The organism is bacterium, from assembly GCA_021372535.1.
Classification (GTDB): Bacteria; Latescibacterota; Latescibacteria; order Latescibacterales; family Latescibacteraceae; genus JAFGMP01.
Genome location: JAJFUH010000228.1, coordinates 1 through 53,873, shown reverse-complemented (window position 1 = coordinate 53,873; position 53,873 = coordinate 1). Strand labels below are relative to the sequence as shown.

Genomic DNA, 53,873 nt, shown 5'->3' with positions numbered 1-53,873 from the left:
GTTTTTGACGTTTTGAAAGAGAATCAAAAATCGGCACGGACGACAAAAATTCAATATCGTTTTCAAGATCGCGAGATACACGGTTAAAGGGATTTCCCCAAAAAGGATGAGATTTCATGTTTGTCTCCGTATGATATTATTGCATATGTTGGGAAAATATATTTTGTAAGAAAGAAAAGCAATGGTAATTTATAAAAAGTTACACCTGAAAACAGTAGAAACTAAATCATGAAAATCATACAACTTACAAAAATCGATGACCTCGATGATATTTTCAGAAGACCGCAGGTCATTATTTTTAAAAACAGCCCGTTCTGCCCGATTTCAAGAGCCGCACGACATGAATTTGAGCGGTTCGCACAAACATGCGACATAAAAGCAGACCTCTATATGGTTGATGTAATCAGCAGCCGTGATATATCGAACAAAATTGCTGAAAAAACAGGCATTAAGCATGAATCTCCGCAAGCGATACTGTTAAAAAACGGAGCGGCTGCATGGCATGCTTCACACATGATGATAACGCATGAGACTCTCGAAAAAATAACTGAAAATCCTCTATAATAATAAAAGGGGAATCATCATGGACGAAATGATAAAAAAAATCCGTTATCTCGCTCTGATCGCACTTTCTCTTATCATGGTGGAAACTGTTATCGGATTTGGACTGATCATATCGGGATTCCGTTATCATGGTATGGATAAAGAAAGAGCGGAAAACAAGCTTGAGTACATTAAACAGACGGACAAGGAATATTATAAGAAAATTACCAGCGAAGAAGACTCGACATACCGTGAACAGTTTTATAAACAATATGAAAAAAGAGGGAACTCCCTTCTGCTTGCAGGGGGTTTACTTTTACTGGCGCTTGCATTTCACACGGCAATTCCTCTTGGTATCATGCTGAAAATAACCGTAAAGAACGGAGAAGGAAGTCCGGCGGTAAGCGAAGAAAAATCAGCGGAGGGAAATGCGGAATCCGGTGATTTTTAAAAAATAAATTCCACGCTGCGTATAAATGATTGATCAGAAAGATATGGAATTCCCCGCTGCTTCATTTCAGTAAAAACTCTCTTCTACGGATTTCATCAAAGACAGTTTCCTCGATTTCCTTCACAGAACGATTCCCGTCAACAAGCACAAAACGGTCTTCAAACGATTGACAGAGACAGCGGAAACCATCGCGTACACGTTCCATAAAAACGAGCCCTTCGGATTCGAGACGGTCCGGTGTCGGAGAAACACGTGATAGAGCTGTCAGGGGGTCGCAGTCAATGAAAAACGTGATATCGGGGACAAGACCGCCGGTTGCGATGGAGTTAAGATGATGAACGAGATCGACTCCGAGACCGCGTGCATAGCCCTGGTATGCGGCGGAAGAATCGATATAGCGGTCCATGATGACAAAAGCGCCGTCGCCGAGAGCAGGAGCAATTCTGCGGGAAGTAATCTGAACGCGGGCGGCAAGGTAAAGAAAAAGTTCGGCAAGGGGCATCATGTCACTATGTGATGCATCGAGAAGAATGGACCGTATGCGCTCGCCGACAGGGGTTCCGCCCGGTTCACGGAAAAGATGGGCGGTATGGCCAAGATTGAGGATACGGTTATACAGGAGTTCGGCCTGTGTTGTCTTGCCGGAGCCGTCAATTCCTTCAAACGAGATGAGGTGCCCTTTCATACAATGCCTTTCTTGCCGACGCCACGGATAACGACAGTATATTCGCCGCGGGGTTTCTTGGTTTTTAAACGGGCCAGAACATCCTCGACAGGGCCGCGGACAGTTTCCTCGTGAAGTTTTGTCAGTTCACGGGATACTGAAATTTCACGATTGCCGAGATGAACAAGGACAGACTCAAGAAGAGCGATGATTCTGTGCGGAGATTCAAAGAGCACGATCGTGCGGGATTCATCTTTGAGGTATTCGAGCCGTGAGGCGCGGGCAGACTCGCGCGGTGGAATGAAACCATCGAACACGAAACGGTCGAGCGGAAGTCCGGAAACGACGAGCGCCGAAAGAACGGCAGAAGCCCCGGGGATACTGATAACATCGACTTCGGCATCGAGAGCGGCCCGGACGATGCGGTATGCCGGATCGCTGATACCGGGAGTACCGGCGTCCGAAACAAGCGCGACATTTTCACCGTTCATGAGATGCTCGATAAGCTGGGGAAGACGTTTCAGCGCATTGACATCATTATACGATACAAGTTTTTTCCTGAATCCGAGCCGTGAGAACAAAAGACCGGTATGTCTCGTATCCTCGCATGCGACAATGTCGACTGCGCGTAAACACTCGAGAGCACGTGACGAGAGATCGCCCATATTACCAATGGGTGTGGAAACAATGTACAGGATACCGTGAGATTTTAACATTTCCATAGGGTGTTGAAAACTGTTGAAAAGTTATTTTTCATGATGAGTTGAAACATGGTCAGAAACGACCGTAAAATAAGGAAAAAATATGTGTTGAAAACATGTTAATAAGTGTTGAAAAAAAAGCCCTGTATTTTATAAAGAGTTGTAATACAAAAACATACATAATTCAATATATAGAAGACGATTGTTAATAACTTATACACCCGAAATAATAACGACTGTCCCTTGACGTACCGATCCGACCGCTTTCGGACTATGAACGGATATGTTGAAAAGGTGTTTGTCAACAATTTGGTCGAGAGCGGAAAGTTCACTATCGATATGATCGCCTTTAATAGAAATAAGAGACCCTTTTCCATGAATAAAACGAGAAGTTTTGGAAACAAAATCAGCGAGCGATGCGGTTGCGCGGGTAACAACGACATCAAATGCACGGTTATACCGAACGGGAAGAGATTCGATTTTTGAGTGAACAATCACCGTATTGCCAAGCGGGATGGAAAAAACGGTCTCAGAGAGAAACGCGCACCGTTTGGTTCGTGAATCGATCAATGTAAGCGAAATATGAGGAAAGGCAAGAGCAAGAGGAATACCCGGAAGTCCGGCTCCGCTGCCGAAATCGATCATGGTCCTGACACGCGAGAAATCGAAGAGAGATGCAATTTTAAGAGAATCGAGCATGTGATAATCGATAAAACGGTCAAGATCGCGCTGAGAAACAAGATTTACACGGCTGTTCCATGAGACAAGAAGTTCATAATACTTCCAGCAGGAAGAAAGAGCCGACATGTCAAGAGGAACACCATATTCGGACGAGCCGGCATATAAATTATCGTAAAAAAGGGATTGTTCAATCATTTTGGATCATCAGGGATAAGGTTAAATGACCTGGGAAATATATGAAAATTACATGTAATGAAAATGTACCATTTAAAACAGGAAAACGCAACGGTGAGAAGAAATTTAAAAAGAAAGGGCATTATGTTTCACGTGAAACAAAACCATTTCCCGGAATTGTAGGATAAAAAAAAGAGTAATACATAAAAATAAAAAATGAAAGCGATGTCATATAACGCGCTTCAGCAGGAAAATTATGCGAGAACGACGTAAAACAAATGGTACAGGTGGTTAGGTATGAGATTCAGGCTCATTATCAGTGTGTTAAAAAACGACGCGTTATCGTCACTATAAATTACGGTCATGCTATTGTTATACCTGTTGGAGCAGTTCCCCGTGACTGCTCTTATTGTCCATTGGATTATGGATTTCCGTTTTCATGGGAATGACACTCCGTGCTTTATAAGACCTGGTGTTTCACGTGAAACAGAGGGATTATTTTCCGATGCAGAAGTTTTTGAAAATGGTGTCGAGCACATCCATATCGATGTTTTTTCCGAGTATGGACTCAATATGGTGCTGCGCTTCACGGATTTCCATCGAAATAATCTCTTCAGACCATGTGCCGATGCTCGACCTGGCATGGACAAGCGCTTCACGAGCTTTTACAAGCTCCGCATGGTGACGTTCCACGATAACGAGGGAATCGGTTGAAGCAGTCGATATCGTCGTTCGCGTCCGTTCTGCGATTGCTCCGATCAGAGCGTCGATTCCACGGCCCGTTCGTGCGGAAATCAATAGACAGCCGGGATTTTCTGATGGATTCTCTACAAGATCGCCCTTTGACATGATGTGAATGTAACGGTCGTCTCCGCTTGTGGTATTTGATCCCATTTGAAGAATATTACTGGCATCTCTCAGGTACAGAATAATGTCTGCGGTAGCGAGAAGTTGCTCTGTTGCAAGAACGCCCTCACGTTCGATCGTGTCGGGTGTTTCACGGATTCCGGCGGTGTCGATGAGGTTGACCGGAATTCCTTCAAGCTCGATTTTTTCCTCGATCCAGTCACGGGTCGTTCCGGGAGAAGGATTGACAATAGCGCGTTTTTTACCGAGCAGAGTGTTGAAAAGGGTCGATTTCCCCGTGTTAACCGCACCGGCAATGATGACCGTTATCCCGCTTTTGATTCTTCGCGCGGCGCTGTACGAGGAAATCATGGCATCGAGTTTTTCGATAACCGTGTCGAGCGAGAGAATGAGGTCGCTGTCCCCGATTGCTTCGATATCCTGACTGAGAAAATCCAGGTTTAATTCGACAAGTGATGCGCATTCCCGGAGAGTATCGTGCAGGGCCATGAGGCTTTTTGAAAAAGCGCCGTCACGGAGACGTTCCGCCTGTCTCAGGTATTCACGGCCTTCGGCGGCGACGATTTCCATGACAGCTTCCGCCTGGGCGAGGTCGAGCTTGCCATTGAGAAAAGCCCGTTTGGTAAACTCTCCCGGTTCGGCTATCCGTGCCCCGGCCTCGACGAGCATTCTGAGGATCGTTCCCGCAGCCGCAGAACCGCCGTGGCTCTGAATCTCGACAACATCTTCCCCGGTATAGGATCGCGGCGATTTCATGACGCAGACGAGTACATTGTCGATATTTTCATGCTCATCGACTATGTGGCCGTATACCATGTTTCGTTCGTATGTACCGGGGTCTTTTGTGCTTTTAAACAGAATGCGCATGAGGTCGACCGAATGCGGGCCGCTCAATTTTACAACTGCTATACCGCTTTTACCGGGGGCTGTCGCAAGAGCGGCAATCGTATCGCTTTCACCGCTGTAGTGAAGCATGGGATAGTTCCGTGAGCATAGGTGAATCGTGGATCAGAGTTTTACGAATTTCTGCTGCAGTGATGTGAGAATATTGAACATGAACCAGTAGAGAGTGAGGCCCGAGCTGAAATTTGCAAACAGAATGACCATCATGACCGGCATGATATAGAGCATGGGTTTCTGGTTTGGGTCTTTCATGGTATCCTTTGACTGGAAATACATCGAGATTCCCATGGCAACCGGTAAAATGTAAAATGGATCGGGGCGCGAAAGGTCTGCGATCCAATGGGGAATAAACATCGCCTGCCTGAGCTCAAACGCACGGCCTACAACGGGGTAAAGTGCAAAGAATACAGGAAGTTGCAAAAGCATGGGCAGGCATCCGCCGAGGGGATTGATGCCTTCCTTTTTATAGAGCGCCATCATTTCGAGGTGCTGTTTCTGGGGATTGTTTTTGAATTTATCTTTGAGCTCGTTTATCTGAGGCTGGAGGCTTGACATTTTCTTCATCGAGCTGAGGCTCGATTTCGAGAGAGGATAGAGGACGATTTTTATAAGTACCGAGAAAACAATAATAACGATGCCCCAGTTTGGAATGACCTTGTACATCTTCTTTATAGTCCACAAAAATGCGATCGAAATCGGCCGTATGAACCGCCAGGATAATTCCATGATTTCTGTGAGGTTTGAATTGTAACTCTTGAGCGTATCGAACGAAATGGGGCCAAAGTAAATATCGAGAGCCGTATTGCCGGCGGAAGTCGGCTTTGAAATGGTGAAGTTGAACCATTTGGAACCGTCGACGAGAAAACCGTTCGATTCCGCCTGCCAGCGTTTGTTGTCTTTCGGTATTGCCGCGGTCATGAAATATTTGTTTCTTATTGCGAACCAGTCGAGGTCGCCTTTGAACGTGTCATAGACAGGCTTGTCTTTTTTCACCTCGAGTTTTTGGGCGCCCTCTTTGGAATATGCCCGTATTGTTTTGGTTTTTTTCCCTTCTTCTTTTACTATCCTGTCACCCTGTCCGAGATACGAAATTTTGTTGTATAAGGTTGTATCATCACGCATGAACATGGTAAACGGCCATATCCTGATCTGACGGGTCGGTTCTTCGGTATTGTTCAGAGGACCGAGCCAGGAAAACGAGAGTTCCGGGTCGCTCCACTGTCCATCGAGCGTTGTCACTGTATGGAGCATGTAACCGGTTGCATCGAGAGTGTATTCTTTGATGATTCGTTTGCCGTTTGTAAGTTCTGCGATAAAAGTCACTCGGTTATCAGTATGGTCCGTAATGGTAAAAAGAATGTTCGATAAATCGATTACCGCGTCATTGTCGCGAATTGTTCCCGTACAGAATTGTTGGCCATTGGTGACAAGGCGTACATTCTCATCTTTACTCAAACCTATATATTTATTCATTGTTGCCTGAATAACCGCACCCGCTCTCGATGACAGTTCCACCGTTATGTCGTCGTTTTTGAGAATCGTTGTTTCTTCACGGTCCGGCGCGTTAATCTGTGCAAAGGCTGTATCCTGTACCGTTTTTTCCTGAACGGGAGCCTGAACGGTCGGCGTGTTCAGGGCTGACGGTGCCTGTCGAGGTTGTACCGCTGTCTGTTGCGGAGGTACCGAGGTTTGAAGGCTGTCGGTCTGCGATGTTTCAACTTGTGGCGCACGGGTAAATGCTTTACCGAAACGCTTCTGATACTGAGGAGAAGTGTATACGATAATGATGAGAACGGTCAGGAGAATTGCGATGAAAAAGTTTTTATCCATTATTTCCTACGGGTAATCGATACCGCCCTTATTAAACGGATTGCATCTTAAAATTCGCCAGATTGATTTCATGGTACCTTTAAAAAAACCATGCTGTTGCAAAGCCAGTACCGCATAATCCGAACACGTGGGATAAAATCTGCAATTCTGTCCCAGGAAAGGTGAAATTGAGCGCTGGTACATTTTTATAAAAAAAATGAGCAGTCTGACTGCCATAGCAAAGAATTCACATCATCGGTTTTTTTTTATTTCTGCGGGATTGTCAAATTCCTTGTTTTAATATTCTCAATAAGTACATTGATCTCATGCAGCAGAATATCTCGTTTTGCATCTGAACACGGAGCGTTGAGATATATTATATACATACCTTTCGGATAATTTATTCTACCGGAGGTCATTATATCCCTGATAATTCTTTTTATCCGGTTTCGTTGTACCGCGTTACCCTGTTTCTTTGATATGACTGGTGAATACCGGTATTGATTTTCCGAAAGGAATTTGACCGATACGGTTTCTGAGCGGTATGTTTTTCCGAAACGTTTGATTTTCTGTATCGTTCCGGAGTTCAGGCTGAAATACATGATATCAACGGTCTGACGGAGTCAGGGACTTTCTGCCCTTTTTCCTTCTCCGGGACAGTACTTTTCTGCCGTCCTTTGTGGACATTCGTAATCTGAATCCGTGCTTGTTGACTTTTTTACGGTTTGAGGGCTGAAATGTTCTTTTCATGGTTAAAACCTTTCTGCATACATTATATATGAATTATTTTTTGGCTTTCAAAGAGAATCTCTTATAGATTATATAATATACGTAATATATATTGTTGAAGTCAAGTTTTGTTTTGAATTATGAAGAGATCTGGCTGTGTTGTTCATAAACAGGTCATTCCGCCTCGAAAAACTGTGCCGCTGTTCCACCATTTTCCACTATTTTTATGACGACACGTTTTCGGTAACAGCGGGGGCATGTTCCTTCATATGCCGTGCCTGTCTTGTTGAGATAGACTCTCGAATAGACGTTGCAGCACTTGAAGGTGACACCTATGAACGGCTTTTTTTTCATGGCAACCATTCCTGTTTATTGGATATATAAGCTACAATCTCGGTTTGAATTTTGCAAGAAAAATGGGAATTCGAATTCTTTCTTCGTCGATGACAGATTTTTGAAGTAACTCATGGCAGATTTTTCCTGTAAAGGAGAATTATATGAAATTTCTCATGTACGTCGCTGTCATCGCGTGTTCGATTATTCTTATGATGACAACAGCGGTTTACATTTTTCTCAGGACTACCCTTCCCGTAATCGATGGCGCTGTCCCGGTCAGGGGAATATCCGGCAACGTCGAGGTTATCAGGGATACCTGGGGTGTGCCGCATATTTTTGCTGCGAACAGTCGCGACCTTTACTTTTCCGCCGGGTATGTCATGGCGCAGGACAGGCTCTTTCAGATGGATTTTCTCCGCCGTGTCGGTAGGGGAGAGCTCTCCGAGATTCTCGGTGAGAAGCTCGTACCGACCGATCATGTTCTCAGGATATTTTCTGCAATGTGGCCCGAAGACCGCGCCGATTCTGCGCTTACGGGTGAATACCGCGATATCATGGAAGCCTATACCGAGGGAGTCAACGCTTTTATCGAGACCCACCATAATTCGCTCCCGGTCGAATTCCTGCTTCTCGGCTACAGGCCCGAACCCTGGAAGATAACCGATGGTATATATATCCACCTCTATATGGCCAATGTCCTCCAGACAGGCTGGAGCGGTGATATCAACCTGCTGAAGCTCGTCACCAGGGTCGGCCCGGAGATGGCTGACGAAGCTATGCCCCCCTATTCGAGCGACGGTCCCACGATTGTGCCCGAAGGCGTGCGGTTCGGCGGGGAAGGAGCTGCTTCCCTGATTCCCCGGTGGAAGCTTGCCGACATTGCCCCGCTGCGCTTTGATTTTGTCGGCGGCAGCAACGGATGGGTTCTTTCGGGGAAAAAGACAACCTCCGGGAAACCCATTCTCTGCAGCGATCCGCATCTTGCCCTTTCCACGCCTTCGATCTGGTACGAGATTCATATGAAGGCGGAAGATTTTGATGTAATCGGTGTGAGTATTCCCGGCTTTCCCGTTATTTTGACCGGGAACAACAGGGACATCGCGTGGGGCCCGACTAATTTTATGGTGGATGACGTTGATTATTATATCGAGAAAATCAACCCGGACAATCCCCGGCAATATCTCTTCGAGGGCAAATGGGAAGATATGAAGGTTGTCAATGCGGTCATCAATGTCAAAGGTAAAGAGCCGGTTACAAAGGAGATTCTTATCACCCGTCACGGCCCGATTGTCAATGACGTGAAAAAGGGTGTGAAGGACGTTCTGTCCATGCGGTGGACGATGAATGACAGTCTTGGCGGAATCCAGTGTTTTACAGGTATCATGAAAGCCCGAAACTGGAAGGAGTTCACCGATGCTGTCCGCCGTTATCATGGCCCCACGCAGAATATCCATTATGCGGACAGGCTCGGAAATATCGGGTATTACAGCTCCGGGCGTATCCCCATTCGCGCACAGAAGGGGGACGGTCCTTTTCCGCTGCCCGGATGGGATGGTCTCCATGAATGGCAGGGGTACGTTCCGTTCGAACAGAATCCCCACCTTTATAACCCGGAATGCGGGTATATCGTCACCGCCAACAATAAGACCGTTCCCGACGATTATCCCTATTACATCAGCCGTTATTTTGTCTCGAAATACCGTGCCCAGCGCATTACCGACTGCATTCTTGGAAAAAACAGGCTTTCATTCGAAGACAACATGATCATCCAGAATGATTTATATTCAATAGAGGCCAGTGAAACAACCCCGGTTATTCTTCAGGCGCTCGAAACCGATACGAATCCCGATTCCGATGTAAAACGGGCGATCGTGTATCTCAAGACATGGGATTTCGTCACCGATAAAAACAGTGTTGCAGCATGTATTTTTCATGCAATCCAGGTAAAGCTGTTCGAAAATATTTTTCGTGACGAGATGGGTGATGATCTCTTTTATGATCATAACATGCGTAAAGGGTTTGACACTATTCTGGCAAATGAAAATTCCCGCTGGTTCGATGATGTCTCCACACCGGACAAAACGGAAACCCGTGACGAGATAATCATCAGAAGCACAGCTCAGGCTGTTTTCGATCTCAGGGAACGTTTCGGGGGAAACATGGAAAAATGGCAGTGGGGCAAACTCCACGAACACGTTTCCGGTCATCTCGTTTTCAGGAATGTTTCCGGGCTGAGTAAAATTTTCGATATCGGGCCTTTTTCACGCGGGGGGAACAGTGAAACGATCAATGCCGCGGGATTCGATTTCCTGAAGCCCTATATGAACGGCAGCGGGACTTCCACGCGCCAGATTACGGACTTTGCCGATCATGCCAACGATGTCCGTGTGCTGACTACGGGATGTTCGGGCCAGTTCAACAGCCGGTTTTATGACAACCAGACTCCTCTGTGGCTCAGCGGCGCGTACCATCCGGTTCTCATGGAGCGGGCGGATATAGAGAAAAACGCTGCCGGGACGCTGATTCTCGAACCGGTGAAATGAGAGTGAAAAGAGTTTATGGGTAAGAAAATAACTGTATATTTGTTTATTTTTGGTATTATATATAACGAAATAATTGTCTGTTCATTTCATTATTTGTAGGGGTAACCCCCCGTGATTATCTGACTGTAGGGGTAACCCCCTGTGGTTACCCTCTTTGGAAGGGAAAGGCTCATCATGTCCAATATAGCGGTGATCGCCGCGCTTGTCGCCGGATTCTTTCTGGGAATCTCCGTTGCGTATATCCTGAAGATTACACGGGTGAAAACAGCCCGCGAGCTTGCGGAAGAGATGTTCGCCGGGTCGGAAGAACAGCGTAAACAGGAGCGCGACGCGTTTTTCGAGTATCTCAAGGTAAACTTCGGAAACCTGTCCAATGATGCCCTCTCGAAGACGACCGACCAGTTTTTCACGATAGCCAAGGAGCGGTTCGAGTCCGAGCGCACCGTTCACACAAAGGAGCTCGACTCTAAAAAGGAACTCATCGACCAGCAGCTCCAGAGTATGACAACAAAGCTCGACAGCGTTTCAAAGCTCGTCAGCGACCTCGAAAAAGACCGTGTGCAGAAATTCGGCGAGCTCTCGAACCGCCTCGAAGAGACCGGGAAGCGGACGATCGAGCTCATCAGGACCACCGAATCGCTCCGTGAGGCGCTTGCGCATTCGAGGACGCGCGGGCAGTGGGGCGAGCGCATGGCCGACGATGTGCTCAGGCTGGCCGGTTTCATCGAGAACGTCAACTATGTGAAGCAGAAAGCCGTGGAAGGCTCCGGCGACCGACCCGATTTCACCTTCTGGCTTCCCCGGGGCCTCAAGCTCAACATGGATGTCAAGTTCCCATACGACAACTACATCAGGCTCCTCGATGCGGAATCCGATTCCGACCGTGAAACATACCGGAAAAACTTCCTCAGGGATGTCAAAAACAGGATTTTCGAGATCACGACACGCGACTATATCGATCCCGAACAGAGCACGGTGGATTATGCTCTCCTGTTCATCCCGAACGAGCAGATTTATGCGTATATCCAGGAGCAGGACTCGGCGCTTGTCGACGAGGGATTGAAAAAGCGGGTCATCCTGTGCTCGCCGTTCACGCTCTTTGCCGTGCTTGCGGTCATCAGGGTGGCGGTCGACAATTTCGCGCTCGAACAGACCTCGAACAGGATACTGTCGCTGTTGGGCTCGTTCAAGAAGCAGTGGGATAATTTCGTCAAAAGCCTTGAAAAGCTAGGCAAGCGCATCGAGGACGCCCAGAAGGAATTCGAGTATCTCACCACGACCCGTCGCCGTCAGCTCGACCGTCCCCTCCACGAGATCGAGGAGCTTCGCAAGCACCGGGGCCTGCCGGTCGAGAGCTTTGAGGAGGACGGGCAGGTGCTGCTCGACGAGGGGAGCGAAGACGACAGGGAAGTACAATAAGTTACGTTGTTTTCTAAAAAGAAGATCCCCCCTGCCTTCCGGCATCCCCACTTTTTAAGGGGAGGGAAATGGTGGGCTCCCCCTTTGTTTTATAAGGGGGATACGGCGAAGCCGAGGGGGATTATGAAAAAGCAGGAATAACGGTATAGCACATTGTTATTATTGAGATAAAGACAACATTAAATCCACAAACATTGACGATGCGGAGTTTACCATGAACAACATACTCGAACTGACCGCCTACTGCGGTCTCATGTGCCAGGGCTGCCCCATTTACTGGCTGACTCAGACGACCGACCCTGCCGTGCAGGAGAAGCTGAAAGCCATTATCATCAAGGTCAGCAAAGAACACTACCAGATGGAGCTCAAGCCCGGGGACATCGAGCCGTGCGACGGGTGCAGGTCTGAAACGGGGCGGTTGTTCTCGGCGTGCGCGGCGTGCGGGATCAGGGCATGCGTCCGTCAGAGGAAGCTCAAGAGCTGCGCACAGTGCCCAGACTATGCCTGCGAAAAGCTCGACAAGCTGTTCGTCGCCGACCCGAACGCAAAAGACCGTATGGAAGTCATCAGGGGGATAATATAAGAGGAGGTTCTATCGAGATTTTTGAAAGAGTGCAAAAAGTAAAAGATTTTTTCAGCTCAGCCACACCTGTTCCTTCCCCAGCACATTCCTCAGCTCATTGATGAGCGCCGGTTCCGGTGAAACCTTGAACTTCTTCGTCTTGATACGGAACGACCCCATCGTCGTCGTGTCGAGCTTTATCCAGACCGGCAGGCTGCCCGGGTGAAGCTCGCAGATTTTCTCGACCGGTTCGAGGGCGGTCATCTCGAGACCGAGGGTCGAAATGGCGATGGTGACAGCGCGCGTCTTTTTCTCGCGGGCGGTTTCGAGCGGCTCGATGGAGTTGACGAACACGCTCGGCTGGTCGCCGTTGTTGTCGCGCTTCGATGTCGTCCCCTCGACGAGCACGAGTGAATCCACCTCGACCGTGTCCTTGTAGGTGTCGAACGCCCCGTTCATGAGGATCGCCTCGCCCGTACCCTCAATGTCCTCGATGGTGAGCACGATGAAAGGCTTGTTGTTTTTCTTCATGGTTTTGCGGTTGATTGCGGTGATGACCCCGCCGATGGTCACCGCGGTCTTGTCGGGCTTGAGGAAGAGCTGTTTGAACGGCGTCGCGAACGCCCGGAGCTCGTCGCGGTATCCTTCGAGCGGATGCCCGGAGAACCAGAACCCGAGCACCGATTTCTCCTTCGCGAGCTTCTCCATCATTTTCCAGGGTTTGACCGGCGGCAGTGAGGGTGCTTTGAAGAGGTCGCCGCCTCCCGTACCGTCGCCGAAGAGGCTGAACTGCCCCATTTCCTTCTCGCGCTGACGGACCTGTGCGGTTTCGACCGCATGGTCGAGGCCGGCGATCATCTGCGCGCGGTTGCCGCCGAGACTGTCCATCGCACCCGCCAGAATGAGGGATTCGAGCATGCGTTTGTTGAGGGATTTCGTGTCCACGCGGGCGCAGAAATCGAAGAGGCTGGCGAACGGCCCGCCCTCGCTCCGTGCGGCAATGATCGATTCGATGGCGCCGAGGCCTACGTTCTTGACCGCGCCGAGCCCGAAGCGGACATTGCCGTCGTCCACGGTGAAATGGGCGAAGGATTTGTTCACATCGGGCGGCAGCACCTCGATGTTCATGCGCCTGCACTCCTCGATGAACTTCACGATGCGGTCGGTGTTGTCCATTTCCGAGGTGAGCGTGGCGGCCATGAGCTCGGCGGGATAGTGCGCCTTGAGCCATGCGGTCTGGTAGGCGAGAATGGCATACCCGGCGGAGTGCGATTTGTTGAAACCGTACCCGGCGAAATGAACCATGAGGTCGAACACCTCGGTCGCGGTTTTTTCGCTGATGTTTCGCTCACGGGCGCCCTCGATGAATTGCTGGCTCATTCTCGTCATGACATCGACCTTTTTCTTCCCCATCGCGCGACGGAGCTCGTCCGCGCCGCCGAGGGAGAATCCGGCCATGACATTGGCGATTTTCATCACCTGCTCCTGGTAGACGATGACGCCGTAGGTTTCCTTGAGAATCGGTTCGAGAAGCGGGTGCTGGTACTGTATTTTCTTGATGCCGTGCTTGCGCTCGATGAAATCGTCCACCATGTTCGAACCGAGCGGCCCGGGACGGTAGAGGGCGTTCATGGCGATGAGGTCGTCGATGCACGAGGGCTTGAGCTTCCGAAGGTAGTCGCGCATCCCGCCGCTTTCGAACTGGAATATGCCGGCGGTCTCGCCCTGCCCCATGATACGGTAGACCTCGGGATCGTCGAGTGGTATGTGCTCGATGTCCACATTTCCGCCTCTGCCATTGATCATGTCCACAGCGTCCCTGATGACCGTAAGGGTGCGCAGCCCGAGGAAGTCCACCTTGAGGCAGCCGATCTTCTCGACAAACTCCATGGTGTACTGGCTCGTGATGTCGTCCCCCTGCTTGTAGAGCGGAAGATACTCGGTGCAGGGACCGGGCGTGATGATGACCCCGGCTGCGTGTGTTCCGGCGTGACGGTTGAGGCCTTCGAGCACGCGGGCGTGACGGAACAGCTCGCGGTGTTTATCGTCCTTCTTTTCGAGCGCGCGGAGCTCCGGGACGAGTTCGAGCGCCCGTTCGAGGGTTATGTTGAGGTCGGTTGGGATAAGCTTGGCGATCGCATCGACATCGCCGTAGGGCATGTTGAGCACACGGCCCACATCGCGGATGACGAGCCGCGCTTTCATGGAGCCGAAGGTGATGATCTGGCAGACATGATCCTCGCCGTACTTATTCTTGACATACTCGATCATTTTCCCTCGGTCACGGTCGGCATAGTCGACATCGAAATCGGGCATGCTGACACGGTCCGGGTTGAGGAAGCGCTCGAAGATGAGGTCGAACTGCATGGGATCGAGGTTGGTTATCCCGATTGCGTACGCGACAATCGACCCGCCCGCCGACCCGCGCGCCGTACCGACCGGGATGTTCATCTCGCGGGCCGCCCTCGTGCAGTCATAGATGGCGAGAAAATAGTCGGAAAATTCCATTTTTTTGATAATGCCGAGTTCGTAATTCATACGGTCACGGTATTTGTCTGCGTCGTCGCCGTAACGTTTCGTGAGCCCGGTCTCGCTGACCTTTGCGAGGTAATCGTCCGCGTTGCCCTCGAAATCGAGCGGCACATCGAACCGCACGGGATACAGTTTACCCGTCTCGATTTCAACATTGCACCGCTCGGCGATTCCGACCGTGTTTTCGACAGCCTGGGGATAATCGGCGAACAGCGCTTTCATCTCGTCGGGGCTTTTGAGATAGAGCTGATCCGTTTCCATCTTCATGCGGTTCTCGTCATCGAGCGTCTTGCCGGTCGAGATGCAGAGGAGCACCTCGTGTGAATCGGCGTCTCCGGCCTTGAGATAGTGGGCGTCGTTGGTCGCCACAAGGGGAATGCCGGTTTTTCGTGAGAGTTCGGCAAGCGCCTCACGGGCGGTATCTTCCACGGGGATGCCGTGCTTCTGGATTTCGAGGTAAAAGTTGCCCTCGCCGAAGATGTCGGCATATTCACAGGCTGCTTCCTCGGCCTGGTCAAGTCTGCCCTGAAGGATAAGCTGCGGTATCTCGCCGCCGACACAGGCGCTCAGCGCGATAAGACCTCCGGAGTATTCCCTGAGCACCTGCTTGTCCACACGCGGGTGGTAGTAAAATCCCTCGAGGTAGCCGAGCGAGACGATTTTCATGAGGTTGCGGTAGCCCTGGTCGGTAGCGGCGAGCAGGACGAGATGGTTGGCGCCGTCATTGTTGCCCCGGGCGGCCTGTTTGACATGCATGCCCTCGATGGCGACATAGATTTCCGAGCCGATGATGGGTTTGATCCCCGCTTCACGGCAGTTGAGATAGAACTCGATGGCGCCGAACATGTTGCCGTGATCGGTGATTGCCGCCGCGCCCATGCCCCATTCACTCACGGCCCTGATGTATTCTTTCGGCTTGATGGCGCCGTCCAGCAGGGAATACATGGTATGCGTATGGAGATGGACGAAGCCGCAGGTGTTTTCCATGGTGATACAATCCGTATGGTAAAGTATAATCGAAAGTTACGGGTAGAAAAGTAGATAATGGCGTGGTTGAAGAACCATCACATACAATATATGGTATAAGAAGCAGAATGCAAGAGTGTAAAAATTTATTTTTTTCAGGGGCAGGAAATTTAAAAAGCGTATGATAAAAGGGAAGATAAGGAATGGTGGTGGAAGCGAATATAAGGAGAGATAGACTGACCGGTCAGTCTATTACAATAATAATCACTCTTTATTTGCCCTCTTACTCTTTTTATCCTGTCAATCCTGTTTTAAAATTTGTGTCAACGTCTTTGTATCAACTGACAATTGACCTTTTTTGATGATTACTTCATCTCCCAGGGAGCAGCGACAACCGGGTCAGCCGCGCGCCGTCCGAACCGCAGCGGCGGATTGCCGTTCTCGAACGCTCCGAGGTCCGGGCCTTTTCCCTTATAGTCGTCATTGAATCCGGGGATGACGATTCCGGTATCGATTGCAGGGTTCGGTACGGTTATCATCTTGTCGGTGACATTCTCCTCTTTACCGTAATGAACGTTTTTTGTCTGTCCCCACTCGATTCTCGTCGTTGTCGGGGCGAGATAAAATTCGAGATTATACGAGGGCACGAACGATGGCTTTCCACCGATACCGTGCGCTTCGTAACCCTCGACAAGGTGGATTCCCGTGAAGAGGTCGTAATCGAGGTCGCTCGGTACTGCCGGTTCCCTGCGGCCGGTCAGCGTTCCCGGGCAGTCGAAGATGTTGTTGCGGGATACGGTGTTCGTGCAGGGATGAGTGCTGAACACCGAAAACGCGCCTTTCGGCTGGAGTGCCGTATTGTGGAAGACATACCGTCGCCCGCCGACATACGGGTCGCGTTCACCGAGCTTGATCATGCTTCCGCCGAGGGGATTTTCATGGGTTCGGCGGCTCAGACCGAAGATATTCCTGAAGATGTAGAGCGGGCCGCGCGAGGTGACCGCGGTGGCGACATGCTGATAGGTATGGTGTATGTAGTTCCCCCAGATACGGACATTCATGTTTGCGCCCTCGCTCTCGATGGCGTCGTCCCAGACATTCGAGATGATATTGCCGTAGATGTCGGAATCCCTGTTCGGGCTGCCCTCGAAACTGTAGTTGCTGCCCCCGCCGAAGCCGTCATTGAAGCCGTGATCCTCGGTCGACCGTATCTCGTTGGACCGTATGATGTTCCCGCCCAACGAATTGATGAGGGTGACCGCCTGCGGCCCGTTCGGATGTCCGGTATCCCAGTCGTTGCTCGCCCCGCGGGGATATTCCATGAGATTGCGCTGAACGACAAGCCCCGCTGTCCCGGTCTCGGCGAAAACGGCGCTGTCGCTGCCCCCGGTATTACCGAACGATCGTGGTCCCCCGCTCCGTCCCCAGAACGTGAACCGGCAGTCCTCGATAACCACATCGTGAATCCCCTTGCGGATGAGGATACTGTGGATACCGGCGTTTCTCAGTTCGAGACCGCGAACGATGACATACGATGCCTCGATGACAATGTTGTAATCGGTGGAATTTTCGCAGTCGAACACCGTTTTTGCCCCATCGGCCGGTGTGATGAGATGCCAGCCTTCCGGATTTCCCCCTTCGGTGATGTGGAGTTCCTGATCGGTAACGCCGTCATCGAGAAAGGTGGTCTTCCCGACAGGAAAGACATCGCTCCGGGTTCGCGCAGAAAACGATACCTCTTTTCCACCGCACTTCAGACGGATATCGTACGATGTGTCGGGCTTGAGGCCGACAATGCTTCCGCGGAATTCGTGGTCGCGGAGGTCGAACCAGAGGGGGATGACATTCCTCCACCCGGTTGTCCCCGTTTTACGGCAGCTGACCGCGCACTCGCCGGGTTCATCCGCATCCACTTTATAGTACAGGCCGAGACATTCGAATGTGGCGACCGCGTACGGATTTTTTCCGGCAGGGATTTCAAAACCGTTGGCACAGATACGCTCTGATTGAATCAACAAAAAAGCCGCCAGAACCGGAATGATAAACAAAAAAATTTTTTTCATGGTGTTCCTCCAGACAGTTTAAAAAATAATGGAAAGCGGATATACGCGGACCGTACGGATATACGCGGATTTAATTTTATATATTTTATTTAGAAGTCTTGTGATAAAGTCGGTAAGTGTGGATATAAGCTGTCAAGGGTCGGCACGAAGTGCCGATTTACATGCCCTTGACAGCAATAAAACAACACATTTCTTCATAGGGCTCGTGAAAAATATACTTTTTCACAGCCCTCTTAGATGTGACCGATAGATATTTACTTAGGATAGTATTAATAATCTGTTATATCTGTTTGTGTCTTGGTGTCTTTGTGGTGAAAAGCTTTCATGAATATCAGGATTGAATGTAGTATAATCAAAATTTTTCCTTGACAACATTATAAATTCTATATATTTCATGTGTAACCTGATGAAAATCCGAGCAGTGAATAATTTTTTTGTAAAGATGTTCTATATCGAATGTCGATCCTTCTTTTGGACTGCGATTATAACGAAAGGGGCGTTTATTTTATAACGATGTGTGTCTATGGCCGGGATTGTTGCCTCCGGTAGGGGCAGTCCCCCGTGACTGCCCATATTGGACTGCCCTTCTGATATCATACCGGAAAAATGGGCACCCACGGTGGGTTGCCCCTGCGGTTTAAACGGATATACGTTATCCCTGCCGAAAATCGTTCACCGGTTTAAAACGATGACGGTAAAACGGTATTCTGATGACGTCCGAATGGATGGTCACCGTTTAATAAACGGTCCAGGTCGCCTTGGTAGGTGTAGCCCCCTGTGGCTACCCTTATTAAGTTTTTATAACCTTTCATTTAGGTGGTTCTTTCTGAACGCCTTGATTATCCCCCGTGACTGCCCTTATAGAGCAGAGAGAGAAAAATGGAAACACTACAGGAAAAAATCAATCGTGTGCTGAAGGATGAAATAGCTCTCAAGCCTTATGATCCCCGATGGCCGTATCTGTTCGGGGAGGAGAAAAAACATCTCCTGTCCTGCCTCCCCGCTCGATTGATCAGGCGGATCGAACACTTCGGCAGCACAGCCATCCCGGGCCTTGTCGCGAAACCGATCATCGACATGCTGGTCGAAGTGACTTCGCTTGAGGAAACCAGGGAAGTCGTGCCGCCCATTCTTGAGGCCCAGGGATACGATTACTTCTGGAGGCCGACATGGGGGGACGATGTACCGCCTTTCTATGCATGGTTTATCAGGCGTGATTCGGGCGGAATCAGAACACACCACATCCACATGGTCGAGGGTCATTTTGAACACTGGGACCGGCTTCTTTTTCGTGACTACCTTATTGAGCATCCCAAAGTTGCGGAGGAGTATGGAAATCTGAAGATAAAGCTCTCGGAAGGCCACCGTAATGACCGGGTGGCATATACAAAAGGCAAAACGGAGTTTATCGAACGCGTAACAGAAGAAGCCAGGCAATATTATAAAAGGATCCGGCCAACGAGTCGAGAAAATGCCGTATAACGTTCTTTAGGCTTGTCCGTTGGATAGCAAATCCTCATCTTTACAGCCAGCAGTGTTTATCCGGAAAATGGACACGAAACAGCGAACTGCAATGAGCCCATTGACGGAACCGGGCACATTCCGCGGAGAATTATAGTGGTATTCGATCCACGGATACATCATCGACGGTCGATCCGTCTTGCGGGTTACGATTACACCGCAAACGGCGCATATTTTGTAACGATGTGCTCGTACGGCCGGGAGTGCCTGTTCGGCGGGATTACGGACAGCTCGATGATATTGAACGATGCCGGGCGAATGGTGAAAGCGGTTTGGGACGGGATTCCGTCGCATTATTCTGGGGTCGAGGCCGATGCGTTTATTATCATGCCCAATCACGTTCATGCAATCATTGTGCTTGTCGGGACAGTTCCTCTTAATCGTTCTGTTGGGGTAGCCCCCTGTGGCTACCCTTTTGAAGACCGTAACCTCCCTGTTGGGGCAGCCCCCTGTGGCTGCCCAGACGATGATTTGCCGGAGGTAATGGGCAACCACGGTGGGATTGCCCCTACGGGGTCTGCGTTGTCGTTGCCGGATATCGTTCACCGGTTCAAAACGATGACGACGAAACGGTATGCTGATGGTATGAAATTGATGGGATGGCCGCCGTTTCATGGACGGTTGTGGCAGCGCAATTATTATGAGCATATCATCCGGGACGAGACCGAATGGAATCGAATCCGGGAATATATCGAAACGAATCCGGCCCGATGGGAAATGGATCGTGAAAATCCTGATGGCAATATTTAATAACCGTAGGGGTAACCCCCCGTGGTTACCCATCATAATATTCGAGATATTTTCATAGAGACAGTCCCCCGTCGCTGCCCTTTTATCCCTTGAGCGCTGCAACCGGGTCGCTGATATGGAGCACATAGATGGCGATAAGCCCCATGATCCCGACGAGGGTGACATAGTACAGGGTTGGAAGAATCGTTTTTCTGAGCGTTGCCCCCTCCTGTCCCAGAAGCCCGACTGTCGCTGATGCGGCGACGACATTGTGGATAGCGATCATGTTCCCCGCGGCGGCGCCCACAGCCTGGAGGGCCACAACCATCGCTCCCGGTATCATGAGACGTTCGGCGACACTGTGCTGGAACAGGCTGAACATGAGATTACTCACCGTATTACTCCCCGCGATAAATGCCCCGAGCGCCCCGATTGATGGCGCGAACAGCGGCCAGATGCTCCCGACGTTGACGGCAACCCACTGCGCCATGGCGACCGGCATGCTGAGCAGGCCGGCGGTGTTCGTCCCCGAGTTCATGTAGATACGCACCATCGGCACGGTGAAAATGAGGACAAATCCGGTGCCGAGGAGAATTCTGCTCGATTCGCTGACCGCCGCCCGCAGCTCGCCGAAGTCCATACGGTGGAGGAAGAACGTGATGCAGACGACGGTTATGAGAATCGTTCCGGGCAGGTATAACGGCTGCGAGGATGCCGTGATATTCGTGCCTAAGATGCCCGCCCATTTGAAGGTCACCGTTTTCAGGGCCGCTCCCACATGAAGCTGCGGCAGACGGGTGATAACAAGGAAGAGAGCGGCGAGCACATAGGGACACCACGCGAGCCATGTCGGCATCGTTTTGCCGGTCTGGCTGTCGAGATTGATTTTGATAGCGCCCATCCATTCGGGGTCCCACTGGTCGGAGGGGGCGAAATCCCAGGTGTCTTTCGGCACGAGGAATCCCTTCTTTGCCGCGAAAGTCACGATTGCCAGGCCGATGAGCGAACCGAGGAGCGAGGGGAATTCCGGGCCGATGAATACGCCGGTGAGAACGTAGGGTACGGTGAACGCGAGCCCGCCGAACAGGGCGAACGGCGTAATCGAGAGTCCCTCTGTCCATGATTTGTTACGGCCGTAGAAGCGGGTGAGCATCATGACCATGAAGAGCGGAATCAGGGTGCCTGCGATGGCATGGAATACTGCGGATCTGCTCGCGATGATGCTGAGGTAGCTGTCCATGTTGATTCCCGCGGCGGCGAGCTGGGTATTGATTTCGGGATTTTCGAGTCCACCCCGGACACCGATGAGTATCGGAGTGCCGACCGCGCCGAAAGTGACCGCCGTGCTCTGGATCATCATGCCGATCATGACCGCCGCCATGGCCGGGAAACCGAGCGCCACCATGAGCGGAGAGGCAATAGCCGCCGGTGTGCCGAATCCTGCGGCGCCCTCGAGAAACGATCCGAACAGCCAGGCGATGATGACCACCTGGACACGGCGGTCGGAGCTGATGCTCGTGAAGCCGGAGCGGATGGCGGTTACCGCGCCGGAGTGTTTGAGGGTATTCAGGAGCAAAATGGCGCCGAAGATGATAAAGAGCAGGTCAAAAGTGATGACAAGCCCCTGGATGGCCGATGCCGCAACGAGATCGAACGACATCCCCCATGCGGTCAGGGCTATGAGGGCGGCTATGACATAGACGGCGGGCATGGCATGCTTTGCAGGCCAGCGGAAGCCGACGAGCAGAACCGCGGCGGCGAGTATCGGCGAAAATGCGAGCAGCGCCTGAATACCAATGCTCATTGATCATCCTCCTCTGCAGGAACTTCCCGGTGGGGAACAGCATATGAATAATAAACGGATATCGGTGTTGCGATGACAGGTGAGCAGCATACTACCCATTATGTACCGATTGTCATCAACAAGTCAAGGATTTTCATGGCATTCTGCTTGGAACAACAAAGAAAAATGAGCCGGTTGTTCGGTCTGCCTTTTAATGGTCGGTACCATGGTCTCACCGCATGGTTCGTCGTGTTGACTTCATTTGTAAACCAAAATCCGCGGCTGGACGACATATGTGCAAATCTGTAAAACGAGCGCAGAAATAAAACAATGTTATTATAGCAAATTATAATGGAATTGCCCCTGTGCGGAAACCGGGAAAACCGACAGTATACATATCTGAAAATGCATGGACGGTTCCCGGTGCTGATGCCATGCATGGTGCCGGGAGATCCTGTCACGAAGTCATTCCCGAATCTTTAATCGGGAATCCATGTGCAGACTGTAACCTTTTTCATCCTTCGTTGTTACCATGTATGGATATGGGAGGTTATTGCAGGAAACCGGAAATTTTGAACAGTATGATTTATGACAGTAAAAAGAGTTGTTATAGTGACAATTCTGCTATATATTTTACTTTGATAGCATTCATAGGGTACTGCCCGGAGTAAAACCCTGGCGTTGGTTTTTTACCATATGAACAACTGCTATTACAATAGTAATTATGGATTTGACATGACGCGAATTAACGGTATATATTTTTTTCTGGCCCTTTTACTCTTTTTTCTGTATGTGTCCTGTTCTTCGAGGAATCGGAGTAATACTTTCATCAGACATCAGGTCAAAAGAACGGAATTTGTCAATAAAATAACCACTTCCGGAATTATTGAAGCGACTAAAACATATTCGGTCACATGCCCCGGAATCTGGACCGATGCAACCATTACATATTTGATTCACGAAGGAACATATGTTGATGAAGGAGACACGGTCTGTATTCTTCAGGCCAGCGAACTGAAAAATAGCTATGATGAAGCCGTCAAAAACCTTGAAAATGCGAAAGCGGAATATAATAAGTCTGTCGCCGATCTCAATCTGCAGTACCTGCTTCTGGAATCTCAGGTCAAAACGATAGAATCATCCGCCGAAATCTCCCGTCTGGACTCCTCCAAGATTGCCTTCACTTCACGGGCACAGCGAGAATTGATTGAGCTGAAAATCGAAAAAGCCGAAGTCGAGAAAGAAAAAATTCAGAAAAAGCTTGAATTTTTGAAGGTTATCAACACATCCGAATTGAAGAAAATGGAAATGAAAATAAAACAGGCGGAAAACAATGTCGCCCGTCAGAAAGAGCAGCTCGATAAACTGGTGCTTACATCGACGACTGCCGGTATGGTGACGTATGCAATGTCATGGACCACCGGTAATAAAATCAGAGAAGGCGATATCGTATGGGGTAATCTGCCCATAATAAGCATCCCGGATATGTCTTCGATGACGATAAAATTAACGGTAAATGAAACCCATTTTAAACAGATTGAAAAGGATCAGATCGTCAATATAAGAATAGATGCCTTTCCCGAAATAATGCTGACAGGGAAAATAACGAAAAAAACACCCATGGGAAAACCGATAAAGAAAGATTCCAAAGTGAACTTTTTCGAGGTGTTTGCTTCGATCGACAGCACTCATTTTAAAATACAGCCGGGATTGTCCGTAACCTGTGATGTCATCATAGAATCGATTCCCGATACGCTCGTTGTGCCTTTACTGGCGGTTTTTGGAAGAGACAGCCTGAAAGTCGTGTATATTTCCGAGGGTGAAAAATTCCTGAGACAGACGGTAAAAGTAGCGTGTAACAGCGATAATTATGCGGTTATCGCGGAGGGATTGAAGGGAAATGAGGAAATAATATTAGCCGAACCTCCTGAAAATTTACTACTGATGAAAGATAAATAATATGAAAAAATTACTGTTCATTTCGTTTTTACTCTTTGTATGCTGCAGCCCTAAAACAAAAAGCAGCGTTCAGACATACAAGGCGAAAAAGGGCGAGTTTCATATCAACGTCGTCGAAACCGGAGAAGTACAGGCAACGAGATCGATCAATATTTCCTCTCCTGCGATGTCGTGGAGATTCGGTGCCTTGAAAATTACGAAAATTATCGACGACGGCACGGAGGTTGCGGAAGGAGATACGGTTATTGTATTCGATCCGTCGGAAGTTCAGAAAGCGATTATAGACGCCAATGCCGAGCTCGAAATTGCCAAAGCTGAGCTCGAGAAACAGAAAGCCGTACAGGATTCGAAAATACAGGAGCTGGAAGCGGATTTGAAGGTTTTTGAAATATCTCATCAGATATCTCAGATCGAGCTGGAGCTCACAACATACGAATCAGATGTTAAAAAGAAAGAGATCAGGCTCACTTTGGAACAGGCGAAAATTTCTCTTGATAAGGCACAAGATGAAATCGAGAACCAGAAGAACATACATAAGGAGGAACAGCATCAGTCCGAATTGAAAATCAAACAGCTGGTGAGTAATTTAGCGGAGGCGAATGTAACATTAAAGAATTTGGTGATAATCAGTCGAAGCGCCGGTGTCGCAATTATTCGTAAAAACTGGAGTACCGGCAATAAATGTCAGGTTGGCGATCAGGTCTGGTCGGGAATGCCGTTGATCGATCTGCCGGACCTTCGGGAATTGAAAACAGAGACGGAAATCAACGAGGTTGATATTTCAAAAATCAAACTGAACCAGAAGGTCGATATTCAATTGGATGCCTTTTCGGATACCGTATATACCGGTAAAGTGATAGAAATCGCCGCACTGGCAAAGTATAAGGATGAAGAAAAAAAATCGAAAGTTAAAATCTTTCCGGTAAGAATACTGATCGAAGGAACCTCAAAAAATTTAATGCCCGGAATAACGGTGAGCTGCAAAATCATTGTCGATACAATCGACAATGTCCTGTTCATACCCCTGGAAGCGATAATCAAAGACCAGAATAAAGATTTTGTCTATTTGAAAAACGGCGATTCGTATAAAAAAACCGAAGTGAAAGTCGGGGTGGCGAATAATGACTTTATTATTGTTGAAAAAGGATTGGAAGAGGGGGATGTAATTGCCTTGTCCGATCCTTTTATCGATGTGAATAAAAAGAAAATGAATAACAATGAGAATAAGATTTAAAAGCCTGGTGAAAAACCTGGTAAGCATGGTTTTAAGCTCTCAGCAGCCGTCACGGGATGATGACGGTTTGCATGCCCCTGACAGCGGTACCTCATTACGTTTCGTTGTCGGACGTGTGAAAACAATGCTTCGGAACCGCCCTCTTAAAATCATACTGCCTGTTATGGTTTTTCTGACAGTTTGTATTGTATTGTGGCTTTTTGGCGGATCGGCAAAAGATGTGCGGAATTATAAGATCAATAAAGGTGAATTTATTGCAACACTCAATGAAACCGGAGAGTTGGAAGCGGTAAATTCCCGCATTGTTTCTATTCCGTATATTGGATGGAAATATGGCTGGCAGATGAAACTTGTGGAACTTGTGGAACATGGCACCCAGGTTTCCATGGGTGATTCAATAGCCCAGATAGATAGGGATGGTGTGCTGAAATTTCTTGTCGAACAGCAGAACAGACTGGAAACCGAACAGGCCAATCTCAATAAGCTGATCGTACAGCATAAAAGCACCGTGAAAGCACTGGAAACAGAGCTTGCTTCAAGCAGGGCCGTTTTAAATCTCAACAAAATACAATTGGATAAGTATGAATTTGAATCGGAAAAAAAGAAAGAGATCAAAAAACTCGAATACGAAAGAGAACTTATAAGATATAACAAAGCGGAAAAAAACTACCAGCTGACACAGGTTGTTCTTGAAAACGAATTGAAAATTCAGAAAATAAAAATATTTCAGCTGGAAAATGATATAAATGACGCGTACACCGCATTGACACAGCTGACGATACGAAGTCCGCTGAACGGGATGATGCAGCTCCTTGAAAACAGGAGAACCAATCAGACGGTAAAAGTGGGCGATGAATTATATCAGGGCGGACAATTTGCCTGTGTCCCGGATATGAGCCGGATGAAAGTGAAATCTACGGTGAATGAAACGGATATCGGCAAAATACAATTGAATGCAAAAGTAATGGTCCGGCTCGATGCTTTTCCATCAATCCCCTTCGAAGGTACAATCATCGAGATCGGCAGGCTGAGTTATAAAAAAGATGAAAAATCACGAACGAAAGTGTTCGATTTTGTCGTTATGCTGGACAAATCCGACCCAATATTGAAGCCCGGCATGACTGTCAGATGCGAGATTTTTATCGCTCAGCTCGATGACGTTTTATATGTTTCAAACGACTGCATCATGAAGGAAAAGATGAAATACTATATTTTTACCGGGGAAAAAGAGGATTACGAAAAATGCGAGATCGACATAGGACCCCGCAACAATGAATACACCGTCATTTATGGAGATTTCACAAAAGGTCAGAGTGTAATACCGTTGAGTGAAGTGGCATTGAATGAATCTGCGCAGAAAGGTATATGATTTTATTTACTAAAAGCAGTATAAATAATATGTTATAGATATTTGTGTCTTTGTGTCTTCGTGGTTGAATATTTTCATGAATATTCCGGGCCGGAAATAAAAGTGCAATTAGAAGAAAACATACACGTTTCTTTCAGCGAATTACTCCAGCGTAAATTCAGATCGTTTCTTTCGATGCTGGGCGTTATCTTCGGTGTTGCAGCCGTCATCGCCATGTTATCGGTGGGTGAGGGCGCAAAGCAGTCAGCCATCGCCAAGTATAAGGAACTGGGTGTAAATAACATCATTATCAGAGATAAGAACCTCAGCGATGAGGGTTTGGAAGAAACACGCGCAAAGTTCTCTCAGGGATTATCGATTGCCGATGCGAATGCGATCAGGGAAATCATCCCTTCGGTGCTTGATGTCGCACCGCAAACGGAGAAAGATACGGAAGCGAAATACGAGGACAAATCCGGCAAGGCAAGCATTATCGGTATTACCCCCAATATCAAGAACATACTGAATTATTCTGCGGAAAAAGGCATATTCATCAATGAAGATCATTACGACCGGAAGCTCAAGGTATGCGTTCTGGGATCGTCGATAGCCAAACAGTTATTCCCCTTCGAGGAGCCGATTGGTAAAAGCATAAAAGTGGAAGATCAATGGCTTGAAGTTATCGGTGTCATGCGAAACAAATCGTTATTCACCGAAACGGTGGGCGAGCTGGCTTCCAGAGACCTCAATAACGACATCTATATTCCCCTGACGACTTTTAACAGTCGGTTCATAAAAGAAAATGAACTGGAGAGCGAAATTAAACAGATAACGATCAGAGCTGAAAACTCACAATGTTTATTCGAAGTTGCGGCCGTTATTAAAAATCTTTTGATCCGTCGCCATTTTGAAAATGACGATTACAGCATCATTATTCCGTATGAACTGTTGAAACAGGAAGAAAAAGAACGCCGGATTTATAATTTTTTGCTGGGTTCCATTGCAGCGATATCGTTGCTGGTGGGCGGTATCGGCATCATGAATATCATGCTGGCGACGGTTATGGAAAGAACGCGGGAGATCGGTATTAAAAGAGCAATCGGCGCCAGGAAAAAAGATATTTTGACTCAGTTTCTCACGGAAGCGATGATTATCAGTATTACGGGCGGTTTTATAGGTGTATTTTTTGGATTATCGATCTCGTTATCCATATCGCTTGTGACCGATGTCAATACCAATGTCACCGTATATTCCGTTTTTATTTCCTTCTTTGTTTCTGTTATCGTTGGAATTATTTCCGGATTTCTGCCCGCAAAAAAGGCATCCGAACTGGAGCCTATCGAAGCGCTCCGGTATGAATAGAAGGCATGACGACGGTGCCGGTTCTGTACCTGTATATGTCTTACACCGGCACAACGATGAACGTTTTCGTCCTTCTCCGGCCCGGCCGGGAATTCGATACCGTCCGTCTCACGGCTTCTTTGTCTTTATCCTGTTAATCCTGTAAATCCTGTCTATAAACAATCTGTGTATCTTATCCTGTCGTCATGATACCCCCGGATGTCACCTTCCCGTCACCGGATTGTCATTTCCCCAGATTCCCGTTGAACCATTCGATTATCCGCTCGCCCGCGTCCACGATGAACTTCGGCTCCTGGAGACCGTGCGGCTGTCTCGGGTAAACCACCATCTCGGTCTTGCAGCTCTGCCGTTTGAGGGCGTTGTAGAACTCCTCGCCCTGTGACAGGGGCACGCGCCTGTCCTGTTCGCCGTGGAGGATGAGCGTCGGGGTCATCACGCCCTTGACGTGGAACTGGGGCGAGTGCTTGATGTAGGTTTCTTCCTGATCCCATGGCTCCCCGCCGAAGTAATTGGGGATAAAGCTCGCGATGTCGGAAGTTCCGGTGAAGCTGATAAGGTCGGGCAGCCCTGCGCCCATGACCGCGGCTTTGAAACGCTTCGTCTTCGTCACGACCGCCGATGTCATGTAGCCGCCGTAGCTCCAGCCCGTGACACAGAGGCTGTCGGGATGGGCAATCCCCATCTCGATAACTTTATCGACTCCCGCCATGAGGTCCTCGAAGTCGCCGAAACCCCAGTCGTTCATGTTGGCATAGCGGAAGTCCCTGCCGTAGCCGCTGCTCCCGCGCGGGTTCGGGCGGAGGATGGCGTAACCTTCCTGCGCGAATGCCTGGATCGGGTATGTCGAGCCCTCGCCGGTGAACCGCTGACTGAAGAAGCTGTGCGGACCGCCGTGAACGTTGAGGATGAGCGGGCAGCGCCGCCCCTTTACATAGTTGACCGGATAGGTGAGCAGGCCCTCGATCTCGAGGCCGTCACGGGCTTTCCAGGTGATAACCTCGGTTCTGCCCATGGGGAGTTTCGGGTATCCGGCATGGATGTCGGTCAGTTTCCGCGGATTGAATGTTTTCGCATCGGTTACATAAATATCCGGCGGCAGCTCGGATGTCTGAAACACGAATGCCATGACCGCGCCGTTCCTGCTCATGGATGTCCCGGTATATGTTCCCGGCGTGGTGCTGACAAGGCGTGTTTTGCCGCCGTTCGCCGGAATCGCGAACAGGCTCCAGTAGGTGTGGTTCGCTTCCTGGACGTAGATTTCTCCGCTGTCCGCCGACCAGCCGATGAACCGGCCGTAGTAGGTGAAGCTCCGGTCGGGAGTCGGTGACAGGCGACGGGGTTCGCCGCCCTGCGCGGGTATAAGGTAGACATCCGAGATGAGCGCCCAGTTCGGTTCGCCGCCGTCCGAGGCGAACGCAATCCATTTCCCGTCGGGTGAATAAAGCGGGAACCGGTCGGCGCCCTTCCATGACACGAGCTTTTTCACCGCGCCGCTGTCGGCGGGAACGGATGAAATGTCGGTGGAGAGCCAGTCGTCGGGCGATGGCGTCGGCTGATGACCGAAAACGATTGTTTTCCCGTCCGGTGACCAGTCGAAGGTCGTGACATGGAAATCGCCCGATGTGAGGCGCTGCATCTTCCGCTTCCCGTCCGGCCCGGCTTCGACCGTGATCGTATAGAGATGAGAGAACTTGAAGTCTTTGTCTCGAACCTTCATGTCGCGTTTCTCTTTTTTAGCTTTCGCTTCATCCCCGGTGTCGGGATTGTCCATGGTGCAGGCGATACGGGTTCCGTCCGGCGACCAGGCATACGAGTTCACACCGGTTTCCGCCGAGGTGAGCTGTTCGGCATCCCCGCCGCTCAGACGGAGGAGCCAGACCTGGTTCTTGCCGTCGCTGCCCCTTCTCGATTCGAATGCAAGGTAGTTCCCGTCCGGTGAAAATGACGGGTCGGTGCACGATACATCACCATGCGTGAACTGGTAGCTGAGCCTGCCATCCACGGAAACGACCCGGATGTGGGTGAGAAATTCCGAATTTTCACCTTCCGTCATCGGCGAGGATATCGTGTAGGCGATGAGTTTACCGTCCGGCGAAACAGCCGTGTCGCCGACACGTTTGCAGGTTATCATGAGCTCGGGTGTCCAGCGTGTCGGCGTTTGTGCGGCTGAAACAGCGGTTGCGAACGCGATACATGACACGATAAACGGGAAAATGTTTTTGTTCATGATGGGTTCCTTTTAAAAAAAACGTTTGGAAGCCGGCAGGTCATTAATACCGGGCGGACATTCCGGAAAACACACAAAAAACCGTTGATACTGCATATCACCATGCCCGGCATTGAAATGCCGGTCTACTATCGGGAAGTCCCTGGCTGTACTCTCTGAACCATGAGTGTCTCAGCATGAGTGCCGGAGGCGCTTTCGGTAATAGCCCGGAGATTCGTCTCCGGGTGGACATTCCCGGCTGCTTTACCATGAGCGCCGTCATGCCGAACCTGTTTCGGCATCTGTGATCAGAACACCTGTCCGTCGTCAGGCTCCGCTTCAAGCCGCAGGTTAGGAATAACCGGCCGTATCCCCCTGTCGGGATCGACCGACTGGATAAACAGGTCGCGGTTCTGGCCGTTGAGGCTGAATTTATTGATAAAATCCTTAAAAACTACTCGTTCAAAACCATAGATTTCCGCGATAGAGTCGGTGTCGAGGGTCTGGAGCCACAATTTCATGTCATGATTTTTCAGGGAGCTGAAAAACTTCTCCTCGAGCTCGTTCGAGGATGTAAAAACCGGCCGTTCGAGCCTGTCGCTGCGGGCAAGGAGAATCATACGGGCGTCACGATCCTGGAGGGCGCCGATAAAAAAGCCGTCTCCTCTCGATATTCCGGTCCACCAGCCGAACGTACACATGTAGACAGTCAGTGCGAGCGTTACGGCGAACCATATACGTTCTCCGGCATGTTCGCCCCACATGAATACGGTTGGCATTATGAGTAACGGTATGATGGGTACAAGGTGACGGGAGCCGACACATTCCCCGGTTACCGGGCAGGTATTTGCAGCGGTAAAAAGGATGACGATTGACAGGAGTATCCCCATGAAGAGCGCAATCAGTTTTAATTCATTGCGCCACAGAGCGATAAATCCGCCGGGAATGAGCATTACAACCGGCATGATAAACACGAGGCCGTTGGGGCTGTCAAACAGAAGTTTCCATATGCCGATCATGATGTTCCTGCTCGAACCGTAATGACCCTCCGATGACAGGTTATACGGACAGAAGGGTGTCGAAAAAATAAAATCGAAGAACTGACCCAGATACAGTTTGTTGATGATGAGATACGCGGCAAGAGGAACGATAAATCCGCACAGGAACATGAAAAGATACCGGGCCATCTTCGGCCCTCTGCCATGCTCGTAGATAAGGATTACCACGAACGGAACCGCCGCGACAGCCATAACCGGCTGAACGAAAAGATTGAGCGCCGTCAAAAAACCGGCGGGGGCATAAAAAATCCATTCATGGCCGAGCGAAATCCCCTTGAAAAACAGAAACATGGCAAGAACAAGAATAAACTGGGCAGCCGCTTCGGAAAATGCGCTCGATGCATAGAACAGGTTCGGCGTGGCAAACGCCAGAAAACAGGTGGAAAAAACAGCCATGGGGAACGGCACGAACTCGAGCATCAGGAAAAAGAAGACAAGCGCGCTGAGCCAGAGTATGAGCGCGTTGGTGTAATAGGGTCCCGCTTCTCCCCACAGCAGCGTCAGGGGGACACTCGTAAGTGAAAAACCGATCGGATGGAGACGGGAATAGCTCCCTTCACTGTAGAGTCTGCCCCCGATAATATCCTCGGTAATACGGTAGCAGGTCCATTCATTCATCCGGAAGGGGGGATAATGTTCGGCGAACACCGCGTTTTTCTCGGCGAACACAGTTATAATGGGATATCCCGGATTGAAGGCATGGTTCATGTAGAGGTATACGCCGAGAATGAAACCCGACATTACCATGAATACGGACAGCCTGAGGATTGTCAGTTTACGTAAACTGTACGGCTGCGTGATGAGCGCAAGGTCTTCCTCGGCAGATCGTGTGACACCGGTCCATTCTTTTTCCTGCATGGCGGGGTTCCCATCGGGTTGTTACGGGAAAAGAGTCTGTGCCGGACAGTCCTGAAGAAAACACCTCTCTGACAGATACTCCGGCTATTATATTTTATTGATAGTATGATAATAGAAACTTGGAAATCGCAAACATTTTCTTTCTCAAGATGAAAAAAAGTTGCATCCGGACCAGAAAAATCGAAGGCAACGAAACCGTCTCCTTCCCTCGAAATCCTTTATCAGTGTAAATAATGGTAAACATGCATTGACAAGAGTCGGCTCAGAACTATATTACGGTTTATTATACCGATTACTGCGTGCTGAAAAAATATAAAAGTGTATTTATTTATATTCTGTCAGACTGCGATGTTCGCCCTGGATTTAACTGCAAACAGTATTCGGTTCGGGATGATCGGGAACCACACATTAATTATTGCTCCGGTGATTAAACAGTGAAATAAATTTCGGAAATTGAGCCCTATAAAGGTGATTCGATACAATCTGTGTAATTGCGCACCAAGCCGTCATTCCCGCGAAAGCGGGAATCCATGTTTTTTTTACTTCCGGTATCATTCTTTATTCGCCGGAGCAATAATAAACTACACAGCATATTTTAACAGGAGAAGCTCGTGATGTGTATCAGAAATTTTGTCATGCTGTTTGTTTTTACCGTTTTTGCCGTTTCACCGGCCGTCGCGGCGAATACTGCCGTTCCGGGACTGCTCTTTTACCTGTCCGGCGACCATGAGTTTACCGCCGATTATGCGGGCGGAGACCCTGAACCGACCTTTATGTACAATATAAAGATTATCCCCGGCGGCGCCCGTGGAGCGGGATTCCAGTGCGGAAATTCGCAGCTTCTTGCCTATGATGCTCCGGGAAACATTTTCGCCGAACGGGGAACGCTCGCCTTTTTCTGGCGGTCGCGCGAACCGGTTGGCGATGCGCCGTTCCCTGTGTTCAGAGTCGGATACTCGGATCACTCGAGCTGGGACCTTGTCTGGCTCCGCATCGACTGGAACGGGAGCGGTTTCGATGCTTTCGTCACCGATGCCAACCTCGCCCGCCCGCGGGTCACCTATACGGTTCCCGAGCGGCCGAAACCCGACCAGTGGATTCACATCGCTTTTTCCTGGGATGAAACGCAGGGGGTACGCCTGTACGTGGACGGCAGACCGGTTGCCCGCAAGGACACGACAGCAGTCTTTTACGCCGGTCTCGACCAGTTCGGCCCGCACTCGCGCATCATCAGCCCCTACCAGGTGCAGAGCCTCTACAACTACGAGCGCGGCGGCGATATCGATGAACTCTGTATCTTTAACAGCATGCTTCCGGATGACTCCATCGCCCGTCTGGCAAAGGGCGATTCGCCGGCAGCAATCGGCGCCGGTCTGGTAGTCCGTGACCTTGAAAACACGGTGTACCGCAGCGAATGGTGGCTCCGCTACGGCTGGAACCGTCCCGGAGACATCCCGCCGTACCTCGAAACGCCGGTGACCTCTGTCCGCAAGGTGGAAATCCACGATGTCTATGACATCAAGCAGTGGATGTGGAAAGGTACGGACGGTATCCGCGAAACCACCTGGCCCTATGTCTACAACCGTTCGAGGATCCCCGGCCGTAACGATTATTTCCAGCTCCCCGACTGGAACTGCTACTCGCTCTCGGGTAAATCGGTCACATTCACCATGCCCGACGAGGACTGGAACCACATCGAGATTGCCGGCGCCGCCTTCGGGCAGGCGTCACTCCTCGCGTTTGACAAAGAGAGCGAAAAGGACAGGGAAACGAAATTGTTCAGCCGTCCCGCCGGACAGGAGCGCACCTTCCACCGCTTCGCGAAACCCGTTCACGGCGGTAAGGTTCGTTTCGACAACGACAAACAGGAAACACCCATCGGTGAATTCATGGCGTATGATGTCGCTCCGGGGCAGGTTCCCGAAGGCAGGGCGATCCTCACCTATACCCTCACGGGGAATGCCGGGACCGACAACCCCTCGCTCGACCGTCTGGTCGGCTACATCAACGGGCGGTTCATGGCGGATGAGCGCGCCATGATGGTCGCCTTACCCGGAGGAGCACCGCGCACACCGAAGAAGACGGCGGTCGGGCATCCCATGCCGGTTGTGCATGTGCTCGTTCCCTTCGAGTTCAGGGCCGGAAGGCTCGGCGGCGAATATACGCGGTATTCGTACACATGGGAAAACATTGACGGCGGACTCGACGGTATCGCGCTCGACATCCCCGCGCTCAGGATAACTCCGACGCACGGCGGATACATCCCGCTCAACATCCAGGTCAGGGATCCTCTCTGGCCCGACCGGTGTCTCTTCGATTTCACCTTCTCGGTGAAGCCCGGCGAGGCACGGACAATCTGGATGGATACCCGCGACCGTATCCTGCCCAACGGGTACAGCCTCTGCCTGACCGTGGCGTGCGCGAGCGGCGAATTCGGTCCCGCCGCCCTCGAAGGCGCTCGTCTCCGGCTCGTTTTCAAAGACCGAAAGGAAGCCGCCTGCGAGCATGAAACCGACCGATTCACTCAGGTGAAAGACAACCTTTCCAATATGGTCGAGGAGCATCCAAATATCAAGAAGCTCAGAATGTATGAACGGTACAGCGAGGACATTACCGATCTGCTCAGGGTCAATCCCGACCACGAGCAGGGGCGGTACTACTGGAGCATCAAGAATCAGGAACAGGGCTGGCCGCCGTTCGAGCAGCCGAAAGCCCCGGCGGGAATTCCCCTCTGGGCGTTCCGCCAGGTTGAAAACATGAAGCTTCTCAAGCACTACCTTAATTGGTGGATCGACAACCGTCAGATCGAAAACGGTGAATTCGGCGGCGGGCTGTCCGATGACGGCGACATGACCAACCAGTGGCCCGGCCCCGCGCTCATGGGCATCGAGCCGGATAAAATCACCGATTCCGTTCTCCGCGAGATGGAAGCGTTTTACCTCGAAAACATGTTCGATGGTGGTCTCAACCGCATTATAACCGATGAGCTCCATGTCTACGAAGAGGGAATCAATGTTCTTCCCCAGACCATGCTCCTTGACTACGGCGATCCGAAGGTGGTCGAGCGGCTCATGAAAACGGCGAAGGAATACGACCGCATCACCGGCATCAACAGCCTCGGGGAACGTCAGGTCAAATCGGCCTTCTATGGCGGCTCGAAGATATTTTCGGAAGGCGTCTGGGCAAAATCGAAGACAGGCTATTCATACCTCATTTTCCATCCGGGCCTGTCGCTTGTGGAGTTCAATGGCCATCCCGCGGCAAAGAAACTCCTGCTCGAGCTTGCGGACGGTCTTCTTGCCCACGGGAAACGTGACGAGAACGGCAACTACTATCTCCCCCAGGAGATTTTCTACCCGGACGGCAAGGACTGGGGCAGGTCCATGGGAACGGCCGTATACCTCCTCTGGGCGGCGTATGACTGGACGGGGGACAGGAAATACCTCGTACCGGTCACGGACGGCGCGGTACGGGGGAATGTGGGCGCCATCACCCAGCTCAACTGTAATTTCATAGATGTCCTCGGTGGACGCAAGACATGGGGCGCCGATATGGCCGCGCGGGTGACACCGCAATCGAACAGCGATCTCTACCGCCATGTGGCATGGCAGATAACCGGGAACAAGCAGTATCTCGAGGAATACTATGCCGACCAGATTCAGGTCAAGACTCAGCAGATGTATATGAACACCGAGGGTCACTGGTGGAGCGACCGCGTGAACTGCGAATCACGCGAGCTCCAGCGGGCGCGGCTCGGCGGTGTTGCCCTCTGGCGCAACCAGCTCTATCCCGGCCACGCCGTAAGCTGGAAATTCAAGGAACCCGCTACCGACGAAAGTGTCGCCATCCTTATTCCCGATGCAGCGCCGGACAGGATGACCGTCATAGTCTATAATCTCGAAAACGTGCCGGTCAGCGCGGTTATGACCGGATGGTTCGTCGATTCCGGTACCTGGGAAATCGTCGAAGGGATTGACGTCAACAATGACGACAAACCGGAAACCATGACCGGAAAACGCTCGGTCTCCTTCGAGCGGACAGAAGAACTCGATTTCACATTTCCCGCCCGGGCGACCACGATTCTCCAGCTCAGGCTCACAAAAAAGGGGAAATCCTACTGGAGCCGTCCCGACCTCGGCATAGGCAGGGACGATATAACCGTCCGCGGTTCGTCGGTGACTGTCCGGGTACACAGTCTCGGCTCGGTCGATGCGCCGGGAGGTACAATCGCTCTTGTCGATCGCGAGGGGAAAACAGCGGCGACAGCGGCAATTCCGGCTCTCAAGGCTCCTCTCGATTACGAGCCCAAGACGGCTGAAGTCAATCTGACCGCTCCCGCGGGTACCCGGCTCTCCGGGTACAGGATCGTCGTGGACCCCGAAAGCAGGCTCGGTGAGATAACGAGACGCAACAATACGGTTACAGTGCCTTGAAGTTTAAAAGACAGGCACAAGGCATAAGGCATAAGGCATAAGGCACAAGGGGAAAAAAGCAAAAGGACAGGCATAAACATACTATAAAAACCAAAGACTACAGATCATAAACCATAAATACGATACCGGTATTTCGCCTTCGGGTGCGTGAAAAAGATACTTGTTCACTGCCCTCTTACTATGCAACGGAGCATTCTATGAGACGATTGTGTATCTGCGCCATTATCGGAATTGCCATTTTTTCGACTGGCAGCTTATATGCACGGACGGAATCGGATGCGGTCAATTATCATCTTGCGTTCGAGGATTTCCAGTTCCTCGACGAGGATTTCGTGGCGCGGTCTGGATTCAAGACCATCGAAGACCGAGGGCTCGAGCTTGTCGAAGGCAGGTTCGGCAAAGGCCTCGTCATGAACAAAATTCCGAGTGTCACCACCCAGGATGAAATGACCGGAATCGATCTCGATACAGTCACTGCGGTTGTTTTCAACACCCGTCACCGCCGTGATGTCTGGGTCGGTTACAATGAGCCGTTCCTCTGGGGAGCCGGTAAGCTCAATCCATCGAGCGGAGCGGTTGCCTTCTGGGTCAAGGGCAGGGTGACCGAGGGCGAGCTGTTCAACCAGTCCGCCATGGCGTGGGGACGGAAAGAGCGGTTCCTTATCGCTGTCACGGTCGACGAGTACGACCGGCTCGGCGCATATCTCACCGATTCACGGTATGTCCGGCACACAATACAGTCGAAAGTCGACCTCGACAGGAACGAGTGGAACCACATCGTGCTGAACTGGGACAAGGCGCAGGGGATCGAGCTCTTTGTCAACGGGGTATCGGTCGCCTCGTCGTGGGGTACGGATTCCTGGTGGATGACACCTCTTCCGGGCCTGCTTCATCTCCCCATGCCGAATGTGGTTTATGACGAGCTCTATATCTTCTCGACCCCTCTGACGGCTGAAGAAATCAAATCACTCATGGCCACGAACACCGTCCCGCAGTCCGTTTCGGTTATCAGCGACAGAACCGCCGGGGAGCGCGACCGTCTGGCAAAAGCGTTCGGTCTGACCGACAACCTGTCTCTGCCGGTCATCACCCCGATGGACGAGACCCGTGTGCTCTCGTTCAGAGAGGTAACGCCGGAGTTCATGGGCGATGGCCACATTCCGGGACGGTTCTGCCAGGACGGACGGTATGAGCTTGCATGGCCGCACCCGGTCTCCGTATTCACCATCATTCCGGGCGACGCCGATTTTCAGGCGGAGAAGCTCGACATCGATGCACCCGCCGGGGTACCGTACAATTACATCACCATCGAGGGAAACCTCACCGGCATAACCGATGTGCTTACCGGTGCGGTCAAAGAGAACGACCATTACACGGGGAAGCCGTTTGCCGGGATTCCTCAGGACGGCCGGTTCTTTTTCGGCGCGCAGGTTAACCGTGAGCCGCATCCCCGCCTTACGCTGCCGTTCCTCAAGAGTTATGGCGCTCCCGGTGAGTTCACGGGGAATGTCCGTCTCCCCCTCTCCGGCGAAACGAGGGTGCACGAGGTGGGTCTCTTCGATGTGACCGAGGAGGAGAATCGCCCGGTTCCCGGTGAAACGGTCTGTTATCTTCGTACGGGAGGAGAACTCGGGACCCGGTATGAATTCGCCATGCAGACCCTCAACCCGCTGTCCGAGCGGACAACGCTGTACGGGTATGAAACCCCGCAGGACGGCAGGGACGAGTGGATATCCACCGGCTCCCTCAGGCGCGTTCATTTCATAACCGCTCCGGTGACGGGGGAAAAGCAGGTCGGCCGGATCGTGCTCGACATGGCGCTCAAAACGGTGACGGCTGACGATGTCATCCTCGTGCGGCTCCACGACCCCGGACTCCCGCACCGTATCTGGACCCATGCCGAGATGAGGCTCAGGGGATTCGGCGGAAACGGCGGCAGGCTCCGGCTCATGCTCGATTCTCCGCCCCTCTTTCTTGCGCCCGGCGATGCAGTCTGGATCGATATCGCGACGCTCAACAGCGCGCAGATACGTATCGGAGGCCCGGAAACCGCCCGTATAATCCTCAAACCGGCGCCGTACCGCGAATCGATCGCGGCTTACGAGGCGAAGGCGCTCATGCCGGTCATGGCGGAGTATACCAAGGGTTACCATCACCAACCCTGGATATTCGAGAATATCTGGCCCGATATCGATAATCCGCACACGCTCGGCGGTCAGTTCGATTCGATCATGCCCGCATTGGCGGTGCAGCGTGTCCTGCCCTGGTCGCGGCTCGCGGAATACTATGTCGAGTGGGCGAAGCCGAAGTACAACTGGGGGAGCTTCGTCGACCCGGAGAAGAACTTTCCCATTCGGGATATTGCTATGCCGGAGGGCGTCCCGCGGTGGGCGTATCTCCAGCACATCATCCAGAACTTCCGGTACCGCATAGTCGACTGGCTTGCGGCGAACCAGAATCCCGATGGTCAGATCGGCGGCGGGTGGAACGACGACACCCTCATTCTGCGGGGACACTCGGATGTTCCGCTCGATGGATGCAGCCGTGCGCTCGATATCTTTCTCAAGGTGTACGAAGGGCTCGACAGAACGAATATCTATGGCGACGGATTCTGCCAGATACAGCCCATCGACAACCTGCACAACGGCGATTTTGTCCGCGAACGCTACCGTGCCGTCATCTTCAGGCTCGGCGACCCCGCGATAATCAGGCGTTCGCTCGGAACGGCATGGCACTGGGACAAACCGACCCCGTTCAACTGGAGCGACGGGAAACCGTTCCTTTTCGACAAGAACATTCTCGAATGGTACTGGGGCGTCAACATTCCTGCCGCTGCCTTCGAGGACAGGGATGAGAAAAATCTGGACGAGCAGCTCTCCCGTCTTGCATCGTACTGCGACGATATCCTCTTCCACCGTTTCACCGAGGCGCGCATTCATACCGACGCCCAGAGCATGTACAATGAGCATTGCATCACGCGGATGATACTCGGAGGCGCCGCCGATACGACCGTATCGGTTGCCTGGCCCGAGGGCGGCGGTGAGGACCTCGCGCGGTGGGTGACCTGCGCCGACAGCACAAAACTCGAATGCCGCATGTTTTCCTTCGATCCGCTGCCGAGAAAGGTCACAGCCCGTTTCTTCAGACTGAACCCCGGCTCCTATGAAATCAAGCTTTCGAAGGATGAGAACGGCGCTGCGGGTACGGTGCTCTCCATGACCGATCAGGAGATCGCACGGTTCGAAAAGGTCAGCTTCTTTGTCCCCTCGAAAACCCCCGTGCTCCTGACCGTGCGTCAGGTCAATGCTGACAGAAATCCGGGGCCGCTTCCCGATCTCGCCCTTGCGGCATACGACTGCGAGCGCTCCGGAACCGGTCTCAGGGTGCGCGTCTCCAATCTCGGAGCTGCACGGTCGAAAAAGACCACGGTGCGTGTGTACGACATGAGCGGCAGGAAAATCGCCGAGGAAAAAGTCCCCGAGATCGATGCCCCCGTCGATTTCGCCGAAAAATCGGTCTGGGTGGAATTCGACCGTCTCCCCGAAAAGGGCAGGCTCCGTCTCGTGGTCGATCCCCGCATGAAAATCGATGATATGTTCAGGGAGAACAACGAGATAGAGATAGAGTGAAAAACCACCGCAGTTGTGCTGGCGAGGGACTTTTGACTGATGGCTGGCGTTTTGATGCCATAGAAAAAATCAAAAGAATTCCATTGTGTTTCAATTCGTTATCCGGGAGGTTCGGTCATGTTCATAACGCTCCTGTTCGTTACCTTCGCCATCGCGGTGATAACCTCGTTCATCGTGGCTTCGGTGTTCAACAAAACGGTCAGCAAGATACTCAACCGTATCGTTTCCGAGGAACTCGGCTCGGCCTGGAAGCGGTATATCCTGTTCGCCCTCTATGTGGTCGGGATTTCCGGCGGCGTCCGTATCTGGGACCTTGAAAAGTACATCACCCCGCGTACGAAGGACGAGATTCCGCTCCTTTTGACCACCGACCGCTGGGTTCTCGAGGTGTACAGGACGATAATCAGCACCCTCCAGAGCATTGCATGGATGCTGCTTGTGTTTTTCCTGTTCGCGCTCGTGGCGTATGTGGTCGTTCGCGGTTTTGAACTGAAGCGCGGAAAAAACGCTGATGAGGCAAAAAAAGAAGGAATGGCGTAAACATGGAGCATGTTAGTCCGATCTACGCACATATATAAATAGAACACGGATTTTCGCGGATAAGTTCTTATATAAAAAGGCTGTGAGCACAAGAATTGTCAGCAGAAACGGGATATTCATTTCTGAGGTCTGTATTTCACTTATAACAGATGGATTACAGATTATTTCGGTGAGAAATAGAGGGAAATAGTAAATTTGTGTGTGAAGAAAAAAACGAAGCCATGAGTGATTATGAGCCGGAAGAATAACCGGATTATTTTATCAGCAGCATTTTACCGGCTGTCACCTTGCTGTCCATCGCCAGGTGCGGAAAATATATTCCCGACGAAACGACCGCGCCCCGATCATCCTTCCCATCCCATATGACATGGTGCTTTCCCGCCTGTAACCTGTCCGCGACAAGCTCACGGACGTTCTGGCCTTCGATATTGAATATCGTCAAATGAACGTACCCGTCAGCAGGAAGCGCAAAGGTAATCGTGGTGGACAGATTGAACGGATTCGGCGAACAGGGATACAGATACAGTGTTTCCGGCAGATCATCTTCCGCGTTTATTCCCGTCCAGTAGGAAGGCCGTTCGAGAGGATTCTCGTACGCCCCCATATCGGGAAGTGTTCCTCTCGGAGCTCCGGTAATATCGAATAACGGGGTTTTTTCAGGTGTCCCGGCACCGATACAGGGACTGGAATCCGGAAGACGGAAGTCATCGAAGAGAAGCGGGTCTTTCAGAATATTACCGGAAATATCGCACGAATCGCCGTTAGCGTTGACACCCGATACAATACCGGCGGCTGAGGGCATTCCGTAAAAGACTTCCTTTTTGATGTCCCAGAATGCCGAATTCGATACCGCCGGACTTCCTCCTTCGTTATAGATGCCGTAATCGGTGCCGGTTATAATCACATTTGCAATGTCGGGTACACATACTCCGCTGATACGTATTCCGTAACAATCCGTTCCGGGCTTGACAACATCGGCAATGGTAACATTCCTTATTATCGGTTCCGCATATTTTATTTCCATACCCTGAACTACATTTTCACCGCCGAAATGAGATATCACAACATTTGAAAACACCGGATCGCTGGCAAAAAGACATTTAATTCCGGTAAAACCGCTTGAACAGATTCCCATTGCATTATATGAATTATTGTACCGTATGGCGATATTGTTGAATTTTGGATGACACGACGATCCGGAACAGTATATACCGATGGTTTCTTTTTCTCTGTTTCCATGATTCGCAATTATTACCATATCGTTCGCGACGATATCGGAATAAAAACTGTACACTCCGACCTCATTGTATGATAAAATCGATACCCGGTTGAATACGGGATTAGAATTGACACATCTGATGCCATAAGAAGAGGATGCGTGGATGATAACATCGGATATTACCGGGCATGAACCGTTGGTTATTTCTATGCCGCCGCTTTTGATTATGGAGTTTGTAATTCGCGGATTGGAGTGTTCGTCTATCTGAAAAGCATTAATCACGTACCCTGCAACGTTATTCAAGTTCATAACAATCGGACTGGCATTATAACAAAATAAACCGAGACCATAATATGAATCTTCATCTTTACTTCTAATGGTGAGGTTTTCGAGAAGGGGACTCGAATTCTTACAATAAATTATATTTCGTAATCCATGATCATTTCTGAGCGTAAAACCGTTCAATACCGATGTCGAGTCTTCTCCGCTGACCGCAATCACAGTTCTAACATAATCACCGCCACTGATGATTGTCCTGCCGATGTATGTCGTGTCCTGTGTTGTCATAAACAGCGAACCGACAACGATACTCTTGCCCTTGAAATCGATCTCTTCGGGATATATACCTTCCTTGACAAGGACGGTGTCCCCGGGAAATACATTATCGATTGCCGACTGGATCGTCTTGTATTCTGCCGATGGCACCATTATACAGGTTAAAAGCGTCACGGATTCGGCCGTGATATCGTTATATACTTTTATATCGTAAAGAACTTGACCATAGAAATTCTGATGCCTGAATTTAATCGTATACGTTCCGGATTTCAGAAAAATGGAATATTCGCCGTTTTCACTGGTTGTTGTTCTGCCAGCCTCTTTCGATGTATCAGCATTGACGAATGAAACGGTAATGCCGCTGTGCGACAACATCCCATTGAGATACGCATATCCTCTTACCATAAACGAATCCATTACAGGTTTTAAAGCAGGATTCTCATATGCCCCCATATCGGGAGGTGTTCCTCGCAGAGCTCCGGTGATATCGTATGGAGGGGCGTTTTGAGACGTTCCCGCGCCGATACAGGGACTCGTATTGCGGAGCCGGTAATCATCGGTAAAATGGGGATCGCCAAAGATGTTATAGAAACAATCGCATGAATCGCCGTTTGCATTTACAACGGTCAGAACTCCGTAAGACTCAGGCAGACCGTAAAATATATCCTCATTCATATCACTGAAGGACGAATATGATATCTGTGGATTCCCACCATCATTATAAACACCATAATCTGAACCGGTTACAATGACATTTGCAATATCGGGAATACAATCTTCACTGCAGCGAATTCCATAAGAATCTGATAATGACTGTTTCATATCGGTGATCGTAACATTTCTTATCACAGGACGAGATGATCCCACGATTGAAATACCTGTCGAATGTTTTTCACTGGAACTACCTGCATGAGTGATCAATACATTGTTTATCACCGGCTCGGATAATTCATCACATAGTATACCTGTTGATTCACAATCACTTATTCTAACATTATTGAGGTATGGGTGTGATTCACTCCCGGTACAATAAAATCCTGTACCTGCACCATCTTCGTACCCATATATATCTTGTATCGTTACATCGTCAACCACAGGGCTTGAATCGTTACAATAGATTCCCGCATAATAACATCGTATGATCGTTACGTCGTTTACCACAGGGCTTGAATCTTTACAGTAGATTCCCGAACTAGAACATCGTATGACTGACACACGGTTTATCGTCGGATTAGAATGATCAATACATTGAATACTACTTGCAGCTGTATGATCAAAGAATATATCTGTCAACAGGGGACTGGATTGGTTCATGCAGACAATCCCGTGAAATTCATAACTGTTCCCCATAGGACTCCAGGGATGTTCTGCCTCATGCAAAGTAACATGGTGCACTGTCGGATTCGAATGATTTTCAAAATACATCGCATTTGAATTATTTTCCCAGACCAGAACATTCGAAATGTCAGGACTTGCATTATTACAATATATCCCATACCCTTTATAAGAATCGTATTCATTCCGTGTGATTATAAGATTGTTGATTATGGGATTCGAGTTGTTACAGCAGATTACATTTCTATTGTTAATTCCGCTCGTGAGTGTGAAACCGGTCAATACCGAGGTTGAATCTTCCCCGTTTACAAAGTTGACCACATCACCCGTGAATTCCCCGCTGATAACAGTCTTGCGGATATATGTCGTATCCTGCGTTGTCAGGAAAAGAGAGCCGACAACGAGAGATTTGCCGTTGAAATCGATATTCTCGGGGTAGGTTCCTTCCGCTACAAGAATGGTATCACCGGGGGATGCCTGGTCGAGCGCTGCACGAATGGTCCGAAATGCCGGGGATGGAACCGTCAGCAATTTACTGTGGGGGTACAGTACAACCGGTTCAAGTCTTAAAGATCCATTTATTTCGACATCGAAGCATATGTTATCATAGTAGCCGTCTTTTCTGAAATAAATATTATATCTACCCGGTTTCAGGCTGACCGAAAAATCGCCGTTCATATTGGTTGTAATATTTCCGTACTCATGAGAAGTGTCGTCATTGATAAAAGAAACCGTAATATCCTCGTGATTGTCCTGTTCATGAAGCAGCGCGTTCCCGTCAACCATGACCTCTGATTTATCGGGCGCAGAAGAAGGATTTTCGTATGCCCCGATATCGGGCGGCTCTCCCCTCGGTTTCCCCTCGATATCCGTTTTCAGTGTATCATTCACCGTTCCCGCTCCGATGAGGGGGCTGTACGAACTCAGATGAAAATCCCCCCCGGCGTGGTCGTCAAAAATGGGATCGAGATATATATTGTTGTACAGATCGCATGAATCACCGTTTGCGTTGGTCCGGGAAATGACTTCAGCCGATTCGAAATAGTTATTAAAGATGTTACCTTTTTCATTTCCGGAAAAATCACAGTAGTGCATCTGATAGATACATGCATCCTTTGCATAAATCCCATAATCCCCCCGGTTATGAGCGACGATGGAATTTTCCATATATAACCTTGAATTCGAATCACGAATATGGATTCCGCAACCGTTCATACATGCATAATTTTCAACGATTGTCACATTCTTCAACGTTAATACAGTACCACGTAAAAAAATACCCCCGCCTCCGCTGTAATCATTTACATTGTCGACTCTGTCATTGAGTGTTTTGTTTTTTGTTATAACGGCATTAGAAATATGTAAAAAATCGGAAGATAAACCTCCGGTATATATGCCTCCACCGAACATGCTGGCGGTATTACCATCAATTATCGAATTACTAATTGTCATTTTTGAATAATTGAATATCCCCCCGCCAGAGTAACTCTCGTTTCCGGTTATCGTACAATTCTCAATTGTCATGTTGCTTTTTTTATCACAGTATATTCCGCCCCCTGATGTTTTAGCGCTGTTGTTGGACACCGTAAGGTTTATACACCGTAAATCGGATTCATAACAGTATATACCGCCTCCATTGCTATAACCCGTATTGTTTGTAATAACTATATCCGATAGTGTCATATGGGAGTTATAAGCATAAATTCCCCCTCCGCAGATTTGTTTTTCTTTTTGGATCTGGGCAGTCCAGTTTCCGGTAATAATGAGATGCGACAAGCGGGGAGAAGAACTGAAACATAATATTCCTCCTCCGCCGTAATCACTATAATACGCACCGTTGGTAAGGGTAAAACCTTCCATGACCGACGTTGAATCTTCACCGGATTTGAACGCGACGACACTTCCCCATCTGCCGGCGTCAATTATGGTCTGTGAAATGTAGGTAGTGTCACGGGTTGTAAAGAACAGGGAGCCGAGAATTATGGATTTACCTTTGAAATCGACATTTCCGACATATTTCCCCGGTGAAACAAGAACCGTATCTCCATTGACAGCCATGTTGACTGCCGATTGAATCTTTGAGAATTCTGCGGGAACACTGAGAATCCTGGGATATGCCAGCAATAATACAATTCCAGGCAATTCTGCATAACCACTTATTAATATTTGATTTTCAAACGTATAATCCCGGTACCCTGTTTTCTTGAAACCGAGCGTATATATTCCGGACTGCACATCAAGCGAGTACATCCCTGTCGAATCGGTTGTAGCGATGTATTTCACAGTAGAAGAAGGAGTAACCATGTTTAAATACACTGAAATACCGCTGTAATCCTGTTTATTTTCAAGATATACCCAACCGGTGACCGGTATACCGTATGCAATGGTGATATCGATCAGTAAACGGCAAAGCAGGAATGCACCCATGAATAATTTCTTTTTCATATCATAACATCTCATTGTGATAAATATGAGAGGATCCCGATCTTTTCACATATAAAGTAATTAGAACACGGATGTTAACGGATTTGAATAGTATATATCATTTTTAATTCAGCTTTTTAAAGACTCTATGATTTCTTAGCTGTGTAATACTGTGCCTTCGATTGCATGAGTAGCACCGATAGCTGAAACAAAGTCTTGTCTGATAATGTTATTGGATGATCCCAGGAATGAAGGCAAGTCTCTGATGAATTGATCAGTGCTGATAATATCCTGCATGGTACTTACAAAATCATTAAATACTGAAGTAACAAGTTTTTTAAAAAAGTTCTTTTCAAATTCTTCAATAAGATTAAATTTTATCAATGTATTAAGAGGGCTGTGAAAAAGTATGGTTTTCACGAGCCCGATAATGAAATGTATTGTTTTGATGCTGTCAAGGGCATGTAAATCGGCGCTTTGTGACGACCCTTGACAGCTTATATCCACACGTACAGACTTTATCACAAGACTTTTAAAAGTTAATTCCATTGTATTCCCCTTGTAAGTGAAAACTCATTTTTTCATCCTTTGGTATGCCCATGTATCACAATTATGAGGATTGTTAAATTAGTATATGTCTGATCTTTAAAGAAACATAACAAACATGTGCAGATTTGTCAATTTATTTTTAGAAAAATGCTATTAATTATGGCATTTGTAACTTTAAAAATAATAGATAAATAACTTAAAATATTAAAAATTTTTGCACTGAAAGATGAAAACAGTTTTGTTCTGTATATGAACATTATTCTGATTATTCCCTGAAAGTTCATTAAGGGTAGTGAAAACATCTTATTTACACCTTTATCTCACAGGGGGGCAGTATGTGCTGCGAATGCAATGCGATGAATATCAGCAGGCGAATGTTCATGGGACTGTCAGCCCTCGGTGTTGCCGGTGCACATGCGGCGTATACGGCATCGGCGGCTCCGCAGTCTCCGGCCGCGGCCGGATCGTGGAATCCCGACATGCCGCTTGCGGTCACGGGGGAGGAGCTGCGTGTCCAGCCGGTTCTCGTGTACGACCTCTTCAAAAAGAAACCCGCCACATCATGGAGACCCTGGGGAGGTCTCCAGACAGAGGCCGATATAACCGGTGAAGTCGCGAGAATCACCGGAGAGCTCGATTCCTTGGCGAAAAACGCCGGGTTCCCCGTCCGTATCCTACCCGTCGTAAAGGTCAGAACTGTCGAGGAAGCCGCCCGTATTCGCGAGGCTGACACCTACGATGTCCCGGTGATCTACGCCGCTTCGGGGTGGACGAATGTCATCGAGGGCTCCGTATCGGAGAAGAGGAACAATCTCATCTTTATCCGTCACCGTTCGGGCCCCGTGTACCTCTGGTACGAAATCATTCACAACCGCTTCCTGAGAACGGGCGGCGACAATTTCGAGCTCGACACCTACCGTAATCCCGCCGGCATGGATTACAACGATATCGTCGTGGACGATTACGGCGAGCTCGCGTACCGTCTGAGGGCGCTCTACGGCATCAAAAACTTTACCGGCAGACGGATTGTCGCGCTCGGCGGTTGCTCGGGCTGGTGCTGTCCGAAATCGCCCGATGTTTCCCGTGAGAAATTCGGCATAAACATCATCACGGTCTCCTACGATGAATTAGGGGAGCGGATCAAGGCGGCCCGCGCGGACAGGAACCGTGTCTCCGGAGCGGAAAAGAACGCCGTCACCTACCTCTCCATGCCCGGAACATCCCTCCAAACCGACCGTCAGTTTGTGGTCAACTGCTTTCTCCTCCACAGCATATTCAGGGACCTCCTGGCCGCGAACAAGGCCGATGCGTTCACCATCATGGACTGCATGTCCACAGTGATTCCCATGGCGGAGACCACCGCCTGCCTGACCCTGAGCCTGCTCAACGACGAGGGAATCCCGACATTCTGCGAGTCCGATTTCAATGTCATTCCTTCGGGGATTCTCCTGAACGCCATCTCCGGCAGGCCGGTTTTCCTGAACGATCCCACATTCCCGCACAACGGCATGGTGACCTGCGCGCACTGCACCGCCCCGCGGCGCATGGACGGGAAACGGTACGCCGCGGCGAAGATTGTGACGCACTTCGAGTCCGATTACGGCGCCGCGCCGAAGGTCGAGCTGCCGATCGGCACTGATGTTACGATGATCTGCCCCGACTCCGGCCAGAAGGAGTGGCTCGGTTTCAGGGGCACGATCGCCGGTAACCCGTTCTACGACATCTGCCGTTCTCAGTACGACATCGAAATCGGGGGAGACTGGAAGAAGCTGCTCCGTGATCACCGCGGCTTTCACTGGATGATGGCATGCGGCGACTACACCCGTGAGATGGAATACGCCTGCCCGAAAATCGGCGTCCGGTGGGTCAATGTTTCGGAGGGATGAAAAGGGGGGGATGGGTTTGATACGGGCATGTTACGTTCATGTGAATGACGGGTTTTGATTTTCAGATAATCCGATGTAAGGAGGCATCAGGTGAGGCAATTACGTATCGTTTTCATTGTGAATTTCATCGTATTGGCATGTACACTCTCTCCGGTTTTTTCCGAAGACGCCGTCACCCCCGGAAAATTCATCGTCGAACCGCCGACACTGCTGTGCGCCGGTTTCGAATGGCAGGTGAACGGCGACGATAACCGTAACGCCACGGTGGATGTGACATTCCGTAAAAAGGGCGATACCGCATGGAAAAACGCGCTCCCGCTTCTCCACATCGGCGGCGAGCACATCGTTCACGAGGTGGTCGCACTGGACTATACCGCGCCGAACATGTTCGCGGGAAGCATCTTCGAGCTCACTCCGGGAACCGAATACGAATGCCGGTTCGAAATGAAGGACCCCGACGGGATCAGGGGTGATGCGGTGAGTACGGTCACGGTGAAAACACGGCAGGAACCGAAGGTTCAAGAGGAAGGCCGTGTGCTCCATGTCTATCCGCCCGATTACAAGGGACAGAAAGAGGAGCCGTCATTCACAGGTCTTATGCATGCCTATTACGGCCCCGGACGGAGTCTCTGGGGGTCCGGCGGGGAACATGGCGCCCGGCCCGGCGACATCATCCTCATCCATGCCGGCGTCTACAAATCGGATCGCCTGACGTACTACGAACCCCTGTGGATGCATTTCCACGGAACATACGCGCTCACGAAAAGCGGCACACCCGACAAACCCATTGTCATTCGCGGTGCGGGTGACGGCGAGGCGATATTCGACGGCGACGGTGTTTACCGTTTGTTCGATGTCATTTATGCCGATTACACCCATATCGAGGGTATCACCATCAGGAATTGTGATGTGGCAATCATGGCCGGACTCAAATTCGCCCACGGATGCCAGGAGCTCGTTGTCCGCAATTGCCGCATGGTGGATGTAGGCTGCGGCATCAACGCCCAGTACGGCGGCAGTCGTAATTTCTATATTGCCGACAATGTGATACTCGGCAGGAAAATCAACCTCCCGGGATGGACGGAAAAATGGGCCGATGAATCCCTCCGTGCTCCGCTTGTCTCATTTATCGGTGTCGATGTAAACGGCAGCGGTCATGTGGTCTGTAACAATTATCTCGCGTACTTCCACGATGGCATCGACATAACGGAGCAGGGTCCGACGGAGCGTGAGGACTGGAAAGTGTGCTCCATCGATTTCTACAACAACGATCTGTACATGATGTCGGACAATTTGATCGAAGCTGACTGCGGCTCGCACAACATCCGCGTTTTCAGAAACCGTGGATTCAACGTAGGGGCCGGCGCCCTGTCCGCGCAGCCGATCTACGGTGGCCCCTGTTACTTCATCCGCAACATTGTCTACCATGCGCCGCGTGGAGGAGCGTTCAAATATAATATCTATCCCATCGGCGTGCTCACCTACCACAACACCCTCTGCTCCGAGTGGGCGGGATCGCCCCCGTTCCAGAACACCCACCTGCGCAACAATCTTTTTCTCGGCACCGATACGCCCAAACGACCAATCCTGAATGTGAGCACCTACACGAGCAGTACGACATTCGACTACGACGGCTACCGGCTGAACCGCAATTCCGATGTACAGTTCATGTGGCGTTCTCCGGCCGGTGGTAAACGATTCGATTACGACCTGAAGGAGCCGCTCGGCGGTTCGTTCGCCACGCTCGACGAATTTTTCAGGGTGACAGGCCGTGAGGAGCACGGGGTGATCGTGGATTACGATATCTTCAGGAAGGTGACCCGTCCCGATCCGGAGAAAACCAATACGATCTACGATCCAAAGGATTTCGATTTCCGTCTTGTTCCCGGTTCGAAGGCAGTCGATTCAGGCTGTGTGCTCCCCAACATCAACGACGGCTATTCCGGGAAGGCCCCCGACCTCGGCGCATATGAGATCGGCGACCCGGAGGTTGTATACGGGCCGAGGACACGGAAGTAAAGACGGGTGGAAGGAAGAAGTAATACTTGCATAACCCGGCTCCTTTATTCTTCTGCTCCGAAGCATGTGTGGCGACTATGCCCGAGGGATGTAATATGCATGCTAAAAAATCGGTTTAAAGTGGGTAAATATTTTGGAGGGGTTAGGCAGAGGGGGGTAGGGAAGGGATCACGAGTGAATGACGAACTGCGAGCTCGAAAGGACACGGATACATACTGGCAAATTGATGACTATGTGCATTGTATTTGCATCCCAGTAGGAAATGATAATATTGGTCAATTGATGATTTTTAATGTGTACAATAAGGGTGCGATGTAAGTGATTACGCAAACTGGTTATAAAGAAACGATTTTATTTCTTGGTTAAGCTTGAGATATTTAGTGTTTTCATGCTTTGAACAACTTTTTATGAGGTATAAAAAATTAAATTGAAACACAGCCCTAAGGGTCACTTGAACCATTTTTTATGTTTTCTTTTTTTTGCTTTTCAACGGATTGAATTTGCATAATCTCGATTTCTCCTTTTTTTCTACGCTTTTTTCTACGCTGAATTTCACTTAAAAACAACATTGAAGCTAAAACGGTCGTTATTGAAAATAATGTAGGTAAAATTATAAAAGATTTTTCTTGAAATATAGATAATTTTGTGGAGGTATTTTTTAAATATGTTGTTGTTAACACTATTAAGATAGTCATCATCGCTGATAATATACCGAACATGATGCTTACAAGTTGAACCGACCGTTCCCTACTTTCAATTAAAATTGAAGAGGATGTTTTGATGTCCTGCTCTAATTTCTCTTTCTTTGTTATTTTTTCATTTTCAAATTCATTCAAATCTGCCAAACGATTGCAATAATCTTCTTTGGTTTTTGCAGATATAAAACTTGAATCCATTACTTCTTTTATTAACTCTTGAGCAATTTCTCTAATACTATAAATATCTTTTTTATCAACAAAGTATTTTCTGGCTGTTGAATTTCTTAATGATTCTATTATCTCTGGAGTAGGCACAATATTCTCAGAAATACCAGGTCTAATCGAATAAATAATTTCACGATTTGCTGAAAATACTTTTTGAATATATTCTTTATTTTCTCTTTTTGATAGGACTGAACGTGAAATAATAGTTACAACCAGCCCACTTAATATTCCACCACCAATGCCAATTATCCAGGGATTATTAACAATGTCCATATTTTATTCTTTTTAATAATAGTGCACCTTAAATAACCAAGCTAAGCCACTATGTTAAACCGTAGTTGAAGCGCATTGATAGGGGCAACCTAAAAGTTTATGTAACGCTCAAGCAATAAAGGTTCTTTTTCACCTTCTATATACACACGAGCTAAACATAGCATCGGCCCATAAGCAGATACTTCTAGCCTGAAAGAATCGCATTGGTTTGTTTTTATCATGGGGTGCTTAAAAAACTTTGGTCCTAATTGATACTCCACTTTATCAATAATCCCTTTTGATAACGGACCTTCTCCATGTTGTTGAAGCCAAATCACAATATCCGCTACTTGTCCCGGGGTAATAGAAGGTCGCCAACTATGAACAAGAAATAATCCCTTTTTTTCCTCATATGATTTTTTTCTTTTTTTCTCAAGATCGTCTTCGCCAATGCGAATGTCCCTTACCGTTGTCACTTTTATTGGTTCTGAAACATTTACATTGATTTTACCAGCAACAGAAACATTTTCTGGGACAAAATTTTTGAAAGTCTCTTCTTGTCTCTTCAACCACTCTGAATAGAACGGATCATCTTGGAGCTCTTTTCTGAAAACAGTCTGCATCAAAAAAACACCGGTAAGAAATAAAGGCACAAAAATAATGGCAGAAATCACTAAAGTTGAAGCTATCCAAGTAGGGCTATTTATTTTTGCCGCGGCTGTAAGAAAAGTAGTATCAATGAGCAAAAGCGCTATGAACCAAACAGCCATTAACTGAATTGGTCTAGTAATTTTATGAGCTTCTATTTTATGAGTTTCCATAAGTAATGCCCTAATCGTTAATTCTATCCTTCTTCATAATGCCCATTATAACATTTTTTTATTGAATTACAAGTAAATAATAAACTATTTTCACAATAAATCTATTCTTTATGATACCTCCAATAAAGACAAATACCCGGAACCCGGATTACCGGGATTGAAGGGATTACCCGGATTTTTTTAAATCGTGGTCATCCTGTAAATCATGAAAATCCCGGTTCAAAGTTTTTTGGGGGAGGTGCGGGAGGCAGATGAGTTAATGCCGCATAGGGATTCATCTAAAGACAAAAACCTGGAACCTGGATTGCCGGGATTAAGGGATTACCCGGATTTTTTTAATCGCGGTCATCCTGCTAATCGTGAAAATCATGGTTCAAAGTTTTTGGGGGAAGTGCGGGAGGCAGATGAGTTAATGCCGCATAGGGATTCATCTAAGGACAAAAACCCGGAACCCGGATTGCCTGGATTAATGGATTACCCTGATTTATAATCGCGGTCATCCTGCTAATCGTGAAAATCCCGGTTCAAAGTTTTTTGGGGGAGGTGCGGGAGGCAGATGTGTGATGCCGCATAGGGATTCATCTAAGGACAAATACCCGGAACCCGGATTACCGGGATGAAAGGGATTACCCGGATTTTTTAATCGTGGTCATCCTTCTAATCATGAAAATCCCGGTTCAAGTTTTTTGGGGGATTGCCGGGAGGCAGATGTGTTGATGCCGCATAGGGATTCATCTAAGGACAAAACCCGGAACCCGGATTACCGGGATTGAAGGGATTACCCGGATTTTTTAATCGTGGTCATCCTGCTAATCATGAAAATCCCGGTTCAAAGTTTTTTTGGGGGAAGTGCGGGTGGAAAATGTGTTGATGCCGCATAGGGATTCATCTAAGGACAAAAACCCGGAACCCGGATTACCGGGATTGAAGGGATTACCCGGATTTTTAATCATGGTCATCCTGCTAATCGTGAAAATCCCGGTTCAAAGCTTTTTTGGGGAGGTGAGGGAGGCAGATGAGTTGATGCCGCATAGGGATTCATCTAAGGACAAAAACCTGGAACCCGGATTACCGGGATTAAGGGATTACCCGGATTTTTTTAATCGTGGTCATCCTGCTAATCGTGAAAATCCCGGTTCAGATTTTTTGGGGGAGGTGCGGGAGGCAGATGTGTTGATGCCGCATAGGGATTCATCTAAGGACAAAAACCCGGAACCCGGATTACCGGGATTGAAGGGATTACCCGGATTTTTAATCATGGTCATCCTGCTAATCGTGAAAATCCCG

37 protein-coding genes are annotated in these 53,873 nt (G+C 49.4%); 18 read left to right on the top strand and 19 right to left on the bottom strand.

The genetic code is table 11. The features are described from left to right. Positions 1-228 precede the first annotated feature (228 nt). Positions 229-564 carry a bacillithiol system redox-active protein YtxJ gene (ytxJ, locus tag LLG96_19780; GenBank protein ID MCE5252448.1) on the top strand — a complete coding sequence of 112 codons (336 nt, stop codon included), beginning with the start codon at positions 229-231 and terminating at the stop codon, positions 562-564. Positions 565-583: 19 nt separating this feature from the next. Then, a complete protein-coding gene (locus LLG96_19775) occupies positions 584-994 on the top strand; it encodes a hypothetical protein (protein MCE5252447.1) in 411 nt (136 codons plus the stop codon). 61 nt (positions 995-1,055) lie between these two features. Here LLG96_19775 and tmk read toward each other — a convergent pair whose 3' ends face one another. The 9 genes from tmk to LLG96_19730 form a co-directional block, all read right to left on the bottom strand. Next, positions 1,056-1,679: a dTMP kinase gene (gene tmk / locus LLG96_19770; protein MCE5252446.1), complete on the bottom strand. Its 624-nt coding sequence runs from the start codon at positions 1,677-1,679 to the stop codon at positions 1,056-1,058. After that, the gene (rsmI, locus tag LLG96_19765; GenBank protein ID MCE5252445.1) at positions 1,676-2,380 is read right to left on the bottom strand and encodes a 16S rRNA (cytidine(1402)-2'-O)-methyltransferase; all 705 of its coding nucleotides are present in this window, start codon (positions 2,378-2,380) and stop codon (positions 1,676-1,678) included. The genes tmk and rsmI overlap by 4 nt, the downstream gene beginning before the upstream one ends. 192 nt (positions 2,381-2,572) lie before the next feature. Next, positions 2,573-3,235 (bottom strand): 16S rRNA (guanine(527)-N(7))-methyltransferase RsmG, encoded by a 663-nt coding sequence (gene rsmG / locus LLG96_19760; GenBank protein MCE5252444.1) that lies wholly within the window; start codon positions 3,233-3,235, stop codon positions 2,573-2,575. Positions 3,236-3,709: 474 nt separating this feature from the next. Continuing rightward, entirely contained in the window at positions 3,710-5,056 is a 1,347-nt protein-coding gene (mnmE, locus tag LLG96_19755; protein ID MCE5252443.1) for a tRNA uridine-5-carboxymethylaminomethyl(34) synthesis GTPase MnmE, read from the bottom strand. Between the two features lie 33 nt (positions 5,057-5,089). Continuing rightward, positions 5,090-6,814 carry a membrane protein insertase YidC gene (gene yidC, locus LLG96_19750; protein ID MCE5252442.1) on the bottom strand — a complete coding sequence of 575 codons (1,725 nt, stop codon included), beginning with the start codon at positions 6,812-6,814 and terminating at the stop codon, positions 5,090-5,092. A gap of 6 nt (positions 6,815-6,820) precedes the next feature. Continuing rightward, positions 6,821-7,030: a membrane protein insertion efficiency factor YidD gene (gene yidD, locus LLG96_19745; GenBank protein ID MCE5252441.1), complete on the bottom strand. Its 210-nt coding sequence runs from the start codon at positions 7,028-7,030 to the stop codon at positions 6,821-6,823. Between the two features lie 29 nt (positions 7,031-7,059). Next, on the bottom strand, positions 7,060-7,395 hold the full coding sequence (locus LLG96_19740; GenBank protein MCE5252440.1) for a ribonuclease P protein component: 336 nt from the start codon (positions 7,393-7,395) through the stop codon (positions 7,060-7,062). 4 nt (positions 7,396-7,399) lie between these two features. After that, positions 7,400-7,543: a 50S ribosomal protein L34 gene (gene rpmH / locus LLG96_19735; GenBank protein ID MCE5252439.1), complete on the bottom strand. Its 144-nt coding sequence runs from the start codon at positions 7,541-7,543 to the stop codon at positions 7,400-7,402. Positions 7,544-7,696: 153 nt separating this feature from the next. Then, positions 7,697-7,876 carry a hypothetical protein gene (locus LLG96_19730; GenBank protein MCE5252438.1) on the bottom strand — a complete coding sequence of 60 codons (180 nt, stop codon included), beginning with the start codon at positions 7,874-7,876 and terminating at the stop codon, positions 7,697-7,699. Positions 7,877-8,019: 143 nt separating this feature from the next. On the opposite strand from LLG96_19730, the gene LLG96_19725 reads away from it, so the two are divergent. The 3 genes from LLG96_19725 (at position 8,020) to LLG96_19715 (ending at position 12,403) form a co-directional block, all read left to right on the top strand. Next, positions 8,020-10,401 (top strand): penicillin acylase family protein, encoded by a 2,382-nt coding sequence (locus LLG96_19725; GenBank protein ID MCE5252437.1) that lies wholly within the window; start codon positions 8,020-8,022, stop codon positions 10,399-10,401. Between the two features lie 141 nt (positions 10,402-10,542). Next, entirely contained in the window at positions 10,543-11,820 is a 1,278-nt protein-coding gene (gene rmuC / locus LLG96_19720; GenBank protein ID MCE5252436.1) for a DNA recombination protein RmuC, read from the top strand. Positions 11,821-12,034: 214 nt separating this feature from the next. Next, positions 12,035-12,403: a DUF3795 domain-containing protein gene (locus LLG96_19715; protein ID MCE5252435.1), complete on the top strand. Its 369-nt coding sequence runs from the start codon at positions 12,035-12,037 to the stop codon at positions 12,401-12,403. A gap of 51 nt (positions 12,404-12,454) precedes the next feature. On the opposite strand, the gene LLG96_19710 is transcribed toward LLG96_19715, so the two are convergent. Together LLG96_19710 and LLG96_19705 are read right to left on the bottom strand one after the other, a co-directional pair. Continuing rightward, positions 12,455-15,901 (bottom strand): DNA polymerase III subunit alpha, encoded by a 3,447-nt coding sequence (locus tag LLG96_19710; GenBank protein ID MCE5252434.1) that lies wholly within the window; start codon positions 15,899-15,901, stop codon positions 12,455-12,457. A gap of 344 nt (positions 15,902-16,245) precedes the next feature. Further along, positions 16,246-17,943 carry a right-handed parallel beta-helix repeat-containing protein gene (locus LLG96_19705; GenBank protein ID MCE5252433.1) on the bottom strand — a complete coding sequence of 566 codons (1,698 nt, stop codon included), beginning with the start codon at positions 17,941-17,943 and terminating at the stop codon, positions 16,246-16,248. An 879-nt stretch (positions 17,944-18,822) separates the two neighbouring features. On the opposite strand from LLG96_19705, the gene LLG96_19700 reads away from it, so the two are divergent. Next, positions 18,823-19,425, top strand: coding sequence for a GrpB family protein (locus tag LLG96_19700; GenBank protein MCE5252432.1), 603 nt, complete (start codon positions 18,823-18,825; stop codon positions 19,423-19,425). 135 nt (positions 19,426-19,560) lie between these two features. Next, a complete protein-coding gene (locus LLG96_19695; protein MCE5252431.1) occupies positions 19,561-20,214 on the top strand; it encodes a transposase in 654 nt (217 codons plus the stop codon). Positions 20,215-20,296: 82 nt separating this feature from the next. On the opposite strand, the gene LLG96_19690 is transcribed toward LLG96_19695, so the two are convergent. Beyond that, the gene (locus LLG96_19690; protein MCE5252430.1) at positions 20,297-21,997 is read right to left on the bottom strand and encodes an L-lactate permease; all 1,701 of its coding nucleotides are present in this window, start codon (positions 21,995-21,997) and stop codon (positions 20,297-20,299) included. A 714-nt stretch (positions 21,998-22,711) separates the two neighbouring features. On the opposite strand from LLG96_19690, the gene LLG96_19685 reads away from it, so the two are divergent. The 4 genes from LLG96_19685 (at position 22,712) to LLG96_19670 (ending at position 27,879) form a co-directional block, all read left to right on the top strand. Then, positions 22,712-23,935: an efflux RND transporter periplasmic adaptor subunit gene (locus LLG96_19685; GenBank protein MCE5252429.1), complete on the top strand. Its 1,224-nt coding sequence runs from the start codon at positions 22,712-22,714 to the stop codon at positions 23,933-23,935. Position 23,936: 1 nt separating this feature from the next. After that, complete coding sequence (locus tag LLG96_19680) at positions 23,937-25,169, top strand: HlyD family efflux transporter periplasmic adaptor subunit (protein MCE5252428.1); 1,233 nt, start codon at positions 23,937-23,939, stop codon at positions 25,167-25,169. Next, complete coding sequence (locus tag LLG96_19675; protein MCE5252427.1) at positions 25,153-26,538, top strand: HlyD family efflux transporter periplasmic adaptor subunit; 1,386 nt, start codon at positions 25,153-25,155, stop codon at positions 26,536-26,538. Before LLG96_19680 ends, LLG96_19675 begins: the two co-directional genes overlap by 17 nt. Before the next feature lie 102 nt (positions 26,539-26,640). Continuing rightward, complete coding sequence (locus LLG96_19670) at positions 26,641-27,879, top strand: ABC transporter permease (protein MCE5252426.1); 1,239 nt, start codon at positions 26,641-26,643, stop codon at positions 27,877-27,879. A 223-nt stretch (positions 27,880-28,102) separates the two neighbouring features. Here the strand turns inward: LLG96_19670 and LLG96_19665 are convergent, their stop codons facing one another. The 3 genes from LLG96_19665 to LLG96_19655 all read right to left on the bottom strand — a co-directional run bounded on the left by LLG96_19665 (position 28,103) and on the right by LLG96_19655 (position 32,001). Beyond that, positions 28,103-30,106 (bottom strand): S9 family peptidase, encoded by a 2,004-nt coding sequence (locus tag LLG96_19665; GenBank protein ID MCE5252425.1) that lies wholly within the window; start codon positions 30,104-30,106, stop codon positions 28,103-28,105. A gap of 128 nt (positions 30,107-30,234) precedes the next feature. Beyond that, the gene (locus LLG96_19660) at positions 30,235-30,387 is read right to left on the bottom strand and encodes a hypothetical protein (GenBank protein MCE5252424.1); all 153 of its coding nucleotides are present in this window, start codon (positions 30,385-30,387) and stop codon (positions 30,235-30,237) included. 6 nt (positions 30,388-30,393) lie between these two features. Next, positions 30,394-32,001 carry a hypothetical protein gene (locus tag LLG96_19655; GenBank protein MCE5252423.1) on the bottom strand — a complete coding sequence of 536 codons (1,608 nt, stop codon included), beginning with the start codon at positions 31,999-32,001 and terminating at the stop codon, positions 30,394-30,396. Between the two features lie 614 nt (positions 32,002-32,615). Here LLG96_19655 and LLG96_19650 point away from each other — a divergent pair. The 3 genes from LLG96_19650 (at position 32,616) to LLG96_19640 (ending at position 40,603) form a co-directional block, all read left to right on the top strand. Further along, positions 32,616-36,434: a hypothetical protein gene (locus LLG96_19650; GenBank protein MCE5252422.1), complete on the top strand. Its 3,819-nt coding sequence runs from the start codon at positions 32,616-32,618 to the stop codon at positions 36,432-36,434. Between the two features lie 197 nt (positions 36,435-36,631). Then, on the top strand, positions 36,632-40,063 hold the full coding sequence (locus LLG96_19645) for a LamG domain-containing protein (protein MCE5252421.1): 3,432 nt from the start codon (positions 36,632-36,634) through the stop codon (positions 40,061-40,063). 117 nt (positions 40,064-40,180) lie between these two features. Beyond that, on the top strand, positions 40,181-40,603 hold the full coding sequence (locus LLG96_19640; protein ID MCE5252420.1) for a hypothetical protein: 423 nt from the start codon (positions 40,181-40,183) through the stop codon (positions 40,601-40,603). Positions 40,604-40,856: 253 nt separating this feature from the next. On the opposite strand, the gene LLG96_19635 is transcribed toward LLG96_19640, so the two are convergent. Next, a complete protein-coding gene (locus tag LLG96_19635) occupies positions 40,857-46,157 on the bottom strand; it encodes a right-handed parallel beta-helix repeat-containing protein (protein ID MCE5252419.1) in 5,301 nt (1,766 codons plus the stop codon). A gap of 135 nt (positions 46,158-46,292) precedes the next feature. Then, a complete protein-coding gene (locus tag LLG96_19630) occupies positions 46,293-46,685 on the bottom strand; it encodes a hypothetical protein (GenBank protein ID MCE5252418.1) in 393 nt (130 codons plus the stop codon). 335 nt (positions 46,686-47,020) lie between these two features. Between LLG96_19630 and LLG96_19625 the strand changes: the two genes are divergently transcribed. Together LLG96_19625 and LLG96_19620 are read left to right on the top strand one after the other, a co-directional pair. Next, positions 47,021-48,571 (top strand): sugar isomerase, encoded by a 1,551-nt coding sequence (locus LLG96_19625; GenBank protein ID MCE5252417.1) that lies wholly within the window; start codon positions 47,021-47,023, stop codon positions 48,569-48,571. Positions 48,572-48,661: 90 nt separating this feature from the next. Then, on the top strand, positions 48,662-50,590 hold the full coding sequence (locus LLG96_19620) for a hypothetical protein (protein MCE5252416.1): 1,929 nt from the start codon (positions 48,662-48,664) through the stop codon (positions 50,588-50,590). Between the two features lie 440 nt (positions 50,591-51,030). Here the strand turns inward: LLG96_19620 and LLG96_19615 are convergent, their stop codons facing one another. Both LLG96_19615 and LLG96_19610 read right to left on the bottom strand, forming a co-directional pair. Further along, entirely contained in the window at positions 51,031-51,786 is a 756-nt protein-coding gene (locus LLG96_19615) for a hypothetical protein (protein ID MCE5252415.1), read from the bottom strand. 89 nt (positions 51,787-51,875) lie between these two features. Next, positions 51,876-52,586 carry a hypothetical protein gene (locus tag LLG96_19610; GenBank protein ID MCE5252414.1) on the bottom strand — a complete coding sequence of 237 codons (711 nt, stop codon included), beginning with the start codon at positions 52,584-52,586 and terminating at the stop codon, positions 51,876-51,878. Between the two features lie 205 nt (positions 52,587-52,791). Between LLG96_19610 and LLG96_19605 the strand changes: the two genes are divergently transcribed. Both LLG96_19605 and LLG96_19600 read left to right on the top strand, forming a co-directional pair. Then, on the top strand, positions 52,792-53,076 hold the full coding sequence (locus LLG96_19605; GenBank protein ID MCE5252413.1) for a hypothetical protein: 285 nt from the start codon (positions 52,792-52,794) through the stop codon (positions 53,074-53,076). Positions 53,077-53,441: 365 nt separating this feature from the next. After that, positions 53,442-53,873: hypothetical protein (locus tag LLG96_19600; protein MCE5252412.1), on the top strand; the 432-nt coding region annotated here is incomplete at its 3' end.

Bases quoted from the DNA above. Each gene is read 5' to 3' on its own strand.
- yidD (MCE5252441.1), bottom strand. From the start codon at position 7,030: ATGGCAGTCAGACTGCTCATTTTTTTTATAAAAATGTACCAGCGCTCA.
- LLG96_19640 (MCE5252420.1), top strand. From the start codon at position 40,181: ATGTTCATAACGCTCCTGTTCGTTACCTTCGCCATCGCGGTGATAACC.
- LLG96_19615 (MCE5252415.1), bottom strand. From the start codon at position 51,786: ATGGACATTGTTAATAATCCCTGGATAATTGGCATTGGTGGTGGAATA.
- tmk (MCE5252446.1), bottom strand. From the start codon at position 1,679: ATGAAAGGGCACCTCATCTCGTTTGAAGGAATTGACGGCTCCGGCAAG.
- rsmG (MCE5252444.1), bottom strand. From the start codon at position 3,235: ATGATTGAACAATCCCTTTTTTACGATAATTTATATGCCGGCTCGTCC.
- LLG96_19660 (MCE5252424.1), bottom strand. From the start codon at position 30,387: ATGCCGAAACAGGTTCGGCATGACGGCGCTCATGGTAAAGCAGCCGGG.
- LLG96_19775 (MCE5252447.1), top strand. From the start codon at position 584: ATGGACGAAATGATAAAAAAAATCCGTTATCTCGCTCTGATCGCACTT.
- LLG96_19700 (MCE5252432.1), top strand. From the start codon at position 18,823: ATGGAAACACTACAGGAAAAAATCAATCGTGTGCTGAAGGATGAAATA.
- LLG96_19635 (MCE5252419.1), bottom strand. From the start codon at position 46,157: ATGAAAAAGAAATTATTCATGGGTGCATTCCTGCTTTGCCGTTTACTG.
- ytxJ (MCE5252448.1), top strand. From the start codon at position 229: ATGAAAATCATACAACTTACAAAAATCGATGACCTCGATGATATTTTC.
- LLG96_19725 (MCE5252437.1), top strand. From the start codon at position 8,020: ATGAAATTTCTCATGTACGTCGCTGTCATCGCGTGTTCGATTATTCTT.
- rsmI (MCE5252445.1), bottom strand. From the start codon at position 2,380: ATGGAAATGTTAAAATCTCACGGTATCCTGTACATTGTTTCCACACCC.
- LLG96_19710 (MCE5252434.1), bottom strand. From the start codon at position 15,901: ATGGAAAACACCTGCGGCTTCGTCCATCTCCATACGCATACCATGTAT.
- mnmE (MCE5252443.1), bottom strand. From the start codon at position 5,056: ATGCTTCACTACAGCGGTGAAAGCGATACGATTGCCGCTCTTGCGACA.
- LLG96_19705 (MCE5252433.1), bottom strand. From the start codon at position 17,943: ATGAAAAAAATTTTTTTGTTTATCATTCCGGTTCTGGCGGCTTTTTTG.
- LLG96_19675 (MCE5252427.1), top strand. From the start codon at position 25,153: ATGAGAATAAGATTTAAAAGCCTGGTGAAAAACCTGGTAAGCATGGTT.
- LLG96_19690 (MCE5252430.1), bottom strand. From the start codon at position 21,997: ATGAGCATTGGTATTCAGGCGCTGCTCGCATTTTCGCCGATACTCGCC.
- LLG96_19625 (MCE5252417.1), top strand. From the start codon at position 47,021: ATGTGCTGCGAATGCAATGCGATGAATATCAGCAGGCGAATGTTCATG.
- LLG96_19665 (MCE5252425.1), bottom strand. From the start codon at position 30,106: ATGAACAAAAACATTTTCCCGTTTATCGTGTCATGTATCGCGTTCGCA.
- yidC (MCE5252442.1), bottom strand. From the start codon at position 6,814: ATGGATAAAAACTTTTTCATCGCAATTCTCCTGACCGTTCTCATCATT.
- rpmH (MCE5252439.1), bottom strand. From the start codon at position 7,543: ATGAAAAGAACATTTCAGCCCTCAAACCGTAAAAAAGTCAACAAGCAC.
- LLG96_19740 (MCE5252440.1), bottom strand. From the start codon at position 7,395: ATGTATTTCAGCCTGAACTCCGGAACGATACAGAAAATCAAACGTTTC.
- LLG96_19715 (MCE5252435.1), top strand. From the start codon at position 12,035: ATGAACAACATACTCGAACTGACCGCCTACTGCGGTCTCATGTGCCAG.
- LLG96_19655 (MCE5252423.1), bottom strand. From the start codon at position 32,001: ATGCAGGAAAAAGAATGGACCGGTGTCACACGATCTGCCGAGGAAGAC.
- LLG96_19650 (MCE5252422.1), top strand. From the start codon at position 32,616: ATGTGTATCAGAAATTTTGTCATGCTGTTTGTTTTTACCGTTTTTGCC.
- LLG96_19630 (MCE5252418.1), bottom strand. From the start codon at position 46,685: ATGGAATTAACTTTTAAAAGTCTTGTGATAAAGTCTGTACGTGTGGAT.
- LLG96_19685 (MCE5252429.1), top strand. From the start codon at position 22,712: ATGACGCGAATTAACGGTATATATTTTTTTCTGGCCCTTTTACTCTTT.
- LLG96_19610 (MCE5252414.1), bottom strand. From the start codon at position 52,586: ATGGAAACTCATAAAATAGAAGCTCATAAAATTACTAGACCAATTCAG.
- LLG96_19730 (MCE5252438.1), bottom strand. From the start codon at position 7,876: ATGAAAAAAAAGCCGTTCATAGGTGTCACCTTCAAGTGCTGCAACGTC.
- LLG96_19605 (MCE5252413.1), top strand. From the start codon at position 52,792: ATGAAAATCCCGGTTCAAAGTTTTTTGGGGGAGGTGCGGGAGGCAGAT.
- LLG96_19680 (MCE5252428.1), top strand. From the start codon at position 23,937: ATGAAAAAATTACTGTTCATTTCGTTTTTACTCTTTGTATGCTGCAGC.
- LLG96_19645 (MCE5252421.1), top strand. From the start codon at position 36,632: ATGAGACGATTGTGTATCTGCGCCATTATCGGAATTGCCATTTTTTCG.